Below are 56408 nucleotides of genomic sequence, written 5' to 3'. Positions count from 1 at the left end.
TCGCCTCGCTCGTGCATCTGCGCGACTTCCCCTTCGACGAGCTCAAGATCGACCGCAGCTTCGTTGCCGAAATCGGCAAGGACGTTCGCTCGGAGCAGATCATCAGGGCGATCATCGACCTCGCCCGCAACCTCGGCAAACGCTGCGTCGCGGAAGGCATCGAAGAAGAGGTGCAGCGCGGCTTCCTTCTGAACGCCGGCTGCGAGACCGGCCAGGGTTATCTATTCGCCAAGCCGGAACCGGCTTCGGTGGCGACCGAACGATTGCTGCGCCGTCCGGCGGCGCGGGAAGTAGCGGGGCGGTCAAGAAAGTTGCGGGCTGATGCCGTCTCCTGAGCGGGGAGCGGGATCAATCAATCAAAAGAGGGCAAGACATGAAACGGAAAATCAAACTTGCATGGCTTGCCGCGGCTTTGGCGGCCACGGCTCCTGCGGCATCAGCTTCTGCGGAACAAGGCATGGCAGTCGATGTCGCGCATTTCTGGGTGTCGAAAAGCGAGTCTGCCGCGCTCGACGTCTTCCGCAAGGCCTGGGCGGCCGCCGGCAACCAGTGGGCCGACATGCCGGCGGAAAACAAGGTCGCCGTCCAGCGCGCGGTGAGCGATCGCATCGCCAACGGATACGCGCCGGCGGTCATGCAATGGAATGCGAACGAGGGATCGCGCGAACTGCCGGAGATGGGCATCGTGCAGGATATCGACGATGTCGCCGAGGCGGATCACTGGCGGGACGTCATTCCCGCGACGGTTCTCGACCGCATCTCCTACAAGGGAAGGGTCTACTTCGCTCCGACCAACATCCACGCCGAAAACTGGCTCTGGACGAGCACGGCGGCATTTGCCGAAGCGGGCGTGAAGACGCCGCAGTCCTGGGACGAGATCTTTGAGGCGGCCGAAAAGATCAAGGCGACGGGACGCGTGCCGATCGCGCTGGGCGGCAAGCGGTGGGAGGTGTCGCTCATCTTCAACGACATCGTCTATCACAAGTTCGGTCCGGAAGGTTACGCCCGTATGATAAGCGGCGATGCCGCGCTGGTGCAGGATCCGCGCATGATCGAAGCCCTGGACATGCTGCTGCGCCTGTCCGACTATGTCGAACCTTTCGAGCAGCGCAAGGACAAGACCTGGGCCGATGCTACGGCGGCGGTCGGCCAGGGCACGGCCGGCATGCAGTTCATGGGCGACTGGGCCAAGGGCGAGCTTGCGGCGCGCGGCTACAGCGCCGACAAGGACTTCGATTGCAGCCTCGTTCCCGGCACCTCGATCGCCTATTTCATGGTGGTCGATGCCTTTGCCTTCCCGCTTACCAATCGCGACGGCGCGACGCAGGCGCAGCAGGCTTTCGCCCGCATGGTGCTCGATCGCGACAATCAGGTGGCGTTCAGCCGGATCAAGGGATCGCTGCCGGTGCGCACCGACGTCGATCCAGCCGGGCTCGATCGCTGCGGCAAGCTCGGCCTGGAGATGATCAAGGCCAGGAAGGGCGAAGTCAGCGCCCAGTCCCAGGCGATGCCGACCCAGATGTCGGAGGGCTGGATTGCCGTGGTGGGCGACTTTTTCAACGACAGGACCATGTCTTCGCAAGACGTTCAAAAACGCCTGCACGACCTGCTGATGCAGCGCTGAGGGCAAGCTCGGCGCGCAGGTGCGGCGATGCGCGAATATCCAAAAGTCGCAGACATGTCCGAAACGCGCAGCAAACAACGGGTTCGCAGCCTGGTTTCCCAGGGATCCGGGGAAATTAACAAACCCTCAAGTTTTCCGGATACATCTTGCTTTTGCTATTTTTTCTTTTGCGCAACGGTGTTTTTTGAAGTCGGCCCTTTCATCCTCACGTGATCGAATTGCAAGCGCCCTTCGCGGCCTCGGAAGGGCGAGGGGCGGCAACGTCGCGATCATCGTCGCCCTCAGCCTCGTGCCGATGCTCGTCGCGGTCGGCGCGAGCTTCGACTACATTCGCAGCTACAATGTCCGGCAGCGAATGCAGAGCGACCTTGACGCGGCACTGATCGCCGCGGTCAAGCAGATCAACAACGCCGAGGACACCGACGCCCTCAAGACGAAGGTTTCCGACTGGTTCCACTCGCAGGTGGACAACAGCTACACGCTCGGTGAAATCGACATCGATACCGCCAATCACAACATCACGGCGACGGCGAGCGGCACCGTTCCCACAACCTTCATGAAGATCGCCAACATCGATACCGTCGATGTCAGCGTGGCGAGCGCCGTCAAGGGGCCGGCCACCTCCTATCTCAACGTCTATATCGTCATCGACACCTCGCCCTCGATGCTGCTGGCGGCAACGACATCGGGCCAGGCGACGATGTATGCCGGCATCAAATGCCAGTTCGCCTGCCACACCGGCGACGCGCACACCATCGGCAAGAAGACATATGCCAACAACTACGAATACAGCTCGGAAAAGAAGATAAAGCTGCGTGCCGACGTCGCCGGCGACGCCGTGCGCGAAGTGCTCGACATGATCGACGAATCCGACGCCAATCATGAACGGATCAAGATCGGGCTCTATAGCCTCGGAGATACGCTCACCGAAGTTCTGACCCCGACGCTGAGCACGGATACGGCGCGCACCCGCCTGGCTGACGCGAGCTACGGCCTTACCAGCGCGACCTCGAAGGCCGCCACCTATTTCGATGTATCGCTTGCGACGCTCAAGCAGAAAGTCGGTGCCGGAGGGGATGGAACTTCCTCAGGCTCGCCGCTCAAGCTGGTTCTGCTGCTGACGGACGGCGTGCAGTCGCAACGCGAATGGGTAACCGACGGCGTAAACAAGAACAGGACGTACGGGGCATACTGGAACAAGGTGGCGCCGCTCAATCCCGAATGGTGCGGCTATCTCAAGAACCAATCCAACACGATGGCGGTGCTCTATACCGAATATCTGCCGATCACCTCGGACTGGGGCTATAACGCGACCGTCGGCTCGACCATGGCCAGCGCCAACTGGAAGAACACGTGGGGCGGCACCATGGACAGCGGCGTTTCGAGCAGCATTACGAGACGCGATTACATCCCCTATGCGCTTGCCGGCTGCGCATCATCGAAGAGCCTGTTCATCTCGGCATCGTTGTCGTCGGAGATCACAGCCGGTCTGTCGACGCTCTTCACCCAGTATCTCTCTTCCGTCCGGTTGACCCAATGACCGAAAGAAAACGCTTTGCGCCGTTTCGCCGCCTGCTCGGCGATCGCAAGGGGGTGGCCGCGATCGAGTTTGCGATCCTCGCCTTGCCGCTCTTCATCATGATATTCGGCATCATCGAAGTGTCGCTGATGTTCTTCGTCAACTCCTCGCTCGACGCTTCGGTTCACAAGATCTCCCGGATGATCCGCACCGGCGAGGTCGCGTCATCAAAGATCACATTGAACAGCTTCAAGGCCAAGATCTGCGACGACATGTTTCTCGCTTTCAGCTGTTCCAGCGGTCTCGTCGTCAAGGTCAGCGTGCTTTCCGACCTGTCGTCCGCCGCCAGCACCGATCCCATCAACAATAGCGGCAAGCTCGCCGTCACCGAGACCTACGATATCGGCAAGGGCAGCGACTACATCCTGGTGCAGGCATTCCTGCCCTGGGAAGCCACCGTCAATTTCTTCAGCCTGTCGAGCGCCAAGCTTTCCGACGGCCGCTATCTCCTCGGATCGTCCGCTCTGTTCCGCAACGAGCCCTTCTGACATGATCATGAAACCGAGCCTTGCTCTTCTCACCTGCGTCGATTCCCGCATCCGCCGGCTCGCACCCGACCGTACGGCCGCTTCAGGCGTCGAATTCGCACTGGTGCTGCCGATCCTCATTATGCTGCTGTTCGGCACCGTCGATCTCGGCCATGCCCTCACCGTCAGCCGCAAGATAGACGAGATCGCGTCCAGCACAGGCGATATGATCGCCCAGCAGAGCACCTGGACGAAGACCGACGTCACCAAGCTTCTCTCCGGCGCGAGCTTCATCCTGCAGCCCTATGACACCACCGGGCTGACGATCACGGTCACGGTCAACGATGTCGACAATAGCGGCAAGGCGACCGTCAACTGGTCGGCCGCATTCAACACCTCGTCGCTCGCTTCCGGCACGGCAAGCGCCATCGACATACCGAAAAAGATACAGGAAACCGGCGTGCAGGTGGTGCTGACCCGCGTGGAATACACGTTGACGACACCGGTTTCGGCGTTCTTTTCGAATTTCACCGGACAGAACGGCTACGGCTTCGACCATCATTTCTTCAATCGCCCTAGGGTCAGCGACACGATCAAATACAATTGAGCCGCAGGCTCGGTGACATTCTGACCGTTGTCGCCGGCGCGACAATGGTGCATTGCTTCGGCCATTTGGCGGATCGGCTTTTCCAGGGAATCGCAATGCATCATCGTGACTATGAAGGACGTGAAATGACGGTAGGAAAAGCTTGCCGCGCCATACGGAAACTGCCTGCCATCGCGCCGATCGTGCTGGCCGCGATCGTGAGTTTCCATGCGCCTTCAAGGGCGGCGCAAGCCGATCTTCACTGGTCGCAGGACCCGGCCAGCCATTGCAGCTTCGTGGCGCCGGCCTCCCTGACAACAGGACCAACCTTCTGGATCGGCGCATGCGTCGACGGAAAGGCGTCGGGTGAAGGCATGCTGCGCCGGCGCGACGGCGACAAGGCGGGGGCTGCCTTCTTCGGCCGGATGAAGGACGGGATTCCCGAGATAGGCGTCGTCGATCTGACCGACGGATACAGGGCCGGCAGCTTCAGCGACGGCGACATCGGCGGACAAGCCGATCCCGACCCGCAGGAGAGGATAGACGCCTTTCGCATCGCGGCCGAGGCGGCGCGGATGGTCGGCGCCAAATATGCCGCCGAGAAGAATGCGGGATCTGCCCGCCATTACGAAGAACTCGCCAAGACCCTGGAACAGCAGAACGATTGAGCGGCGGTATATGAGCGAGACGCTGCAGCGGCGATATCACTCCAGCCTATACTAAGCCGCGAGCCTCACCCGGCGAGCTTGACGGTACCGTAGGGATTGAACTTGAACTCGTCCATTTCATAGGTGGACTTGAAGGAGAGGCTAGCCCCGCGCGCTTTTAGAGTGGCTTCGAGGCCTTGGCCGGCGATCTCGTCGGCAACCGTGTCCATGATGGCGACGATCTGTCTTTCGCTGCCTGCCGTGTCAGACACATAGACCTCCGGCAGTCCGACGAGATGGAAGCCGACGCTTTCCAGATATCCCAGTGCCGAGAGCGGCCGCTTGGCGAAGGCCAGACGGCCGATGCGCTGCTCGGCGAGGGGGTCGCCCGCCTTCTGCGCTTCGGCCCCTTGTCGGATCAGCGCCCGCCACCGATCGAGCCCATGCGCGATGCCGGCGCTTTCGCCTTTTACGGCAACCGCGCCCACATCGATCATCCGTTCGATGAGGCGGAGCGCCACCATCGAAACCTTCACCGTCTCCGCCTGCTCCATGCTCGGCCCGAGGACGTAGAGAACGGATTGATGATCGGCGACGGCCTGCTCGTCGGCCGCGCTCCACGCATCGGGTTCAACCCGATCCCAGCATACGTCGAAGGACCGGCTCATTCTGTCGTCCGGCTCGCCCTGAGAATAATCCTCATCGACGCTGAAGCCGGCGGCGAAATCGCCGATCGCCTGCGACGCCGCCTCGGACAAGCGGCTGAGATCGCTATCCCTGCCGAGGAAACAGAGGACATGCCTTGGCTTCACCGACGACGCCTCCTCCCGCGTCGTCGTTTCCTCCTTAGTATCAGGGCTGGTTTCCGTGGCGAGGGACGGCGTCCAGCCGATCATCGCCCATAGGGAGCCGAGGAGCGTGCGACGCATGAGCTTCATGAAGCCTTCCGTTCGGTCGAATGTTCATGGCTCAGCCTTGTAAACATTCGAATTCCGAAACGGAAGCAGGATCGTCGCCACAGGCGATGCCGCGCTCTGCCCTTCGTCAGGCCCAGATATCGCCGGGCATGAAGCCCTCGGTGAAAGGATCGTCATTGTCCAGAACGAGCGTGTTCAGGCCGGAGATCCAGCTGGTGCCGGTCAGTGTGGGAACGACGGCGGCCTTGTCGCCGATCCTTGCTTCCTCGACCAGCCTGCCGGTGTAGACATTGCCGAGAATCCCCTGATGCCGGAAATCCTGATGGAGCGGCAGTTCGCCCTTGGCATGCAGAACGGCCATCTTCGCGCAGGTGCCGGTGCCGCAGGGGCAGCGGTCGAGCGCGCCCGTCCAGGTCGCCGGATCGTCCCAGGAGAGATCGCCGGTCGCCATCGTCACCGTATTCTTCCAGTCGGCATTCGGATCGTCGGTCGGTCCCGACAGCTGCGAGATCGTGATGCCGACGCCGGGATAATGCGGATGGGCGACCGGCAATTGCTCGATGGCCGCCTGCCGGATCATCGCGGACACGCGCGCGATCTCGCGCCCGTGCGCCGGGATCAGTTCGAGACCCTTGAACTGACGGACGTCGGCGATGACATAGAACATGCCGCCCCAGCCGACATCGACGGTGACCTTGCCGAGATGCGGCACATCGATGACGGCATCGAGATGAGCGGCGAATGCCGGCACGTTCTTGAAGGTCACGTTCTTGACCTTGCCGTTGCTGCATTCCGCCTTCACGCGGATGAGGCCCGCCGGCGCCTCGAGAACCAGCTCGGTGACCGGCTCCTTCATCGGCAGCATTCCCATTTCCAGGAGAACCGTCACCACCGAGATGGTGTTGCCGCCGGACATCATCGGATATTCGACCTGCTCCATGATGACATAGCCGGCATCGGCCTCCGGATGACAGGGCGGCACGATGATGTTGCAGCAATGGGCGGGGTAGCCGCGCGGCTCGCGCAGCATCAGCTTGCGCAGCTGATCGTCATTCGTCTCCAGCCATTTCATCTTCTCATAGACGGAATTGCCGGGAATATGCGGCACGCCGCCCGTGATCACGCGCATCGGCGTGCCTGCGTGAGTATCGACCGCGTGGATCGTTCTTTTGAATCCCATGACCATTCTCCTCTGGGGTTCGGCTGCGCCATTTGTAGAAATTTCGTATACGATATTATTTATACGAAGTCACAGGCTTGTCAATCACGAGAGTCATGTTTATGAACATAGATGTACATTTTTACCGGAAGCGTCGAAGCCACGGCGGCCAGGGAAACACAGGATTGGAGATTTGCGATGACGGATGAGATCCTACTCGAGCGGGCGCAAGCCGAGTCTTTGGCGATGCGGGCCTGCCTGGCAGCGGGTGCCGGGGAAGCCACCGCCCGCTCGCTCGTCGACGCCACATTGTCCGCCATGCTCTATGGTCCTGCGGCACTCGGTCTTCCGCATATGGTCGATTACCTCGACAGCTTCCGCGAGGGCCGCATCAACTGCGATCCCGTGCCGAGCTGCGAACGCCCCTACCCCGCCTTCTTCGTCGCCGATGCCGACGGGGGCATCGCCCAGCTCGGCTTCGACCTTGCCTTCGACCAGTTGGTCGAGGCGGCGCGCACCTTCGGCGTTGCGATCTTCACGCAGACCAACAGCTATACGGCCGGCGAACTGGGTTACTACGTCCGCAGGCTTGCCGGCGAAGGGATCGTCGGCCTCGCCGCCACCAATGCCAATGCCATGGTGGTCGCCAAGGCGGGCGGGCCCGCCGTCTACAGCACCAACCCGATGGCCTTTGCCTTTCCGCTGGGAGAAGGCTCGCTGCCTGTTGTCATCGACCAGGCGTCGAGCGCGACGGCTTACGTCAACATCGTCGCAGCCGCGGCTGAAGGGCGCAGCATCCCGGAAGGATGGGCCGTCGACGAAGCCGGCAAGGACACCCAGGATGCGGCGAAAGCGCTTGGCGGAGCGCTGCTTCCCTTCGGCGGGCGCAAGGGCGCCAACGTGGCGCTGATGGTGGAAATGCTGTCGGCAGGCCTCTCCGGCGGCCCCTGGTCATTGGACACGCCGTCCTTCAGGGAGGGGAGCGCCAGCCCCGCCGTGGGATTGACCGTCGTCGCGATGATGCCGGGGCGCACTGACGGTGGCCTGATCGAACGCGCCCGCCGCCAGGCCGGCCGCCTTCAGGAGAGGGGCGTGTTCGTGCCTGGGGTCAGCGGCATCGACCATCCGAGGCCGGCGTCGGAAATGTTGAAAGTGCCGCGCTCGGTCTTCGAGGCCGTCACCAGGGTCGCGGGCGCCTGACGGCTCAGCCGGGCGCCTTCGCGGGGAGATGCTGGAGAAGCGACTGGCAGGCGCTCATGATGTGGGCGTAGAGCAGTTCCGCCGCCGCTTCCTCATCCCGCTTGCGGCACGCTTCGAGAATTTGCCGATGCTCGCGATCGGCGGTCTGCTGGCCGTGCGACAGCGTCAGCTGCACCCGGAGATATCGTTCCAGCCGATCGTTCACCGAGCGGATCGTATTGATGAGGAACGGCCGGCGGGCGTCCTCATAAAGACGGCTATGAAAGCGCCAGTTCAGCTCCGACCACCGCGCGACATCCGTTTCATCCGCGAACGCGTCGCAATAGCCCAGCGCCTCTTTGAAGGTCTCTTCCGTCATGTGGGGGATCGAAAGCTTTAAGGCATTGGTTTCCAGGATCGCACGCACCTCGAAGATCTGGGCGATCTCCGGCTCGGAGAGGCTGGTGACGATCGCGCCCTTGTTGCGGTGGAATTCAACCAGGCCTTCGGCCTCCAGCCGCTTCAGCGCCTCCCGGACCGGAATCTTGCTGACGTTGAACAGCCGGGCGACATCGTCCTGGCGGATCGGCTCGCCTTCGTCAAGCGACCCATCGGCGATTGAATCGCGGATGAATTTCAGGATCACATCCGAGGCCGTGGGCGCCTTGCCGAGATTTATCACCTGTGCGGTGTTGAAAGGCATTCCCAGGCTCCTTCTTCCGGAATGAAGATCCCACCTGGGATATCGTAGACGATCTCCTTGCTCAAGGCCGGTCGCGCTTTAGGCGACGGCCTGCGCTCCGGTGATTTCCACGAGCGAGCCGCACATGAAGGCCGCTTCATCCGATGCGAGGAAGGCCACGAGTGCCGCCACTTCCTCCGGCTTGCCGATGCGGCCATAGGGAACGAGCTTGTCGAGATCGGCGATCGTCCGACCGGAGCGCTTGACGCCGGCCTCAAGCATCGGTGTGTGAATTTCGCCGGGGCAGACGGCGTTGACGCGCACCTTGTCGGGCGCATAGTCGCGGGCGAGGTTCTGGGTGAAGGCGGCGACCGCCGCCTTGGTCGTGTTGTAGGCGATGTGGTTCGGCGCGGGGTAAAGCCCCCATTGCGAGGCCGTATTGACGATCGCCCCGCCGCCGGCGGCGATCATATGCGGAAGAACCGCGCGGCAGAGATGGAACATCGAATCCAGATTGACCGCGAAGCTCAGCTGCCAGTCTTCATCCGAGAGCGACAGCAGGTTGCCGCGCCGGTTGATGCCGGCATTGTTGACGAGCACGTCGAGCCTCCCCTTGATCGCGAAGGCTTTGGCGATGAGCTCGACGCAATCGGGCTTGCGGGAGATGTCGGCCGCAATCGCGACCGCCGAGCCGCCCGCCGCCTCGATGAGCGAAGCGACTTCGTCCGCGGCCTGCGCATTGGCATCGGTCACCACCACCAGAGCGCCTTCATCGGCCAACCGCTTCGATATGGCAGCGCCGATACCGCCGCCTCCGCCCGTGACTACCGCAACCTTGCCGTGGAACCTCTTCATGTCGAATCTCCCTATCTGATATAGCTGCCGCCGTTGACGTCGAAGGTCGCCCCATTGACCGATGCCTGCGAAGGGCGAAGCAGGAAGGCCACCAGTTCGGCGATCTCATCCGGCTCGGCCATCTCGCCGATCGGGATGTCGGCGACAGCGGCATCCTTGCCGTGCCTGGCGACGAAATCCTCGGCCATATCGGTGCGCACCCAGCCCGGCGCGATGGAGACGGCGACGACCCCGTCGCGCCCGAAACTCCTCGCAATCGACTTCGTGAGATTGACGAGCGCCGCCTTCGTCGCACCGTAAGGCATGGCGTCGGCGGCATAGCCGCGCTGCCCGGCGCGGCTGGCAATGTTGACGATCCGTCCGCCGCCATGCTGCTTGAAATGCACAAGCGCTTCCTTGCAGAGATCCGCCGCGGCGAAGAAATTCACCTGGAACTCCTTCTGCCAGGCGGCCCGCCAGTCGGAAGGATCGGCATCGATCGAAATCTCGGTGCGGATGCCGGCATTGTTGACCACGGCATGGACGCGGCCCGCCGCCGCGAGCGCGTCGCGCCAGAGCGCGAAGGCGCCGTCCGGACTGGAGAGGTCGGCCTGGACGATCAGCCCGTTGCCGCCGAGCTTGTGAAGCAAGGCTTCCGCGCGCTGCCTGTCGCGCCCGTAATGGATGATCGGACGCGCGCCCTCGGTGGACAGACGCTCGACGATCGCCGCGCCGATCCCGCCCGATGCTCCGGTGACGAGAACGGTCTGGCCGGCCAGAGGTTGAAGGTGAGACATGGCGGCTCCTACTTGAGTAAACCGACCTGGCGACCCCAGGTGTCGGACAGCGCAAAGCCTGAAACGAAGGGATCGTCGTTGGACACGCGGAGCTGCTCGCGACCAAAGATGAAAGCCCGGCCGGTGATCCGGGGCAGAACGGCCCGGCGGCCGCCGACCTCGGTCTCGCCGATCGCTTCGGCGAGGAACTCGCCGCTGATGATCGATCGCGACGTCCTCACGTCGCCGACGGAAACCTCGCCGCGGGCAAAGAGCGTCGCAAGGTTCGCCGAACTGCCGGTGCCGCAGGGCGAGCGGTCGACACGGCCGGGCTGCAGCGTTGTGCAGGTCCTCACCGCGCCATCGGCCTCGCGGCCGCGGAACATCACATAGGCGATCTCGTTGACGCCGCTCAGAACGGGATGGGCGACCGAGACCTGACCTGCGAGCAGCGACTTGAGCTCGATGCCGGCCTCCGCCAGCAGCCGGGCATTGGCAGGCGCGATATCGAGGCCGAGCTGATCGACATCAACGAGCGCATAATAGACGCCACCGAAGGCGATATCGATCCTGATGCGTCCCCATTTCGGCGTCTCGACCTGCTTGTCCAGCACTTCCGCAAAGCTCGGCACATTGTCGAGGCTGACGGAGAGGCAGCGGCCATCGCGGCAGGTGGCTCGCGCCACGATCAGGCCGGCGGGCGTGTCCAGGCGAACGACCGTCTCCGGCTCCGACATCGGCACCCGGCCGCTTTCGAGCAGCGCCGTCACCACGCAGATGCAGTTGCTGCCGGACATCGGATGGGCGCGGTCGGCCTGCAGCACGATGAAGCCGGCATCGGCATCGGCGCGCGTCGGCGCGACCAGCAAGTTCACCGACATGGCGACATTGGCGCGTGGCTCGAAGGTGACGAAGCGGCGCAGGCTGCCGTCCACCGTGTTGATGTGGTTCATCTTGTCGAGCATGGTCGCGCCCGGTATTTCGGGCGCGCCTGCGACGATGACCTTGCCGATCTCGCCCTGGCAATGGACTTGCAGCAGGTCGAGGCTGCGCTCCCAGTTCATTCGGCCGCCTCCGGCTTGATGTACCAGCCCCAGGGATCCTCGCTGACGAAGCGGGTGATCTGCTTGGTTTCGAGATAGTTGTCGAGGCCCCAGCGGCCGAGCTCGCGGCCGATGCCGGATTCCTTGTAGCCGCCCCAGGGCGCTTCGGTGAAGGTCGGCTGCGAGCAGTTGATCCAGACGATGCCGGCGCGGAAAGCGGCCGCGACGCGCTCGGCCCTGATGTCGTCCTTCGACATGACAGCGGCGGCGAGGCCGAAGCGGGAATCATTGGCCAGTTCGATTGCCTCTTCCTCGGTCTTGAACGGCCGGATGCAGACGACAGGTCCGAAGATCTCCTCGACCCAGGCGGCGCTGTCGAGCGGAACGTCGGTGAGAACCGTCGGCTGGAGATAATAGCCCTTGTCGAACCCTTCGGGCCGCGCGCCGCCGCAGGCAACCGTGGCGCCGGCCTGCCGCGCCGCTTCGATCGCCGCGACGACCTGCTCGTGCTGACGCTTGGAAACCAGCGGCCCGAGGAGCACGCCCTCGTCTAGACCATTGCCGATCTTGATCTTCTTCGTTTCCTCGATGAGCCGGGCAAGCAGCCGTTCGTAGATCGTCTCCTGCACGAGGACCCGCGATGTCGCCGAGCAGACCTGGCCCTGGTTCCAGAAGATGCCGAACATGATCCATTCGACGGCCTTGTCGATATCGGCGTCCTCGAAGACGACGAAGGGGGACTTGCCGCCGAGCTCGAGACTGACGCGCTTGATGTCGCGGGCGGCTGCCGCCATGATCTTCGAGCCGACCGGCCCGGAACCGGTAAAGGCGAGCTTGTCCACTTGCTTGTGATCGATGATCGCCTGGCCGGCGACCGACCCGGCGCCGGTCAAAATATTGAGCACGCCGGCCGGCAGCCCGGCCTCGTCGGCGACATCAGCCAGTTCAAGCGCCGTCAGCGATGTCAACTCGGCAGGCTTCAGCACCACGGTGCAGCCGGCGGCCAAGGCCGGGGCGACCTTCCAGGCCGCCATCAGCAGAGGATAATTCCAGGGGATGATCGCGCCGGCAACACCGAGCGGCTCACGCACCGCCTTGGAGGTGAAGCGCACGTCGGGAAGCGTGATCGCCTCCTCGGGATTGTTGTCGAGCTGTTCGGCAAGACCCGCATAGAAATCGAAGCAGCCCGCCGCGTCGGCGACATCCCAATCGGCTTCGGGGAACGGCTTGCCATTGTCGAGGACTTCGAGCCGGGCGATCTCGGCCTGACGGGTGCGGATGCCCTCGGCGATGGCACGAAGATATTTGGCGCGCTGGGCGCCTGTCAGCTTCGGCCAGCCGTCCTTGTCGAAGGCGCGGCGCGCTGCCTTGACAGCAAGATCGACATCCTCGGCCGTCGCCGCCCCGATCGTCTGGATCACTTCTTCCGTCGCCGGATTCGTCACCATGCAGGTGCCGCCCTTTATTGGCTTTACCCACTGTCCATCAATGTAGAGTTCGCTTCGCATGTTCACTCCCTTTCTCCTGGCGCCGGGGCCGCTTTTAGAAGCGGTCGACGCGATAGGGTTTCATGTCCACGGGCGGTTCGACGCCCGTGATGAGATCGGCCATCAGACGGCCGGTTGTGGCCGCATAGGTGAGACCGAGATGTCCGTGGCCCGTCGCGTACCAGACATTGCGGCGCTTGGCTGATGGGCCCATGACCGGAACGGTGTCGGGCAGTGCCGGACGATGCCCCATCCATTCCGTCACGCTACGGGGCACCAGATCAGGCAATGCCTCCCGAGCCCGTTTCACCAGGATCTTTGCGCGGCGATAATCCGGCGGAGCGTCGAGGCCTGCCATCTCCACCGTGCCACCGACGCGGATGCCGCCCGCCGTCGGCGTGACCATGAAGGCGCGTGCCGGCCAGATGATCGAATGGCGCATCGAAATGCCGGGTTCCATGATCTGCGTGTGGTAACCGCGCTCGGTTTCGAGCGGGATGTGTTCGCCGAGCATCTGGGAAAGCCGGGCGGTGAAGGCACCGGCCGCAAGCACGACCTTGTCGGCCGCAAGGCTCCGCCCATCCGCCAGGCGCAGAGCCGAGACGCCGGCCTCGCTTCGTTCGAAGCCGACGACATCACCCTGAACGATCCGGCCGCCGAGCGCCTGGAACTTTTCGGCAAGCGCGGTCACAAGCCTGTACGGATCGGTGATCGAGCGGTTGTCGGGAAAGAGCACCGCCTTGCCGATCTTCGTCGTCAGGGCCGGTTCGAGATCGCGGATGGCGTTTCTGCCGAGGATTTCATGCCGGAAGCCGAAGCGCTCCAGGATTTCGATGTGCTCCCGATCCGCCCGGAACTCGGCCTCGTCGGCATAGACGCTGAGGCACCCCTCGGCCGTCAGCATGTGCGTCAGGCCGGTCTGCTTGAGTAGGGCGTCCAGATCTTCGTAGACACGGCCGCAGAGCGTAGCGCCGGCCGCCTCCAGCTCCCTCAATTTTGAGGGGCGACTGGCGGCGAGGAACCTCAGGAACCAGGGCACCAGCTTCGGCAGGTAACCGGGCCGGATGCGAACCGGCCCCTCCGGATCGAGCAGCCATTTCGGCATCTGCGCCCAGATGCCGGGCCGCGAAGCAGGCATGAATTCGGTGACGGCGATGCTCGCCATGTTGCCATAGGAGGCGCCCGTGCCGGGGGGCGCCTTGTCGAGCAAGGCGACGCTGTTGCCCCGGCGCTGGAGTTCATAGGCGATGGTGGTGCCGATGATGCCGGCGCCGACGACCACGATGGATGACACGGAAACCTCGCAATTTCAGAGATTTCGAGACGGCTTGGCTGCCCCGGATCTGTTATCGGTTACCAGTTGAGGATCGGCTCCATCGCCGCCCGGAACTCCGCCTTTTCCTCCGCTGTCAGCTCACCGAGCGGCGCGCGGCACTGCCCGACGGGCAAGCCCTGAAGTTCGCAGCCATATTTGATCTTCTGCACGAACTTGCCGCTTTCGAGGATGTTCATCGCCCGGTAGAGGGTCTTCATCATCTCGCGCGCCTTGCCGAGCTCCCCCGACTTGTAGGTTCGGTCGAGATCGCAGCAGGCCTTGGCCATGCAGTTGGACGGGCCGCAGATCCAGCTTTCCGCGCCCCAGAACATGAAATCGAGCGCGATATCGTCGGAGCCGCTGACGAGCTGAATCTTGCCCTCATAGCGGCTGGCGATGTCGATCGCCCGCTGCAGCACGCCTGAGCTTTCCTTGATGCCGATGACGCGCGGATTGTCGGCAAAATGATCCATCAGCTCGAAGCTGATGTCCGAGCCATCCTTGGCCGGATAGGAATAGAGGACGAGGTTCACATCGACGGCGCCGAGCACGGCTTCATAATGCCTGATGAGTTCGACCTGTGTCGGGCGGGTATAAAACGGCGGCGCCAGCAGCACGGTGTCGTAGCCGATATCGCGCGCCATCGCCGTCTGCTCGATCACCTCGCGGGTGGCGGGTGCGTTGGTACCAGCGATCAGGATTTCGCCCGGCCTGGCAAATTCCTTGACGAACTGCAGCACGTCGCGGCGCTCTTCCCTGGACTGGCTGAAATATTCCCCCGTCGAGCCGTTCGGCACCCAGCCGGTGACGCCTGCCTCGCGCAGATGCGTCAGAAGCTTTTCGAACGCCTTGAAGTCGATCCTGTTGTTCGCGTCGAAGGGAGTGACGAGCGCGGGCATGACGCCGGAAAGTTTCATGAGATGTCTCCTGTCCTGGGAACGGCTGTTTAGATTGCGAGCTTCTTGAGAATGCGTCCCTCGATGAGGGAGACCGCCCGCGTGAGGGGGAAGGCGATGACGAAGTAGATTAGGGCGACCACCGTCAGCACTTCGACGGGGCGGGCCGTGTTGTTCGAGATGTTCTGGCCGACGAACATCAGGTCCGCCATGCCGACGGCGGAGACCAGCGCGCTCTCCTTGAACAGGCTGACGCAGTTCGACAGCAGCGTCGGGATTGCCCGCAGCACAGCCTGCGGCAGCACGACATTGACGACCTGGACCCTGTTCGGCAGGCCGAGCGCGACGCAGGCGTCCAGTTGCTCGCGGCCGATGGATTTGAGGCTCGCCCGGAAGGTCTCGCTGGTGATCGCGCCCATATAGAGCGTCAGCGCGATGACGCCTGAAGCCAGGTTCGAAAGTTCGACGCCGAGGAGGAGCGGCAGGCAGAAGAAGATCCAGAAGAGCTGGATCAGAACCGGCGTGCCGCGGAAGAATTCGACATAGGCGCCGGAAACGGCGCGCAGCGCGAGGTTTCGCGACGACCTCGCGAGGCCGACGAGGAAACCGAGGGAACATCCGAGCACGATGCAGATCAGCGTCAGCTTGATCGTCATCCAGAGGCCGAGCAGCAGCGCGTTTTCGAAGCGCAGCAGGATCGAGAAGTCGAGCGTCATCATGCTGGCCTCCTAGCTGACGAGGATCTGGCGGCGGCGTTCGAGCAGGCCGACGATCTGGGTGATCGGGAAGGACACGGCGAAATAGATCAGCGCCACGACGGTGAAGGTCTCGATCGGCCGGTAAGTCTCCGTTGCCAGCGTCTTGCCCTGGTACATCAGGTCTTGGATCGCCACGATCGCGACCAGCGCGCTCTGCTGGAAGATGACGATTCCGTTGGTCAGAAGCACCGGGATCGAGGCGCGGAAGGCCGTCGGGAAGACGATGTAGAGCACCCGCTGCAGCGGATTGAGGCCGAGCGCGATGCCGGCATCGAGCTGCTCGCGCGGCACCGCCTGGATCGCGGCGCGATAGGCTTCGGCGTTGAAAGCCATCAGATTGAGCCCGAGCGCCATGATGCCCATCGTTATCGGATCGAGAAAGACGTCGAACAGCATCGGCACGCAGTAGAAGATCCAGACGATCTGGACGATCGCAGGCGTGCAGCGGAAGAATTCGACGAACAGCATGAAGGGCAGCCGCACGAGCCGGTAGGGGCTCATGATCAGAAGCGCGAGCGCGAAGCCGAAGACGATGCCGATGACATTGGCCGCCGCCGTCAGCTGCAGCGAAACCCACAGGCCCTGCAAGAGTGGCGCAAGCGTCACCGCGTGGAAATCGAACGTGTAGTTCATGGCCTGCCCTTCCTACTGCTTGATGTGGAAGACGCGGTCGATGAATTCCTTGGTCCGCTCCTCGCGCGGGGCGGCGAGCACCTGCTCGGGTGGGCCGTCCTCGACGACCACGCCGCCGGCGCAGAAGATGACGCGCGAGGCGATGTTCTTGGCGAACCACATATCGTGGGTGACGATCATCATCGGCATGTCCTGTGCGGCGAGCTGCAGGATGACCTGCTCGACCTCGCTGACGAGTTCCGGATCGAGCGCCGAGGTGACCTCGTCGAACAGCATCAGCTTCGGATCGAGCATCAGCGCGCGGGCGATGGCGACGCGCTGCTTCTGGCCGCCGGAAAGCTGAGCCGGATAGGCTTTCGCCTTGGCGCCGAGCCCGAAGCGCTCGAGCAGCGCCTGGGCGCGGGCCGTGGCCTTCGCCTTGGCTTCTCCACGCACCTTGCAGGGCGCCAGGATCAGGTTCTGGGTGACGTTCAGATGCGGAAACAGCGTGTAGTGCTGAAAGACCATGCCGATCGAGCGGCGGACATCGGTGTCGATCCGGGTCTTCCTGGCCGCGCCGTCGGAGGAAATATAGGGTTTGCCATCGAAGCTGATCGAGCCGCTGTCGATCTGCTCCAGCCCCATCATCACGCGCAGCAGCGTGCTCTTGCCGCCGCCGCTCGGGCCGATGACGACGACGCGCTCGCCGGGCTTCATTTCGATGTCGATGCCTTTCAGCACCTGGATGGCGCCGCTGCCATAGCTTTTGTGCAGCGCCTGCATTTTCACGAGGGGAAGGCTGAAGGACGTGGTCATGGCCAATCTCCGGTGATCGAAGCTGGAGGGGGCCGGCGCGATCCCGCACCGGCCTGGCGAGGTTACTTCGCGCCCTTGAGCACGTCGTCGACGGCCTTCTTGATCAACTCGTCGACGTGACCGGTCGCAACCCTCTCCTCGAGGAAGATGTCGACCACCTCGACATCGGCGGCCGAAAGCTGATGCGGCAAGCCGAAGGAGACGCCCTGCTTGGCGAGCGCCGGCGTCGGGTTGAGTGCAACCGCCCAGTCCGGGTTCGACTGCGTGAAAAGCTGGTTGGTGTCGGAGGCGTCGACCAGGATGTCGGCGCGCTTCGAGGTGACCGCCAGCCGGGTCTCGTCATTGCCGGGAAGACGCATGATCGTCGCGTTCTTCACTGCTGCCGAGATGGCTTTGTCCTGCGCCGTGCCGGACATGACGGCAAGCGTCACGCCTGCCTTGTCGATATCCGCGACCGAAGCGGCGCCGGCGGCGATCTTCGGATTGTTTTTGTTATAGGCGAGTGAAATCTGGTACTCCATCGCCGGGATCGAGAACTGCACGGCCATGGCGCGTGCCGGCGTGCGGTTGAGCGCCAGCGACACGTCCCATTTGCCGGCCTGCAGACCGGCGACGATATTGTCCCAGGTCGTATCGACGAATTCGGGTTTCACCTTCAGAACATCGGCGAATTCCTTGCAGAGATCGGCAAAGAAGCCGGAATATTCGCCCGTCGCCGGATCGCGCATGACGTATGGCGGCGCAACGGCCGCGCCGCAGCGCAGAACGCCCGCCTTCTGCACGCCCTGCCAGTATCCCTCGGCGGTCTGTGCTTGTGCGGCGGTTGCGGAAAGACCTCCCATCAGGGCGAGCGCGGGCAGCGCCCGCAAGGCGGACGTGATCAAGTTCGAAAGCATCGGGCATTCCTCTTTTGCTGTGCGCGAAGCGCGCGGTTCCACTCGTCGGCTCCAGCCGTTTCTATTGTTTTCTTGTCGGCTACGTGTCGACTGACAGAAATATGTCAACAGCGTGTCGACAAAGTCAAGCGGAAAAATTACATTGCCGACACGCTGTTTTTCTGGCCCAATGGACCGGCGTCTGGAGAAAGGGACTTAAGTGTCTGAAGAATCGGAAGTGAAACGCATCCGCGGGACCGGCTGGAAAAGCGTCTATGAAACGCTGCGCAACGAGATCCTGTCGCTCGCCCTGCCGCCGGGTCAGCTTCTCGACGAGATGACGCTTGCCGAACGCTTCGACATGTCACGCTCGCCGGTGCGCGAAGCCCTGATCCGGCTCGGCGCCGACGAGCTGGTGGTGACGCTTTCGAACCGCAGCACGATCGTCGCGCCCATCGAAGTCGCGACCTTTCCCAAATATGTCGAGGCGCTCGACATCGCGCAGCGCATGAACACGCGGCTAGCCGCGGCGCTCCGGACCGAGGCCGACCTGAAGATCATCGCCAAGCGCCTGAAGTCGTTCGAAGCGGCGGTCAAGACGGGCAATCATCTCGCCATGTCGGAAGCCAACAAGGAATTCCACATGGCGATCGCCCATGCCGGCAAGAACCAGTACCTCGCCTCCTTCTACGAGAAGCTCCTGTCGCAGGGCCAGCGCATGCTCCACCTGCATTTCGAATATCTGGAGCGAACCCATGAGGGCTATCTCTTGACCGACGAGCACACGCTGATGCTCGATGCGATCAGGGAGAAGAACGTTGATCTGGCCGACGAACTCGCTCACGCCCATACGCGCCAGTTCCAGGACAATTTCATCAACTTCATGCGCGAGAACTACACGACGGATGTCGCGCTGGGCTCGCTGCGGGCGGCGGAGTAATCGGATGAAGATCGACAGCATAGGATTCGTCGGCACCGGCGCCATCACCGAAGCCATGGTCCGCGGGCTTCTGGCCGAACCGGCCTATGCCTCGGAGATTCATGTTTCTCCGCGAAGCGCCCATATCGCCGCGACATTGGCGGAAGAATTTGACTCCGTCAGAATTGCTGGAAACAACCAGACCGTCGTCGATCGCAGCGACATGGTGTTCCTGGCGATAAGGCCGCAGATCGCCGAGGAGGTCGTGCGCGCGCTGTCGTTCCGGACCGGCCAGACGGTCGTCAGCCTCGTCGCGGCGACGGAGCGCCAGGCGCTGCTTGATTGGATCGGCGCCGACGTCAATCTCGTCCAGGCCATCCCCCTGCCCTTCGTCGCGCAGCGCCACGGCGTCACCGCCATCTATCCCGCCAATGCCGCCATCGCGGCGCTGTTCGACACGCTCGGCACGGCCGTCCAGTGTCAGTCGCGGAAGGAGTACGATCTCCTCGCAGCCGCAAGCGCCGTCATGTCGACCTATTTCGGCGTCATGGAATCGATCACTGGCTGGCTGGAAAAGAGCGGTCTCGAAAGGACAAAAGGCCAAGCCTATATCGCCCCGCTCTTTGCAAGCCTGGCGCAGAAGGCCAACAATCCCGGCAACGAACCCTTCAGCGCCCTGAGCCGCGAATTCGCCACCAAGGGCGGCCTCAACGAACAGGTGTTTTCCGACTTTGACAAGAATGGCGGCCTTGCCGCGCTGAATGCTGCGCTCGACGGCGTGCTTGCCCGCATCGAGGGCCGCTGAACCCGTCAGAACGTCGGCGGCGTGCAGGCGCTGATGACTTCGCAGGGCACCGGGCCGACGCAGCGGAACCGGTGCGGGCGCCGGCTTTCGAAATAATAGGCATCCCCCGGCCCGAGGATGCGCCGCTCGTCATCGACGGTCACTTCGAGCCTTCCGGAAAGCACGATCCCGCCCTCCTCCCCCTCATGCACGAGAGGCACCTTGCCGGTGTCCGCTCCGGGCTGGTAGCACTCCTTGAGGATCTGCAGGCTGCGGCCGAACAGGTTTTCGCCAACCTGCCTGAAGGAAATGGCGCCCTTGCCGATCTCCACCAGTTCCTCGGCCGCATAGAAGGCCTTCCTCGGGCGGTCGGGCTCGAAGGCGAAGAATTCGGCGAGCCCGATCGGAATGCCGTCGAGAATGCGTTTCAAGGCCCCGACCGAAGGGTTGGAGGCGTTCGATTCGATGAGCGAGATCGTCGAATTCGGCACGCCGGTGCGCTTGGCGAGTTCGCGCTGGGAAAGCTTGTGGGCGATGCGGAGATGGCGAAGGCGGCCGCCGATATCGATAGACATGATGGGCTCGTTGCTGTTGTCCAGAATATCGAAAACATATCCTTCGCTTCCATATATTTCAATTCGTTATGCAATTGAAGAAAAGGACTTGTTTGCAAAGCGGAAATCACGCCATTCTCGGTTCATTCCCAAGGAGGCCAGAATGGACCAGATCAACAAGACGAACGCGCCCGTACTCGAAAATTTCTGGATGCCGTTCACCGCGAACCGGCAGTTCAAGGCCACGCCGCGGCTTCTCGCAGCTGCCGAGGGCATGTATTACACCGATGTCGACGGCAACCGGGTTCTCGACGGCACGGCCGGCCTCTGGTGCTGCAATGCCGGCCATGGCCGCAAAAAGATCGCCCAGGCCGTCGAGCGGCAGCTTTCGACCATGGACTATGCCCCGACCTTCCAGATGGGCCATCCCATCGCCTTCGACTTCGCCTCGAAACTGGCGGCAAACGCGCCGGGCGGCGCTGACGCCAAGCTCGACCGCATCTTTTTCACCGGCTCGGGTTCGGAATCGGTCGATACCGCCCTGAAGATCGCCATCGCCTATCAGCGCGCCATCGGCCAGGGCACCCGCACGCGCATCATCGGGCGCGAAAAGGGATATCACGGCGTCGGCTTCGGCGGCATTTCCGTCGGGGGCCTGGTCAACAACCGCCGGGTCTTCCCGCAAATCCCGGCCGACCATATGCGCCATACGCTCGATGTCGAGCGAAACGCCTTTTCCAAGGGCCTTCCGGCTCACGGCATCGAGCTCGCCGACGATCTCGAACGGCTGGTGCAGCTGCACGGCGCCGAAACCATAGCCGCCGTCATCGTCGAGCCGATGTCGGGCTCGGCCGGCGTCGTGCTGCCGCCGAAGGGTTATCTCGAAAAGCTGCGCGCCACCGCCGACAAACACGGCATCCTGCTGATCTTCGACGAGGTCATCACCGGCTTCGGCCGTCTCGGCACGCCGTTCGCGGCGGATTATTTCGGCGTCATGCCCGATCTCGTCACCACGGCGAAGGGTCTGACCAACGGTGCGATTCCCATGGGCGCCGTCTTTGCTAGCCGCAAGATCTACGACGGCCTGATGGTCGGGCCGGAAAATGCGATCGAGCTCTTCCACGGCTATACCTATTCCGGCCATCCGGTCGCCTGCGCCGCAGGTCTCGCCACCCTCGAAATCTACGAGGAAGAGGGCCTGCTCACCCGCGCATCCGAACTCGCCGACCACTGGCAGGAAGCCCTCCACTCGCTGAAGGGGCTGCCTCATGTCGTCGACATCCGCAATCTCGGCCTGGTCGGCGCCGTCGAACTTGCGCCCCGCGCCGCTGCACCCGGAACCCGCGCCTACGACGTCTTCGTCGATTGCTTCAAGAAGGGCCTGCTGATCCGCGTGACCGGCGACATCATCGCGCTGTCTCCGCCGCTCATCGTCGAGAAGGAGCAGATCGACACGATCGTTTCGACGATCGCCGATGCGCTGAAGCGCGCGGCATAAGCGCGCTGCCAATCGATGCGGTAGCTAGCCGGCTACCGCATCCCTTTAGCCCACGGGCACGCCGAGCCCGACCTTGACCCGGTCCATCGCAACGAAGGTCCGGAAGCGCTTGACGTTGTTGTTGCCGAAGAAGAGCCGCCGCGTCAGCGCCTCGTAATCGGCCATCGACGGCACGACGATGACGAGAATGAAATCCGCTTCGCCGGTAACGTAATAGCATTGCTGGATCTCAGCGGCGGCTGCGAATTCCTTCTTCGCCCGCTCGATCTGATCGGCGGTTTCGCTGATCACCTCCACCTCGACGAAGATCGTGATCGACTGCCCGACCGCCTCCGGCTCGACGACCGCGACGTCCGCGCGGATCACGCCCTCCTCCCGCATCCGCTTGATCCGCCGCTGAACGGCGGGCGCCGAAAGATTGACCGCTTCACCGATCGTGCGCTGCGGGGTCATATTGTCCCGCTGCAGGATGGCGAGGATCTTGCGGTCGAAGGCATCGAGGGAAGAAGTCTGAACGCGCTTGCTCAAATGAGGGCTCCGGCGAAACAAAATTGCAAATGAACCCGCCAATATCAGCGCCTTTTTCGCGGACGGTGCAATAGAGTTCAGCGACATCACGAAATCGAGGTTCGCCATGTTTCTTCCGAACACCACCGCCGGCTATCGGCTGCCGCTTGATCCGCGAGACGAGCAGACGCTCGGCATCGCCGCCGCCGAAGAGGTGGAGCGCTACCTCGCCTTCCGCGAGGACCATGCGGTTACCCCGCTCGTCGCCCTGCCGGGACTGGCGCGCGAGATCGGCGTCGGCGCGATCCACGTCAAGGATGAGGGCCATCGCCTCGGCCTCGGCAGCTTCAAAGCGCTCGGCGGCGCCTATGCGGTGATCCGTCTCGTTCTCGAACAGGCCCGGCGGAATCTCGGCCGCGACGTCGATATGTCCGAGCTGCATTCGGAAGAGGTCCGCGCCGTTGCGCGCGGGATGACGGTCGCCTGTGCCACCGACGGCAATCATGGACGCTCGGTTGCCCAGGGCGCGGAGCTCGTCGGCGCGCGCGCCGCGATCTTCGTGCATGCAGGCGTCAGTGACGAACGTGTCGCCGCCATCGCCCGTTTCGGCGCGGAGATGATCCGCGTCGAGGGCACCTATGACGACTCCGTCCGCGAGGCGGCCCGCATCGCGGAGGCGAAGGGCTGGATTATCGTCTCGGACACCTCCTGGCCGGGCTACGAGCGCATCCCTGGCCTGGTGATGCAGGGCTATACCACGCTCATCAGGGAAGCTCTCACGCAGATGCCGGAGCCACCGACCCATGTGTTCGTTCAATCGGGCGTCGGCGGCATTGCCGCGACGGTCGCCGGCCATCTGGCGATTGCGCTCGGCGAGCGGCGCCCCGTCTTCACCGTCGCCGATCCCGCCCGCGCGGCATGCCTCTTCGAGACGGCGCGGGCCGGCCATCCCGTTACGGTCGCCCATGGCGAACCGACAGTCATGGCGATGCTGGAATGCTACGAGCCTTCGCTGGTCGCCTGGCGTGTTCTTTCGCGTGCGGCCGACGCCTTCATGACGGTGGAGGAGACGGAGGCGACCGCGGTCATGAATCGTCTTGCCCGACCTGTTGCCGGCGATCCCGCGATCGTTGCCGGTGAAAGCGGCGGCGTCGGCCTTGCAGCCGCCATCAAAGCCGCCACCGACCCGGCGATCAGGGCGGCGCTCGCGATCGGCCAAGGCTCTCGCATCTTCGTCGTCAACACGGAGGGCGCGACCGATCCGGGCAAATATGAAGAAATCACCGGACTGCCGCCCGCCGCGGTCGCCGCGAAGAACCGGCAAGGAGCCATGGCATGACCAGGCCATCCATCGATGCGGCGCGTCTTCTCGGACGCATCAGGACGCTCGGCGAGATCGGCCGGGATAGCGAAGGCCGGCTCGTCCGGCTGGCGGCGTCCGACAGCGAAAAGCTCGGCCGCGACCAGTTCGTGGCGTGGATCGAAGACGCGGGACTCGCGGTCGCCGTCGATCGCATCGGCAATATCTTCGGCATCTGGAAGCCCGATGGGGTGGCAGATGAAGCGCCCATTCTCCTCGGCTCGCATATCGACACCGTCATCTGTGCCGGCATCTATGACGGCTGCTACGGCACGCTGTCGGGGCTTGAAGTGATCGAGACGCTGAAGGCGGAAGGTCTGGCGCCATCCCGGCCGGTCGCCGTCGCGGCCTTCACCAACGAGGAAGGCGTGCGCTACGCGCCCGACATGATGGGATCGCTGGTCTATGCGGGCGGTCTCGACGTCGATGCCGCCCTTGTTACCATCGGCACCGACGGGACGGTGCTCGGCGAGGAGCTGAAGCGCATCGGTTATGCCGGCGAATATGAGCCGGGTTTCCTGAAACCGCACGCCTATGTCGAGCTGCATATCGAGCAGGGGCCGGTCCTCGAGCGCGAGGGTATTCCCGTCGGCGCCGTGGAAGACCTTCAGGGCATTTCCTGGCAGAAGGTGACCATCACCGGTGATGCCAACCATGCGGGAACGACGCCGATCTCGATGCGCCGCGATGCGGGTCATGCCGCGGCACGGGTCGTCACCTTCCTGCGCGACCGGGCTAAGGCCTCGAACACGCCGACGGTGGCGACGGTCGGCTGCATGAATTTCGAACCGAACGCCATCAATGTGATTCCGTCGCGGGCAACCTTCACGGTCGATCTGCGCGACCCGGACGAGGATCGCCTCCGCGAAGAAGAAGCCGCGCTCGCATCCTTCCTGGAGAGCTTGTCTGCCGAAGAGCAGGTCGGCATATCGGTGGAAAGGCTCGCCCGGTTCGAGCCGGTGAAATTCGACCAGGGGATTGTCGAGCTCATCGAAAACTCTGCGCGAAATCGGGGTCTCGCCTGCCGGCGGATGACCTCGGGCGCCGGCCACGATGCGCAGATGATCGCCAGGATCGCCCCGTCGGCGATGATCGTCGTTCCGAGCGCCGGCGGCATCAGCCACAATCCAAAGGAATACACCGCCGACGAAGATCTCGTTGCAGGCGTCAACATCCTGCTCGACGTCGTTCGCCGCCTCGCCACGGAAGGACTGCCGGCATGAGCATCGACAGGAATGCGCTTCACGCGGACATGACGGAATGGAGACGCCGTCTCCACGCTCATCCCGAATTCGGCTTCGAGGAACAGCGGACCGCAGCCTTCGTCGCGGCCAAGCTCAGGGAGTTCGGCTTCGACGAGGTCGCCGAAGGCATCGGCGGCACCGGCGTCGTCGGAACGTTGAAGCGCGGCAGCGGCAATCGCGCCATTGCGCTGCGCGCGGATATGGATGCCCTGCGTATCAGCGAGCAGGCGGACGTCCCCTACCGGTCGCAGAACCCCGGCACCATGCACGCCTGCGGCCACGACGGCCACACCACGATGCTGCTCGGCGCGGCAAAGACCCTGGCTCAAGAAGGCGGTTTCGACGGTACCGTGCGCTTCCTCTTCCAGCCGGCCGAGGAATGGGGCAAGGGCGCGCTCGCGATGATCGCCGACGGGCTGTTCGAGCATTTCCCCTTCGACGAGATCTACGGCATCCACAATATGCCGGGGCTTGCCGTCGGCAGTTTCCAAACGCGTCCCGAAGCGATCATGTCGGCCGAGGACAATTTCGAGATCACGCTGACCGGTATCGGCGGCCATGCCGCGCGGCCGCATTGGGGCAATGAAGTGCTCGTCGCCGCCTGCGCGCTGGTGACAAACCTGCAGACCATCGTCGCGCGGCGGCTGGACCCTGCCGATATCGGCGTCGTCTCCGTCACCGAGCTGATCACCGACGGTACGCGGAACGCGCTTCCCGGCCTTGCCCGCATTCTCGGCGATGCCCGCAGCTTCCGTCCGGAGATCAGCGAAACCATCGAAAAGCAGATGCGCGTCATCGCCGAGGGCACGGCCATGACCTACAACGTCAAGGCCGACGTTCTCTACACCAGGGAATTCGTGCCGCTCATGAACGATCCCGTCCTGACGGAGGAAGCCCTGGCGGTGGCGCGCGATCTCTACGGCGCGTCGAATGTCGCCATCGCGAGCAAGCCGATGACGGGGTCGGAAGATTTCGCGCAGTTCCTTGCGAAGGTGCCGGGCTGCTTCGTCTTCCTCGGCAATGGCGAAAACTCACCGCCGCTCCACAACCCGACCTACGATTTCAACGATGCGGGCCTGCTCCATGGGGCAGACTTCCACGCTGGAATCGTCCGCCGGCGGCTCCGGGCAGGCTGACGCTCATTGCTTGAAGACCTGTGACGGCAGCTGGCCGAAACGCTTCCTGTAATCGGCAGCAAAACGCCCGAAATGGGTAAAGCCCCATCTCAGCGCGATCTCGGCAATGGCTTGCCTGCCGCCGGATTCCAGCAATTCGCGATGGGCCGCCAGCATGCGGATTTCATGCAGATAGGACATCGGGGTCGTGTTCCTGAACTGCCGAAAACCCTGCTGCAGGGTCCGTACGCTGACCTTGGCCGCCGCCGCGATGTCGTCGAGCGAGATCGGCTCGGCGATGTGTTCCTGCATGTAGTCGATGGCCCATTTGACATGGCGAGGCGCCGGCGCCGGAGCGGTCAGCGCCAGTTCGTCCGAATAGCGATTGGGACAGGCCTCCAGAAGCAGGTAGATCACCGCATCCGAGAGCGAGCTGACAGCCAGCGGCGAGCGCCGCAGCGGTCCATTTCCGGCAAGACCGGCGTGAAGGTTCGCCACGATCTGCTGCAATACGAGCCCGGGGCCGGCCGCAAGATCGATATCGGGATGAATGCCGATGTCGCCCGTGATCGTTCGCTCGAACATATGCGTGAGGCGCCTGACGATCATCCCCCGATCGATGAACATGCACAGGTGTTGGCGGGGGCCGAAGATGCTGGTGCCCCTGGCACGGCCCGGCTCCAGGATCACGCCCCGGCCAGGCACGGAATAAATCGGCTCCTTGCCGCCGCCGAAGAGCATGTTGCCCTGCGTCGGCAGAAATATGGCCAATCGGTCGACAACCCCGTCCCGCTTGCCGACAAGCGTGCCTTCATAGGAGCAATCGGCAACGCTGACATCTCCCGCCGAGATGAAATTGCAGTGATAGGAAATCGGCGCATTGCCCTCCGCCATCATCCTGATCGCTGCTTTCGGCGTCGACAATGCTTCCGAGAGCTGGTCGGGGTCCGTTCCGCTCTGCACCATGTCCCGAAAGGACATGCCTGCCATCGCCGTCTCGCGGGAAAGATCGGCGGTGCTATGCCTGTGGGGATCAACGGACATTCGTGACCTCGGATGACGGCGTTCCAAAGGAATAACCGATTTGTACAGCCATGCACGTTCCCTTTCCTGCCGCTTGCGCGCTCAGCCGTACCGGCTGACTGCAAGATCCTTGGCGTCGATTTCGGGCGAGCGGCCGCTGACGAGATCGCCGATCAGCCGCGCTGAACCAGTGCTCATCGTCCAGCCGAGGGTGCCGTGGCCGGTATTGAGGAAGAGGCCGGCGACCTTGGTCGGGCCAATGACAGGCGTACCATCCGGCGTCATCGGGCGTAGGCCGGACCAGAAGGACGCCTTGGAAACATCGCCGCCGGGGAAGAGATCGGTGACGGAGTGCTCCAGCGTGCTGCGGCGGGCCAGGCCGAGATCGTTGGTATAGCCTGATATTTCAGCCATGCCGCCGACGCGGATGCGATCGCCGAGGCGGGTGATGGCGATCTTGTAGGTTTCGTCCATGACGGTCGATTCCGGCGCACGCGACGCATCGGTGATCGGAATGGTGAGCGAATAGCCCTTGACCGGATAGACCGGCAGGCTGATGCCGAGAGGCTTGACGAGCAGCGGCGAGTAGCTGCCGAGCGCCACCACCACCGCATCCGCGCTCATACGCTCGCCATCGGGATCGCCGTCGCCATCGCGATGGCGAGCGGTGATCACCCCGCGCACGCGCCCGGCCTCGACATCAAGCGCCTTGATCGTCGTGCCATAGACGAAGCGGACGCCGAGCGCTTCGGCTTTGGCGGCCAGCGCATTGGTGAACTTGAAGCAGTCGCCGGTTTCGTCCTTCGGCGTCAGCAGGCCGCCGACGATCTTGTCGCGCACATGCTTCAGCGCCGGTTCGACTCGGATGCAGCCGTCCCGGTCGAGCACCTCGTAGGGAATGCCGTCGGCGGCCAGCGCCTTGACGTCCTTCGCCGAAGCATCGAGCTGCTGCTGGGTGCGGAACAATTGCAGCGTCCCCTGCATGCGCTCGTCATAGGCGATGCCGGTTTCGGCGCGAAGTTCGGCGAGCGCGATGCGGCTATAATCCGCAAGGCGCAACATGCGGCTCTTGTTGATCGCGTAGCGCTCGGAGGTGCAGTTCGACAGCATTCTCGCCATCCAGGCGAGCATGGCCACGTCGAATTTCGGGCGCACGATGAGCGGCGCATGTTTCATGAACAGCCACTTCATGGCCTTCGCAGGAATGCCGGGTGCCGCCCATGGCGAGCAATAGCCGAAGGAGACTTCGCCGGCATTGGCAAAGCTCGTCTCCAGCGCCGGGCCGGACTGACGGTCGACGACCGTCACCTCGTGGCCTGATTTGGCGAGCTGATAAGCGGAGGTGACGCCGAGGATGCCGGCGCCCAGAACGATGACTTTCATGATCTTCCCAATGATAAAGCGCCTGATCTCAGCGATATTGCCTGTGATAACGATCGCCGAGACCGGTTAGGATTTCGTAAGATATGGTATCGGCATCGCGCGCGATATGCTCGAGCGTCTGATGCGGCCCGAGCACTTCGACAAGGCTGCCGAGCGTCAGAACGCCTTGCGGCAGCGCCGATACATCGACGGTGATGCTGTCCATCGACACACGCCCGACGATCGGCAGGCGGATGCCGTTGAAATAGACAGCGCCGCGGCCGCTCAGGCTTCGCGGCAGGCCGTCGGCATAGCCGGCTGCAATGGTGGCAAGGCGCGTTTCCTGATGCGTGACATGCGCGCCGCCATAACCGACCTTCGTGCCTTCAGGCACGGCTCGCGTCTGCACGACGGCGACATCGAGGCTGACGACCGGTTCCATCGGATTCTCTGCACCGGCATTCGACGCGCCGCCGTAGAGCGCGATGCCCGGCCGGGCGAGCACGCCATGATAGGCATCGCCCAGGAAGACGCCGCCGGAGTTGGCGAAGGAAATATCGAAGCCCGGAAATTCCTCGGCGATGCAGGCCATCTCCGCCAGCTGTTCGCCGTTCTGCGCGCCATCCGTCTCATCGGCCGAGGCCAGGTGACTCATGATGAACAGGATCTCGACATTGCCGCCATCGCGAAGGGCGGCCGCGAGGTCTGCCCTCTCTTCACGGGGGAAGCCCAGCCGCGACATGCCGGTGTCGAACTGCAGGACGGCGGGCAGGCAGCGCTTCAGCGCGCGCGCCGCCGCCGACCATTGCCGCCACTGGGCGAGCGAGTTCAGGACCGGGACGATGCCCCTCTCGGCGCAGGCGATTTCATTGCCCGGCTGCAAGCCGTTCAGAACGAAAATCTGGGCGTCCTGGGCAAGCGCCGGCCGGAGCCGCATGGCCTCGATGAACTGGGCGACGAAGAAATGCCTGCAGCCCTGACCGTAGAGCGTTCTGGCGACCCGTTCGGCGCCGAGGCCATAAGCATCGGCCTTGACGACGGCGCCGGCGCGGACCGGCGTCAGCATGGATACGAGCTTGCGGTAGTTGCGGCCGAGTGCGGCAAGGTCGATCGTCAGATAGCCGGTGGCTCCCTGCATGATCGTGGCAGTACGTGCGTGGGAAACCAAAATATCGCTATCCATGTCCACCCCTCTTTTCCAAGAGTGTATGAAATAATGAGCGACATTGCCTGCGATTCTGTCATTGATTATTGCGTGACTTGCATATTATGCGCATAGTCGATGAAAATTTGGAACAATCGATCATGCCCGCCCTCGACGCCACCGATCGCAACATTCTGAGACTGCTGCGACTCGACGCCCGCGTGAGCAACGCCAAGCTCGCTGCAGAGGTCGGCCTGTCGCCATCGGCCTGCCTCAGGCGCATCAAGATCATGGAAAAGACGGGCGTGATCCGCGGCTATACGGCGCTGCTCGATACGAGCAATGCGGATGCGATGATCGCCGTGATCATCAACATCACCCTCGAACGACAGACGGAAGATTATCTCGACCGCTTCGAGGCGGCGGTCCGCCGGCACCCGGAAATCCGGGAATGTTTTCTGATGACGGGCGGCTCGGATTATCTCCTGCGCGTGGAAGTCGCCAATGCGGGCGAATTCGAGCGGATCCACAAGGAGATCCTGTCGGCCTTGCCAGGCGTCCTCAGAATTCACTCCAGCTTTTCGATCCGCAACGTCCTGGCGACGCGGACGAAGGGAAAGCGCTGAGCACAGTTTCCCTGCTTCGCATTGCAGCCGGGGAAAAGATTATTTGTGGCATTCTGGCGTGGGGAGTTCTTCGTCAGTTCCCCATGTTGAAAGCCAATTCGCGACCTCATCGCCGGTCACGTGCCGACCAGTCGCCTGAAATTCATCCCAGGCATCGAGCGTCTCGCGCTTCTCCTCACGCTCCACATATTGTGCAAATTGCTGGACACGGCCTTTCAGTTCGTCATCGAGCTTGAGCGAGGTCGGCGATCCCATGGAACCTCCTTGGTCAAAGGCAATACGGAGCGCTAACGTAAGTTCCCCCAAGCCCGTTTGTCCATGAAGATGTTGAGCGCTCCTTCACGAAAGCCTGGCCTGAGGCGGAGAAGGCGATGCCATTTGATACTATATCAGCTCAAGCGCAGTGGCCTTGGCTACCGCTTCCTCGTGGAGACGGTCAGCTTCCGGCGGGCCGAGGCGAGGTAGAGCTGCACGGCGCTGACCGAAATGGACAGGCGGGCGCAGATCTGCTTTGCCAGCAGGCCGTTGGCCGTCATCTCCAGGCATTGCAGTTCGCGGCGCGACAATTGCGGGAAATCCGCGGTCTTTCGCATGCCCGACAGGACCATGGCCCGGTCATGGAGGTGGTGGGCGAGAAACTGGAGGTCGTGCATGCTGTCCGTGCGGAACTGCCGCCAATAGGCATCGGGATGATTGGACGTGACGGTAAACAGCGATCGCTCCCCTTGCGGTCCCCGCACCGGCAGGGTGATGCCTTGCCGGCCGACGCCGAAGGCCATCGCCTCCTTGAAGAAGCCGTGCGCCCGGCCCGAATCCCATTTCGAAGCGGACCATTCCACTGGCAGGAAGCCCCGCCGGCCAAGGCGGACGATAGGATCGATGCTGAAATAGTCCCGCTCGAGATATTGCTTCACCCACTCGGGCGGATAGGTCAGCATCAGCAAGGGATTGCTGGCATTGCCGCCGGAGGAGCGGGTCACATGCAGAACCATATGCGAGATGGCGTAGATATGACGGACTTCGTCCAGCGTTGCTTCCAGATCCCGCAATGTCGGCGATGCGGAGATCCGGTCCAGACTGTAGAAAAAACGAGAACTGCTCAGCATGAGATGAACTCGCAGTTGTGTGTTTGCTTGACTGCTCGTATCGGTATCATTTAGCGACTGCTGATAAAAGCGCAATCCCCAGCACGACGTGAAAAATAGGTTAAGGTCCGGCGCGTCCTATCCCACTCTGGATGACAGCGCTTTCCATCGGTCCCCATCTCACCTGATGCCGCCATGCCTTTCGCCGGCGACAGCCTCGGTGGGATTGTGGGAGGCTTGCTCGATAAGGCGGGACAGATTGGTGCGCAGTATGCGGCAATTCTCCGCCGTAACGTCCCACAGGCCGACGAAGAGGTTGCCGATTTCCGGCCGGGATCTGGCAAGCGGCGTCGGTCTCCAGCCGATCCGTCGGTAGACGCCGGTCATCGCGGCATCGTAGACGCCGACGATGCTTTCGATGCCGGTATCGAGCGCCAGATCGCAAAGCCCGGAGAGCAGTTCCGTGGCGACCGTGCGCGAGGAATTTTGATCGATCTGTCCGGCAAGCGGATGCACGCAGAAGCGGGTGCATTCCCAGGTCGTCGGACTGTCGACATCGATGGGCTCGTCGAAGAATTGACGAAACTCGCTCTTGAGCATCGTCGCCCCTGTGGTCGGCAGCAGGCGCAGCGAGCCCGTCAGCGTGCCGGAGGGCCCTTGCGTCACGATGTAGACGGGATCTTCCGTCTCGTCGTATCGGTCTCTTTCCCATTCGTCCCTGACATCGACCTGCCATCCCAGCCGGTCGCGGAAGACGGCGGCGCGTGCGCGAAACATGTCATCGAAGGCAGGCCGATCGGTCTCGAACATTTCTCTGGTGAGTATCCGCAGCATCTCCGTCCTCCTGATCGTCGAAGTTTCACAAAGGGAGGACGGCCCCGGCAATATGGATATTTCACCAGATTGACCGGGGCTTCGCTTTGCCTTTCATTTTCATAAGCGATTTCTGATATTAACCGGCAAACGCTCTCCATGACCGCCGAAGAATATAAACATGGGGAGGATTCCGATGACGCACGACATGGCACGCGGCAAACGCATTCGCGAGGCGATATCCCGCGGCAAGTTTCGGAAAGTTCATGCCCTCGCGGCCGAACTGAACGTCTCCGTCGCCGCCGTTTCGCGCTGGCAGAATGGCGGTCACACCTCGCTCGAAAGCGCCTGCGCGCTGGCGCACCTCCTGGATGTTTCCCTCGACTGGCTGCTGCTCGGGCGCGGCACCATGGACTGGCACAGAAGCAGCCCGGTCTCGGCCACCGAGCTGCAACTGGTTCTGGCGCTGCGCGACCGGCCTGCGGCAGCCCGCTCCAATCTCATGGGCCTGGTCGAATCCATTCCCCCGGAGCACCCATAACGCCAGGCGAAAATCTGCGCAGATTTTCAATCTGCGCTCAACACGTTTAAGTTGCCATTCAGCAGGTCATCAATGATCTTTCTTGTCAGGGTTTCACAAACGGTCTCAGCAAAAACGGCTTATCCGCCTGCCTCGCCGCCGCGGAAACCCTTGTTTTCACTCTCAACCGAGAAGGGTCGTGACCATGTCTACTTTGCTGACCATCAACGTGAAAAACTACGAGCCCCAAGCGCAAGGCTTCTTCTTCTTCCAGCAGCCGGCCATCTATACCGGCGGCGGACAGGTCTATTCGAACAGCCTGTTCTCGCAGACCCTCGTCAACTACGATTCCGGAGGTTCGATTCTGACCTTCCAGGTCAATCTGCAATATTATGCCGGTATCCAGCAGGCGAATACACCGCCGGCTATCGGCTCCGCTTCCGGTTATGCATCGGCCAGCCGCCCCGTCGATCTGGCTCCAGCGGCGGGCGGCAGCGGTAAGCCGAACGACTGGACGACCGCAACTGTTAGTCCGCTCGCCCTTTCCGCACCGACCTACGGGGAGGGGGTGCAGCCTGGCGCGTTCCGCATCACCACACCGAGTTTCACCTCTCCGCCCTATTACAACGTCGGCTCCGCGGTCGAGGTCAATGGCGGCATCGTGCTTTCCAACTTCGTCCAGGCAAATCCGCTCAGCAATACCGATTGCCAGCCGATCCTCAAATATTATGTCCAGACCGGCTCCTACACGCCGGGCAGCGTCATGGATTTCACGCAGTCGAGCGCGAACTCGGCCATCGCTGACTTCACCGGCGGCTACACCGTCTGCAATGTCACGCTGAACGCCAATGGCACCTGGAGCGTGCAGCGCCAGTAAGCCTCGGCAGTATGCGGGTGAGGTGTCCCTACCTCACCCGCATACTCACCATCCGCACGATTGCCGCCGTCTGCCGGGGTAACGAATAGGGCTGGATCTCAGACAGGAGCGCCGCACGCCATGACCAGTTCGTCTTACCAGATCATCGTTCGGAACCTGTCGCAGACGACGCAGTATTTTTATCTTTTCCAGAAGCAGGCCGCTTTTCCGTCTTTGACGAACCCTTCGGTCCTCGCGAGCAGCCTCGGCTGTCAGAGTGTCGGCAATTACACCAGCTCAGGAGCCCAGATCAATTTCGGCCTGGACAGACAGGTGTACGCCGGCGCCCTCAGCACCACGCAGTCGGCGCCGCCCTCGCAACTGATCGCGCTCATCGCGCTCGATGCCAACACACGATCCATCGTTACCAAAACCACGGCCGCCCGGTCGATCACGCTCACCACAGCAAGCGGTTCACCTGACAATTGCACGAGCTTGTCGCTCGATCCGCTCGGTCTTTCCGTGCCCGCCTATCAATCCGGGATCCCCACAGGCGCCTTCGCCATGAACGTGCCCACCTATACGCCTTTGCCGACTCCGGAACTTTATTGCGGCGTCGCCGCCCTGAACGACGATGAGTCGATCATCCTGTCGAGCTTCGTCGCCCCTGCGCCGAACGCCGTCCTGAGCTGCGTCCCGGAACAGGTCTTTTTCGTAAAAACCGGCTACCAGCCGGCCGGAGCCATCGTGCCCTACGACGAGACCAACGCCGCCCGCTGCGATTTCACCACCGGCTACGCAAGCTTCACCGTGACCTACAACGCCAACGGAACCTTTTTGGTGACAGGAGGACCATAGACCCAGAAATCCGCTTCGTGATTGACGCTTAACCATCAACCCCGAGCTTAAAGGAGCATATCAATGCGGAACATCGCCTCTAAATCTGCTGGCCAAACAACCCGCCGCGGCAAGATCGCCGCCGTCTTGGTCATTGCTGCCGCCTCTCTTCTTGCCACAGCGCTGCCCGCCGCGGCACAACTCGCCTTTTCGCCCGATTGCCGGAATTTCCAGGCCATCGCCGTCGCCGCGCCGAACGACGCGATCCTGTTCACCAAGCAGCCGGTGCCGCATCCGAACGGAACGGCAACCGTTTTCGCGATCAACGGATTGGACAACTACGTCATTCCGGCCGGCGTCAATTCCTGCATCGTCGCAGCGCCCGAAGCCAATGACAACTACTGCTTCATGGCCCGCAGCGACAACACGATCGATGGCGTCGGCTTTGCCGCCATTCACAATCCGGGCGGCCTGCCCGCGTGCCAATAACGAGTGAATTCTCTACTCGACAAATCTGCTCCCCGCCTTGTCTACGGGTAAGGCGGGGAAGAAAAAGAGCGGCCGGTCAGCCCGCAAGGCAAGGCACGACATGTCTCATCAGCTCGCGTGGTTGACACCAGCTTGCCGGACCTCAAGCGCTTCCTGCTCCAGCCGCGCCGTCAGATCGGCAAAGGATTGCGGGCGTCCGAACGCATAACCTTGAAGGGTGTGGACGCCGAGACCGGCAAGCACCTGGGCATGGTCGAGGGTTTCCACCCCTTCCGCGATGACTTCCATGTCGAGCGCGCGCGCTATGTCGACCAGCGAGCTGACCAGCCGGCGGCTGGGCACCGATTGCAGGATCGGCATCACCAGCTGGCGATCGATCTTGACGCGATCCGGCCGCAGCTCGAGCAGGCCGAGCAACGACGCGTGACCCGAACCGAGGTCGTCGATTTCGATGTCGATGCCGAAGGATTTGATTGTCTGGATATTCTCCCGCACCTGATCGCTCAGGCTGTCGAGGAATATCGTCTCTATCAGCTCGAAGCTCAGCCGGCCGGGCGGTATGTCGAACGATCCGAGCCTGGTGATCCATTCGGGATCGTCGAGACGGTCGGCGGAGAGGTTGACGGACACCCGGATTCCGGCGAGCGCGGCCGAGGATTCCATATCCGACAGAACGGCTTTCAGAATGACATCATCGAGCTCTGCGACCAGTCCGTTCGACGCGGCGAGCGACAGGAAATGCGACGGCGCGAGAATCCCCCTGGTCGGATGGTGCCACCGCGCCAGCGCCTCGACGCCGTTGATCCGCAACGACCTGGCGTCGACCTGAACCTGATAGAAAGGCCGGATCTGGCCGAGCGCCAGTCCCGAACGAAGGTCCTGGGCAAGCTGCCTTTCGTTGGCGAGCGCCGAAGCCATCTCATCGGAAAACACCGCGGCGCGGTTCCGGCCGTTCCGTTTGGCGTGATAGAGCGCCAGATCCGAATGCGAGAGCAGCTTGGCGAAATCGGCGCTTGCGGCACTGGCAACGCCGATCGAGCATCGCACGATCAGCGTCTGATCGCCGACCGGGATCGGATTGCCCAGGCTCTCCTGAATATGATCGAGCACCGCATCGATCCGGGCGCCTTCGTCTTCGGGGATGAGGATTGCGAACTCATCGCCGCCAAGACGCGCGGCGACACCGCCTGCGGAAATGGCGTTCAGCAGAATCTTGCTGACATGGCAAAGAACGAAATCGCCGACCGCATGGCCGAAACGATCGTTGATTTCCTTGAAGTGATCGACGTCTATATGGAAAAGCGTGACCTTGGCGCTTTCTTTTCTGGCAAATTCGGCCAGGGCAAAATCGAAGCTGCGCCTGTTCAGGAGGCCTGTGAGATGATCGTGGTCGGCTGCGAGCCGCGCCTCCTCCCGGCTTCTTTCGAGCTCCTTGTTGAGAAGCACGTCGTCGGTCACGTCCCATTCGGCGCCGACGAAGCAGGGATCGCCGCTCGCATCGACGAAATAGCGGGCGCGCGAGCGCAGATAACGCACCACGCCGTCCGGCCGGATGATGCGGAACTCGGATGCATAATCCGATTTGGTTTCTATGGCGCGCAGAAAGACCGCATTGGTCGGCGCCAAGTCGTCGGGATGGACGCTATCAAGCCAGATGACATCGAGCGGCGCCTTGGGCACGCCATAAATCGCCTTGAGCTGCTCGTCCCACCGCGTCTGGTTCTTCGCGATGTTGTGCTGCCAGATGCCGATCCCGGATGCCTCGAGAGCCAGGCCAAGCTGGCGAAGCAGGTTCTCAAGCTCGACATTCGTTCTGGACCGTTTCGTATTCAAGGCGATCTCGCTGTTTCGTTCGCCCAAATGTCTCATTGAATATTATATAGAGTGCTAATCGGCATCTCACGGCAATCGCGCCGCCATGCGGCGCAGCCGAGATGGCTCAGCATGCCTGCCGTCATTCCGCGAGCCATTCAGTTGCCGAGTGCCGATAAGCCCGCTGATCCGCCATTCTCGTAGACTTCTGGGCTACGTCAGACGCCACTGTGCATTGCACAAATAGCGCGCTCCTGCAAAAAGCCTCGCCCTCGCAACCGCACAAAACATTACCATTTTTTCTCAATGCCCAAGAAATAGGCGTCGCTAAAAATCCGGAACTTTTCGTTTAATGCCAGCCCTTTAGGGACCAACTCTCAAATTGGCACGCCGATTGCGTAGTCCTAGACGCACCGGTCAACGGCGACCGGCGCGGATAGGCGCGGCATAAGCGCCTGCAATAGACAATGGCGTCGCAAGGTCTTTGCTGTCGGGAAACTCCCATCCCGCGAGCAATGTCCGGCGGCGTTTTTTTGCGTGCGAATTCACAGCAGAGGGGAACCTGCAGATGAAAAAGATTTCGACGACTGGGATTTCGACAAGTGGCATCACCCGCCGCAGCATGCTCAAGACGACTGCGGCGGCCGCCTTGATCGGCGCCGTCAAAACTGCCTTTCCCTCCGGCGCTTTTGCGGCCGGGGCCGGCCCTGAGGTGAAGGGCGTCAAGCTCGGCTTCATCGCTCTCACCGATTCCGCGCCGCTCATCATCGCCAAGGAGAAAGGCTTTTTCGACAAACACGGCCTGCCGGAAACGGACGTCGCCAAGCAGGCATCCTGGGGTGCCACCCGCGACAATCTGGTGCTCGGCGGCGCAGCCAACGGCATCGATGGCGCGCATATCCTCTCGCCGCTCCCCTATCTCATGCAGACCGGCAAGGTGACGCAGAACAACAAGCCGGTGCCGATGGCGATCCTTGCCCGGCTCAATCTCGACAGCCAGGGCATTTCCGTCGCCAAGGAATATGCCGAAACCGGCGTGCAGCTCGATGCTTCCAAGCTGAAGGCCGCCTTCGAGAAGAAGAAGGCGGAGGGTAAGGAGATCAAGGCCGCCATGACCTTCCCCGGCGGCACCCACGACCTCTGGATCCGCTACTGGCTCGCCGCCGGCGGCATCGATCCGAACAAGGATGTTTCCACCATCGTCGTGCCGCCGCCGCAGATGGTCGCCAACATGAAGGTCGGAAACATGGACGTCTTCTGTGTCGGCGAGCCGTGGAACGAGCAGCTCGTCAACCAGGGCATCGGCTTCACCGCGGCGACCACCGGCGAGCTCTGGAAGGGGCATCCCGAAAAGGCGCTCGGCCTGCGCGCCGACTGGATCGAGAAGAATCCGAACGCCGCCAAGGCCCTGCTGATGGCCGTCATGGAAGCGCAGCAATGGTGCGAAAGCATGGATAACAAGGCCGAGATGGCCGAGATCCTCGGCAAGCGCCAATGGTTCAACGTTCCGACCAAGGACGTGCTCGGCCGCCTCAGGGGCGACATCAATTACGGCAACGGCCGCGAAGCCAAGGCCACCGACCTCTATATGAAATTCTGGAAGGACGGCGCCTCCTATCCGTTCAAGAGCCACGACACCTGGTTCATGACGGAAAATGTCCGCTGGGGAAATCTGCCTGGTACAACCGACATCAAGGCGCTGGTCGACCAAGTGAACCGCGAAGACATCTGGCGCGAGGCCGCCAAGGATCTGGGCGTCGCTGCGGCCGACATTCCCGCCTCCTCGTCGCGCGGCAAGGAGACCTTCTTCGACGGCAAGGTCTTCGATCCTGAAAATCCTTCCGCCTATCTCGACAGCCTGTCGATCAAGGCCGTCTCCTGATCCCGCCTCCGGCGCGCGCGGCGCGCCGGCCTTCCATTCCCGTGAGGAGCGCGCTGATGTCCGCCCTGGCAAATAAAGAAATTCCCTCGATAGTCGTCCCTGCCAAGCCGGCGGCGAAGGTGCTGTCATTCTCCGGCAAGCAAGGCTCGCGGATCGATCTTCGCCGTGCGGCGCTGACCGCACTTCAAAATGTCGTTCCGCCGGCCGTCGTGCTGGCACTTGTCCTCCTCCTCTGGCAGGCGCTCTGTTCATCGGCGGACGCCTCTCTGCCTTCGCCGCACCAGGTCTGGCAGGATAGCTACGACCTCATCGCCTATCCGTTCTTCAACTACGGCTCCCAGGATATCGGGCTCGGCTGGCGCGTGCTGGTTTCGCTGCAGCGCGTCGCTTACGGCTTCGGCCTCGCCGCCGTCGCCGGCGTCATCGTCGGGGCGATCATCGGCCAGTCGATCTGGGCGATGCGCGGCCTCGATCCGATCTTCCAGGTGCTGCGCACGGTGCCGCCGCTCGCCTGGTTGCCGCTGTCGCTCGCGGCCTTCCAGGATTCCAACCCTTCGGCGATCTTCGTCATCTTCATCACCTCGATCTGGCCTGTCATCATCAACACCGCCGTCGGCGTCCGCAATATTCCGCAGGATTATCGCAACGTCGCCGAGGTGCTGCGGCTCAACCAGCTCGAATTCTTCTGGAAGATCATGCTGCCGTCGGCAGCCCCTTACATCTTCACCGGCCTCAGGATCGGCGTCGGCCTCTCCTGGCTCGCCATCGTCGCGGCCGAAATGCTGACCGGCGGCGTCGGCATCGGCTTCTTCATCTGGGACGCGTGGAACTCGTCGCGCCTTCCCGACATCATCGTCGCGCTCGCCTATATCGGCATCGTCGGTTTTGCCCTCGACAAGCTGGTGGCCGCGCTCGGCAAACTCGTCACCCGCGGCGCCATGGCCAACTGAGGACCATCCTGATGAACGCCTATCTCAAGCTCGATCATATCGACAAGCATTTCGATCGCGGCGGCGTGCGCGCCGAAGTCCTGAAAGACATCAACCTGACGATATCCGAGGGCGAATTCGTCTCGATCATCGGCCATTCCGGCTGCGGCAAGTCCACCCTGCTCAATCTCATCGCCGGCCTGACCCCGGTGTCTTCAGGCGCCGTGCTCCTGGAAAATCGCGAGGTCAACGAGCCGGGTCCGGAACGCGCCGTCGTCTTTCAGAACCATTCGCTGCTGCCCTGGCTGACGGTCTATGAGAATGTGAATCTCGCCGTCTCCAAGGTCTTCAGCCGAACGAAGACCAAGGCCGAGCGGCATGACTGGGTCATGGCCAATCTCGACCTCGTGCAGATGGCGCATGCGAGAGACAAGCGGCCCGCGGAGATCTCGGGCGGCATGAAGCAGCGCGTCGGCATTGCCCGCGCGCTTGCCATGGAGCCGAAGATCCTGCTGCTCGATGAGCCCTTCGGCGCGCTCGACGCGCTGACCCGCGCCCATCTTCAGGATGCGGTGATGGAAATTCATGCCCGGCTCGGCAACACCATTGTGATGATCACCCATGATGTCGATGAAGCGGTGCTGCTCTCCGACCGCATCGTGATGATGACCAACGGCCCGGCGGCCCGCATCGGCGAAGTGCTCGACGTCACCATGCCCCGCCCCCGCAACCGCATCGAACTCGCCTCCGACCGGACATATCTCAAATGCCGCGAAGCGGTGCTGAAGTTCCTCTACGAACGCCACCGCTTCATCGAAGCCGCGGAATAGACCCGCGGCGATTGCGGACATAAACCGCTGCCCGATTGCCAATCGGGCAACGGTACGCATACTGGCCTGATGCAGCAATCAGACAATCAACCGGCCGCCATCGATGTCGTGCTCTGGCAATATCCGAAGAACGGGAGCGATGGGGAGCGCTGGATGCGGTCGCTTTCACCGAATGAGCGGGAGCGCGCAGCGACCTATCGCTTCGAACGCGACCGGACCTCGTTCATCGCCGGCCGCTATCTGCTGCGGCAACTGCTGAGCGCGCATACCGAAACGCAGCCTGACAAGGTCGTGTTGCTGGCGGATGCGTACGGCAAGCTGACGGTCGAGGGCCGCGACAGGCTGCAGTTCAGCCTTTCCAATGCCGACGGGCTGGTGGCGGTCGCGGTCACGTCAGAATACGAGCGCGTCGGGATCGACTGCGAACGCGCCGATGCCGAAATCGAAGCAGCGGCACTGGAGAGCTATTGCAGTTCGGACGAACGGCGCTGGCTCGATCAAATGCCTGCGGGCGAACGGCCGCGTGCGGCCGTTGCCCTTTGGACACTCAAGGAGAGCCATCTCAAGGCGCTCGGGGTGGGCTTGCGCGGGGATGCCCGCAGCGTCGCCTTTTCCTGGCAGGACGGCATCCCGGTCCTGGTTCAGAGCGGCGAACCCGACCGGCAATGGCATCACCGTCTGCTCGAAAGCGGCAGCCAGCACGTCGTCGCGCTGGCCGTCCGCTCCCAATCCGGCGCCCCCGGCATTCATCTCCGGATGTTTCAGGACGAGAGCAGGCCGTCCGAATAGCCGGCGCGCAGCTGATGCGGCATGGCGGAAGCGGCCTCCGTCGCCCAGACCAGCTGCGCACTGTCGGGTTCGGCATCGAAATGCTGCCGGCCGAGAAGCGCGTTGACGATGCTTGCACTGCGCCAGGCCATCAGGCTGAGCTGCGAGTCGGCGATGCCATGCGAGTACCGGCCGGCATTCTGCGCAAACAGCCGGTTGGCCCTCGGGCCTGTCCATTGCATCGTGTAGTCGTCGTTCAGGGTGGGATAGCCGTTTCTGTCGAGGCTGATCCTTTCGCTGAGCGAGCCGAGCGCATCCGGCAAACGGAACCTGTAGCCGGTTGCCAGCACCACCGCATCGGCATGCAGCACCTCGATCCCGCCGTCGAAATGGTTGCGGACGATCAGCCGATAGGCATTGCCGTTCCGCTCCATCTGGATCACGTCGCGGTTCGGCGACAGGGATGCGGTGAGCGTGCTCTGATCGAGATAACGCAGCGCGTAGAGGCGGCGGTAGATCGAGTGGATCGTCGAAATCGACAGGCCGTCGCTGGTGAGGATCGAGTTTTTCAGCGCCGCCTGCTTCTGCTCGCCGCTGAGCTTCAGATAGGCCTGCACATATTCCGGCGAGAAGACCTGGTTCGAAAACGGCGTGTCGTTGATCGGCTCGAAATTGTGGCGCCGGCTGATCCAGGTCAGCTCCTTCATCGAGCTGGCATCCCCAAGCAGCGCTTCGACCACCTCGCCGCCGCTCTGGCCGCCGCCGACCACGACGATGCGGGCGGCGCGAAGATCTTTGAGACGCGACTTGGCCTCGCTATTGTGGAAGCAATCGGGCCCAAGGAAGGGTTTTGCCCAATCGGGCACGAAGGGCGAAGATCCCGTGCCGATCACCAGGTTCTTCGCTTCTTCCTGGCCGTTGTCGAAGCGCAGGACGAAGCGGTCGTCGCGGTGCTCCACGTCGCGGATGTCAGTTGCGTAGCGCAGGCCGTCGACGCCGTTGGCGACCCAGGCGAGATAGCGCGCGAATTCCTGCCGGGGAACGGCGTCGTAATTGGCGTTCAGGAAGGCGTAGAGCCTCTTATGCGCCACCAGATAGGAGACGAAGGACCAGCGGCTCGTCGGCAGAACCGGCGTGACGAGATCCTTCAGGAAGGACGACTGCAGCTCGACGCCGGGCATCATCATGCCGGGATGCCAGTCGAACGTGCCGCGCCGCTCGAAGAAGCGGCTGCGGACCTCGGGCACGGATTCCAGCAGGCAGGCAAGGCTCAGATTGGAGGGACCGATGCCGATGCCGGCAAGATCGAGCGGCTCGTTGAGGGCATCCCTGCGGGTAAAAGCGACGGTCATGCGTTATCCTTCTCTGTTTCCTTGAGACGCAGGGCAAGCCTTGAATGGAAGGCGGGAGACCCGATCATGTGCAGATGGTTGGTGCCGGTGATGATTTCGGCCGCGCGCGCCCGCGGCGACAGGCGGCGCCAATCGATCAGGTTGAGGCCGCGATTGAGGCTGTCGTCGGCCGCCCAGGGATAGATCGGCACATCGTGGGGAACGAGCCGATGCTTGCGGAAGATCAGGGCGTTGTCGATCAGCACCCAGAACGTATGCTCGCGGCTGCTGATGTCAGGGCCGTCGGTCGGCAGCGGATCCTTCTCGTCGCCGACGAAGCGCAGGAACTGCTCGTAGGTATCCGCGTCCATGGTCGAAAGCAGCCGGTCCCATTCGGGGCGCATCGCCGTTTTCCGCAGCCATGCCTGCACGTCCCGATGCAGCGCGTCGCGCTCGCCGGGCCGGAAGCGAGGCTTGGCGCCGATCGCGAATTCCGAGCCGAGATCGCACACGTCGACCATCGCCATCATCCTGACGTCGACTTCGTTGCCGAGGGTGCGGGCAGCCTCGTAGGCGAGAAGCCCGCCCCAGGACCAGCCGAGGAAAGTGCAGGGCGCGCCTCTGCTATGGATTCTGATGTAATCGACATAGGGCTCGATGATCTCTTCGATCGGCGCGCCGACCTCTTTCTTTTCCGACAGCGAATGGCAAATGAAGCCGGTCGCCGGCTGGTCGGCGCCGAGATAATCGACGAGCTTCACATATTCGCGGGTGCTGACCAGAAGCCCCGGGAAGCAATAGAGCCGCGGCTTGGTGCCGGCGGCGCGCAGCACGATCACCTCGGAGAGATCGCGCTCCTCCCCCTGCTCCATCACGCCGGCAAAGGCGCGGATGGTCGGGTTGTTGAAGATATCGGCGACAGTCAGCGGAACCTTCGGCCGGCGCTGCCTGAGCTGCGTGAGGATGCGGATCGCGCCCAGCGAATTGCCGCCGATGGCGAAGAAATTATCCTCGACGCTGATCGCTTCCAGCTTGAGAACCTGGCGCCAGACATCCAGCACCTCCTCTTCCAGCGCGGTCGCCGGCTCGATAATGGCGCGTTTGACCGGCTGGGGTGCGGGCAGCGCAAAGCGGTCGAGCTTGCTGTTCGGATTGGTCGGCATCTTCTCCAGTTCGACGACAGCGGCCGGCACCATATAGGAGGGCAGGCTGCGTTCGAGGCCGGCACGAACCGTCTCGACGTCAAGCCTCTCGTCCTTCTTCGGCACGACATAGGCGACCAGCGCCTTTTCGCCGCCGGCATCGTCGTCGCGCAGCACGACCAGGGCTTCGCCGACGCCGGGCTGCTGGAGCAGCGCTGCTTCGATCTCGCCGAGCTCGATGCGGTATCCACGCAGCTTCACCTGATGGTCGACGCGGCCGACGAATTCGACGGTGCCGTCCTCACGCCAACGCGTGAGATCACCGGAACGATAGAGCCGGCCGCCTTCCTTCGAGAACGGGTCGGGAATGAAGCGGTCGGCGGTCGTATCTGCTTTGCCTAGATAGCCGCGCGCGATGCCCTCGCCGCCGATATAGAGTTCGCCGGTCACGCCGATCGGGCACAGGTTGAGATCGGGATCGAGCACATAGACGCGCCGCAGCCCGACGGCGCGGCCGAGCGGCGCATAGACGCCCTGGAACTTGGTGCCGGCCCTCACCTTCCAGACCATCGGCGTCATGATCGTTTCCGTGGGACCATAGCCGTTGATCAGCCATTCCGATTTCAGCGCCCGCGACAGAAGATCGAAGGTCGATTGCGCCAACCCTTCGCCGCCGAAGGAATAGAGGCGCATCGGCGGCGCGCCGTCGGTAATGTCAGCCCATTCCGCCAGCTGCTGCAGATAGGTTGTGGGAATGCTGGCATTGTTGGCGCCGTGCTTGCGCATCGCCGTCAGCGTCTCCTCCGGCATCCACAGCGGCTGGTCGGGAAGGATGATGCTGCCGCCTTCCATCAGCGGGTTCATCCATCGCTCATGGCCGCCGTCCGAACTGAAAGGCAGGAAGGGCAGCTCGCGGGATTCCGAGCTCATGCCATAGACGCGCGAGGTATTTTGCAGATGGTGGGTCAGCGGCCCGTGCTCGACGGCGACACCCTTCGGCAATCCCGTCGAGCCCGAGGTGTACATGACATAGGCGAGCTGGTCCTTGTGCGTCGGAAGATAGAGCGGCGTATCCGGCTCGCCGTCGAGATCGAGCTTGTCGAGTTCGAGCACGGTCGCGTCGAGCTCTTCCGGCAGGCGGTGGCGCAGCCAGCTATGGGTCAGCACGATCTTGACGCCGCCATCGCGCAGGATGTGGTGGTTGCGCACCGGCGGATGGTCGGGCTCGACCGGAATATAGGCGCCGCCGGCCTTCAAGGTCGCGAGGATACCAACGATCGCCTCCGGCGAGCGCTTGATGAAGATGGCAACCGTCACTTCGGCGCGAACGCCGAGCTGCCGCAGCCGATGCCCGAGGCGGTTGGTGCTCGCCTCCAGCCAGCCATGGCTCCACTCCTCGTCGCCATAGACGATCGCTGTTTTGTCGGGCGTGTGGCGCGAATGGGCCGAAATCAGCTCGTGCACCGGCCGGTCGTCGTTGACGACGTCATCCTCATAGGGCGCCGACAGCCAGTCGAGCTCGTCGCTGCCCATGAGCTCGATATCCTTGATCCTGAGATCCGGCTTCGCGACGATCTGCTCCAGCACCAGGCAAAAATGCCTGGCGACACGGGCAATCAGGGCGCCGTCATAGAGATCTCCAGCATAGTCGATCAGCCCGTATGCGGCGCCATCGGCACGCGCTTCGATCACCAGGGAAAGCTCGCTGTCGGCACGTGCGCCCCAAGGTTCCAGGTTCGTCGCCTGCCTTGGGACCGGATAAGACTCGCGGAATTCGAACAGAGCCTTGACCACGGCCTCCTGTGCGGCGGCCTCGTCGACGACCAACTCCTGCGTGATGCGCTCCAGCGGCACGAGGCGGGCAAGCCCCTCCTGCGTCACCGACGAGATCGCCGCGACGACGTCGTCGAGCGAGTGTCTGGAGGTCAGCGAAAACACGAGAGGAAGAACCTGTTCGGCGCGGCCGCGGCTGGCGAAATGTTCGGTGCGCGGCCGCGCGACAAGCAGGCCGGTCAGCAGGGCATAGTTGCCGCTGTAGCGTGCCAGCAGAGCGCAGAAGGCGGCGTGCAGCACGCGCTCGACCTGAACGTCCTTGCGCCCCGCATGCCGTTCGAGTTTGCTCCAGAGGTCGGGCTCGATCGAAAACCGATGCTCGGCGCGCGCCACACCTGCCAGCCCGCCGCTGTTGAAGCGGGTCGGGAAGGTCGAGGCGGCATAGTCGAGGCCGATCGCATCGCGCCAATAGGCAAGCGCTTGCCGCGCCTCATCCGTCTCCAGCCAGTCGGCCTCCCGCGTCCCGGCGGCGATTTCCACCGGCTGGATGTCGCCGGCGGGTTCGCCATCGAGAATGCGCGCCAGCGACCCGGCAAGAGTGGATTTTTCGCGGTCGTCGCAGATGATCGGATGCAGCACGATCGTCAGCAGCGATTGCCCATCGGCAAGCCGGATGATCTGGATGCGCGCACCGGGGCCTTCCAAGAGATCGAAGCGCTTGTCGCGGAAGGCTTTCCGTGCGGCCAAGGCATCCGGCTCGGAAACGGCCGCGCCGTCATTGCCGAGGATTTCGATCGGCACTGCGTTCGACGCGCCGCGATATTGCTCGATGCGGCCGCCCGCCAGCCGGCGGAAGCGGAAGGCGAGCGACGGATTCTGCGCCACGAGCGTCCGGCAGGCGCCGGCAATCGTCTCGATGTCGATCGCGGCACTCAGCCGCAGCCCGATGACCTGGTCGGGAAAGACGGTGTAATTGCCGATCTGCTCCAGCGACCAGATGCGCTTCTGCGCGATCGTCAGCGGAAAACTCTCGAAGACGGCGTCCACTGCGTCGGTCGGGCGGGCATCGGCGAAATTGGTGATCTGCTTGTTCATCTTGCCATCCAGAGGTTTTCAGAGACGCGCATCGCCGGCCATCGCCGAGCGCAGGGAGAGCGGGCGGGGATCGGTCCAGACGTCGCGGATATGGGCCAGGCATTCCTGGCGCGAACCGGCAAAGCCCGCGGCCTCCCAGCTCACCGGAATCCGCTTGTCCTGCGGCCAGACCGAATAGTGGCGCTCGGTGTCGATGACGACGATCCAGAGATCGTCGCGGGGTTCAAGATTGTCCATTCGAAGCTCCTGCAGAGATGGATGTCATGCGCAAATGACGGATCGGGCAGGTTGCAGTTTAGAAAATTGATGAGAATTTTTTTCTTCGCTTAACCCTAAATCAGGCCGGAGATGGATCGTCATTCTACCAAATCGGCACAGGAGCGGGCTTCATGCTCGCAGCGTCAAAAGTCCTGCCGATCAAGGAGAACATCATGGATTTCGACGCCGCCAAACAGAGGCGGGCTCTGCAGTCGCGGAGCTACATCAGGCTCGCCCCCAATATCGTCCACCTGAAGACCGCGCACGGGCACCACGAAGCCGCCTACGAGGCCGAGGCCGGCGTCGCAACGATCACCTTCTACCACGGTGATCCCACGCAATCGGCGGAGCTTCTGATGGCGGCGGCCGAAGCGGTGACGGCGGAGGATCGCTCGATCAAGTCGGTCGCCTTCGAAGGCCATCAGGCAAGCCTTCCCCGGCATATTTCCAGCACCGGAAAGCTCGATTCCACGATCCTCTGGCAATGGCCGTCGCTGTGGCTGCCGCAGCTTTCCTATCCGCTGCCGCCCGTGCAGGAAATGACCGCGGGCCGCTACCATCCGCGCCGGCCGGCAAAGCCGAAGGGCACGGTCTATCGCCGCTTCATCCCCTGGCTGGAACGGGACATCAGCTTCCGGGTGGCCGATCCCGAGACCGATCTTGCCGCCTTTCACCGCTGGATGAACGACGAGCAGGTCAACACGATCTGGGAGGATGCGGGCTCGCTCGACAAGCACCGCGAGATCCTGGAGGAGCGGGTCGCCGATCCGCATGTGCTGCCGCTGATCGGCAGTTTCGCCGACATTCCCTTCGGCTATTTCGAGGTCTACTGGGCCAAGGAAAACCGGCTCGGACCCTTCTACGATGCCGACGATTACGATCGCGGATGGCATGTCGCGATCGGCGAGCCGGATTATCGCGGCAAGAAATGGATCAGCGCCTGGCTTCCCTCGCTGATGCATTTCATTTTCCTCGACGATCCCCGCACGCAGCGCATCGTCGGCGAGCCGCGCGCCAGCCACGAGCAGCAGATCCGCAATCTCGACCGCTCGGGCTTCGCCAAGATCAAGCATTTCGATTTTCCGCATAAGCGGGCGCTGCTCGTCATGCTGAGCCGCGAGCGCTTCTTCGGCGATCATCTCTGGGTGCCCGCATCATGAACGACATGAGCGAAATGAGCGGCAGCCTGCGGAAACGGCGGCTTGCGCCGGAAGATCTTGCCAGCCCGCAGCTGTTCCGGCTGCTGCTGCGGCTCGGGCTGCCCGCCATGTTCGGCCTGTCGATCAATGCCGCGCATCACACGATCAACATGGTCTTCGTCGGCATGATCGGCGAAGACCAGATCGCCGCGATCATGATCGTGCTGCCGATCCTGATGCTCGTCGCCGCTTTCGGCGAAGGCATCGGCGTCGGCGTGGCGACGGAGGTCGGACGGGCGCTCGGCGCCGGCAACCGGTCGCGGGCGAGTACCCTTGCCTCGGTCAGCCTTGCCGCCGGCGTCGCCTTCGGCGCGGTAAGCGCGGTTGCGATCGTCGCCTTTCCCTCTGTCCTGCTGTTCGGCGCCACCCCGGCGATCGAGCCGCTCGCGCAGCATTATCTCCTCATCATCGCGGTCTCGATACCGCTGACGATGGCGCAGATCATTCTCGATTTCCTGGCGATCGCCGAGGGCAATGCCCGCTTCAGCATGTGGACGCTCGTCGCCTGCTTCGCGCTGAACATCATCCTCGACCCGATCATGATCTTCGGCTTCGGCCTCGGCCTGCAGGGCGTGGCGATGGCAACCATCCTCTCCCAGCTCGTGGCGCTCTCGATCTACGGCGCCTATCACACGAGACGTCTCGGAACGATTCGGCTGACGTTCTCCTGGCGGTTCGCCGATATCAGGCATCTCAAGCCGGTGCTTGCGGTGGGTGCGCCGACGACGCTGACGAGCCTTGCGACAGCAGGTGCGATTGCCGCGATGCTGTCGGTCGCCGGCACCTATCACGGGGAAGACGGCATCGCCGGCGTCGGCATCGCCTTGCGGCTGCTTGCGGTCGGCGCACTGCCGGTCATCGGCATTTCGCTCGGGGCGCAGTCCATCCTGAGCTTTGCCTGGGGCCGCGGGGATGTATCGCGGGTGCTGGCGGCAGCCCGCATGCTTTCCGTGGTCACGAGCGCGGTCGGCGGCGTCTACGGGCTGGCAGCGATCATTTTTTCCGAGCGCCTCGCCTCGTTCTTCACCGACGAAGCCGCCGTGCTTACGATCGCCGGCCAGGCGATCGTCGCAACCCATCTTCCCTTCCTGCTGTTCGGCCTCCGGCAAACCGTGCTGATCCTCTTCCAGGCGCAGGGCAGGCCGAAAGCCGCACTTGCCGTCGGCCTGGCGCAGAACGGGTATCTTCTCTTTCCGCTGCTTGCGCTGCTACCGCCCTTCTTCGGCTTTTCCGGTCTGCTCGCCGCCATGTTCCTGGCCTCGGCGCTCACCGGCCTGCTGTCATGCGTCTGCCTGGCAAGGTCGCTCAGCGCACTCCGGCAGCGCTCGGCCGACGATCTGACCGCTCTTCGTCCCTATCCCAGCTTTTGTCCATGAGAGGATTATCATGAACCAGTCGTTCAGCCCCCGCGACCTTGGCGCCCATGTGGCCGCCGACGATCTCTTCACGCCCGTCGATCCCGCCGCCTTCAACGCCGTCTCCCCGCCGATCTTCCAGACCTCGCTCTTCACCTATGACAGCTACGAGGCGATGGAGGATGTCTTCGCCGGCCGGACGCGCAACTTCATCTATTCGCGCGGCGACAATCCGACCGTCCGCGAATTCGAGCTTCTGGTCGCCCGCCTTGAGGGTGCCGAAGAAGGGCGCGCCTTCTCCAGCGGAACGGCCGCCATCACCGCGACCATTCTCAGCCTGGTGGAAGCGGGCGACCGCGTCGTCGCCGTCCGCCATCTCTATAATGATGTCTATCGCCTTCTGGTGAAGCTGCTCGGCCGGCTCGGCGTCACCGTCGATTTCGTCGATCCCTCCGATCATGAAGAGGTGCGCAAGGCGCTGCCGGGCGCCAAGCTGCTCTATCTCGAAAACCCGTCTTCCTTCATCTTCGAGCTTCAGGACATCGTCGCCCTGTCGGCCATGGCGAAGGAGGCCGGCGTGACGACGATCATCGACAATAGCTGGGCGACGCCGCTCTTTCAGAAGCCGATCCAGCATGGCGTCGATATCGTCATCCACGCCGCCTCGAAATATCTCGGCGGCCATAGCGATACGGTCGCCGGCGTCGTCGTCGGTACGAAGGAGGCGATCGCGAAGATCAACTCGACATCCTACCCTTATGTCGGCGCCAAGCTCGCGCCCTTCGAGGCCTGGCTGCTGCTGCGCGGCATGCGCACGCTGCGGGTGCGCCTCAAGGAGCATGAGCGCAGCGGGCTTCTGCTCGCCGACCGGCTGAAGCAGCATCCCGGCATCGCGCGTGTCCGCCACCCGGCCTTTCAGGACCATCCCGGGCGGGCGACGCTTACGGGTTATGCCGGGCTCTTCGCCTTCGACCTCACGCCCGATATCGATGTCGCGCGCTTCGTCAACGCGCTTCGCGAGATCCGCCTCGGCGTCAGCTGGGGAGGGCCGGAAACGCTGGTCGTTCCGGCCAAGGTCGCGCTGCAGATCCCTGACCGGATGACCACTTTCATCCGGTTCGGCGTGAGCGAGCAGACGATCCGTTTCGCTGTTGGGCTGGAAGAACCGGAATTGCTGTGGAACGATTTGCAGCAGGCGCTGCACGCCGCGAAGCGGTAATATCCCGCGGGCGTTCGTGATCGGGGCGGGCAGGCTCGGTCATTGCCAGATGGCAATGCTGCTCCGCCGCCTTGATCATGAAATTGACGAGCGTTCGGGAGACGCCGAGCTCGGCCGCGATATCTTTCTGCGGCACGCCGTTCAGGCGATGGCGGATGAAGGCGTCGTTGGTGCGCTTCGGCAGCGCCTCGAGCGAGGCAAGCACGTCGCGCAGGGTTTCGGCGGCGACCAACTGGTCGAGCACGGTGGGGATGGGCGCCGTGATCTCCTGAACCTGGTCTATCGACCTATAGTTGTTCATCTGCTGGCGCCGGCGGCGGCTCTCGTCGAGTGCGAGGTTATAGACCATCCGGAAGGCATAGCCGATCGGGCAACGGATGCCCTCGATATTGACCCCGTAAGCTTTGATGACGCCATCCTGAAATATATCCTCAGAATATGATCTTGATTTGACAACGCTTTCAATCGTCTTCAGGAGCTTTTCCTTGTTTTCGATCATGGCGTTGACCACGGCATTTCCGTTCACATCACGATGCGATGCTCGCATTGTCCTGTACCCTTTTTACAAATGGAAAATCAGGCTCTGTCGTTGCTGGTCGGTTCGGCCTCGGTGTGCCTTTTTGAACAAAGGTACACGATGTGATTGCAGTGTCTAATTTAAGGTGATAACAGGAGTCAAGTTTAAATCGACCGAGCGGAGGCGAGAAAAAATGGGACGGACAGTCGAGATTCTGACCGGCAAGGCGGAGCTCTGCCGATCGATCATGGGGGCTTTGCCCGACTGGTTTGCGGAACCCGAAGTCATCGAGGCAAGCGCCCGGGCAGTCGAGGAACTGCCGGTGTTCGGCTATGTCGAAGCGGATGTAGTCACCGCCATGATCGCGCTGAAGCCGCATCTGCCTGATGCCGTCGAGATTGCGCTGATCGCGACCCGGCCCGAATATCACGGCCGCGGCGCCGGGCGTCACCTCGTCGACACGGCCGAACGCTTCGCCCATGAATCGGGCGCCCGGCTGCTGACGGTCAAGACGCTTGCGCCACGCGGCCGCGACGAACCGCAATTCGAGGCGACGCGGCGTTTCTATGACCGGACCGGCTTCGTCAAGGCCGAGGTCTTTCCGAAACTCTGGCACGAGGATCATCCGTGTCTGTTCATGGTCAAGCCGCTCACGCAGATGCAGCCGAACAGGACCGCGCTTTGAGACGACGAGACTTCCTTCTTGGCGCTTTGGCAATGACCGGCGCTCCCGCCATCACACAGGCCGGCGATGCCGGCGTTGTTTCGCTCGATTACGGGCTGGCATCGACGATGCTGGCACTCGGCAGCGTGCCGCGCGCCATCGCTTCCCTCAGGAACTGGCCGGAATGGGTGGTCGAGCCGGCGATGCCCTCTGGCGTCGTCGATATCGGCACCACCGCCGAGATCAATCTCGAAGTCCTGACAAGCCTCCGGCCATCGCTCATCTTCAGCACACCCTTTCTTGCAGCCATGGATGAGAAACTGTCCCGGATCGCGCCGGTGGAGACCTTCACCGTCTATGCCGAGAACGGCGAGGCGCTCGGCCGCTCCTACGCCGAAACGCTGCGTCTCGGCACCATGATCGGGCGGCAGCAAGAAGCGGAGGCATTTCTCGGTCGCGCCGACGCGACGTTCGATCGGCTGCGCGACCGGATAAAAAGCCTGTCGGCTCCGCCGGTCGCCGTCATCAACTTCATCGACCAGAGGCATGCGCGCATCTATGGCGGCCCGGGGCTTTACGGCGGCGCCATGCGCCGCATCGGTCTCGAGAACGCCTGGAAAGGCGAGGCGAGCTACTGGGGATTTCAGACGGTCGGCCTGGAGCAGCTCGCCGAACTCGGCGAAGAGGCGCACCTCGTCGTCGTGTCGCCGCTGCTTCCGCCCGATGTCCTGACCCGGCTTTCCGAAAGCCCGCTCTGGACCAGCCTTCCCTTCGTCCGGCGGCAGAAGATCTCGGTCGTTCCAGGCGTGCTGATGTTTGGAATGGTCCAGGAAGCGCTGCGCTTTTCGACCTTGATGGTCGATGTTCTGGAGACTGCCGCCCGATGACAGCGCAAATTTCCCGCTTCGGCGCGCCCGCACTCGCGGCGCTGCTGCTGTTTTCAGGCCTCGGCCTGGCTCTCCTCGAACTGCTGCCGGCGTTGCCGCATCTGGAGACATCAGGCGGCTACGACGCCCAGCACCTTCTCCTTCTCTATTCGACGCTTCCGCGCATGGCCACGGCCCTGATCACGGGCGCGGCCCTCGCGCTGTCGGGCACGATCCTGCAGCAGGTGCTGCGCAATCCGCTGGCTTCGCCGACAACGCTTGGCGTTTCGGCCGGGGCCAATCTGGCGCTGGTCTCCGTCATGCTCGCCTTCCCCTCGCTGACGGGATGGGGCCGAGACGCGGTCGCGCTTGCCGGAAGTGCCGCTGCCGCCTTCGCCATCTTCTCGATCAGCGCCCGGCACGGCTTCTCGCCCTTTTCCCTCATCCTGTCGGGCATGATCATCGGTTTCTGGTGCGGGGCCGCGGCCGCCATCCTGATCCTGATGAACGATCAATATCTCTCCGGGATCTTCATCTGGGGCGCCGGATCGCTCTCGCAGCAAAGCTGGGCGATCCCGATATCGCTGCTGCCGAAAGTCGCCCTGCTCGCCGCTCTCGCCTTTCTCGCTGCGAGGCCCTTGGCGCTGAGCCAGCTCGGTGATGCCGGCGCGACGAGCCTCGGTCTACCGATCAAATGGTCGCGCGGCATCATCCTGGCCATCGCGATTGCGCTGAGCGCCCTCGTCACCAGTGCCGTCGGCGTTATCGGCTTCATCGGGCTGGTCGCCCCGCAGATCGTCCGGCTGGCCGGCGCACGCCGCGTCGTCAGCCAATTGATCTGGTCGCCCATTGCCGGCGCCGGCCTTCTTCTTCTGACCGATGAGGCGATCAAGCTCCTCGCGCCCGGCGATTTCGTGCCGACCGGGGCGGTGACCGCCTTGCTCGGTGGCCCGATCCTGATCGCGCTTCTGCCACGCCTTGCCACCGCTACCCGCACGCTGCCCGGCATAGCCTCCCCAAGGCTTGCGGTCGGCAACCGAACGCCATCCCTTGGCCTGCTGCTGCTCTCGGTCGCCGCGCTGGCGGCGGCAGCGATCTTCTTCGGCCGCTCGCCGGACGGAAGCTGGGCATGGCTGCCGGCGGCCGCATGGGACCAAATCCTTCCCCTTCGCCTGCCGCGCGTTGCCGCCGCCTTCGGCGCCGGAACCGTGCTCGGCGTGACGGGGCTGATCCTGCAGCGGCTGACCGGAAATGAAATGGCAAGCCCGGAGGTGCTCGGCGTTTCAGCCGGAGCGACGCTCGGCGTCGCCGCCGCCATGTTCGCCTTCGCCGCACCGGGGCTGACCATCCAGCTTGCCTTTGCCGGCGGCGGCGCGCTTGCCGTGCTGCTGCTGATCTTCCTGTTGAGCGCCCGTTCGGGCTTCGGCCCGAACCGCGTGCTGCTCGCCGGCATCGCCTTCGGCGCGATCCTCGACGCCGGGATCGGCGTTCTCGCGGCCAGCGGCGATCCGCGCGGCCTGGCGCTGATCCGCTGGATGGCGGGCTCGACCTATTTCGTCGACAACAGCGTTGCGGCCAGCGCCATGCTGATTGCGCTTGCCTGTCTCATCGCGGCCTTTCTCGCGAGCAGATGGCTTGCGCTACTGCAACTTGGGCCGGAGGCCGCAAGCGAACTCGGCCTGAGGATCGTTCCGACACGCGCGATCCTGTTCGGCCTCTCGGCGATCATGACGGCCGCCGCCACGCTCGTCGTCGGCCCCTTGAGCTTCATCGGCCTGATGGCGCCGCACCTCGCTCATGGCCTCGGCCTTCGCCGTCCCTCCACCCAGCTGCTCGCCGCTGCGCTGATCGGCGCGACCCTGCTCGTCATCGCCGACTGGGCCGGCCGTATGATCGCCTTTCCCTACCAGGTCCCTGCCGGCTTGATCTCAGCCCTGGTCGGCGCCCCGATGCTGATGTTCGTTCTGCGCCGGCGGGCGTGAAGGATGGTCGGCAATCGGCGTCTCAAGCGGGCTTGTGATCGAGACCCGTGGCTCGACCCTGGTCGATGGCGGCAGCCGGATGAGGCAACCGGCAATCATTTAGATCGAAGTCGAGAAGATCAATGCCGCCCGTCCGGCAGCGGACAGGCTTCGCCACAGCCGCCGACGCCCGGCAGGTTGTAGCGCAGGCAGCAGACCTTGCGGCGGGCGAATTCCAGCCCGCATTGCTGGCGCGCCATGCGGATCATGCCGAACATCGGATTGCGCCCGCCGCCCGGCCACTCAGCATCATTCAACAGCGCCAGACCGCCTTCGACGAGGGCGGGCTCGTGGCGATGAGCGATCTCTTTGAGTATCCAGGAAAGATAGGCCGCGGCATTGTTCCAGAGCAGCTTCGGCGCGACGCCGCCATTGGCAGCGATCGCCGTGATGACCGGTTCGGTATGGCCGAGCATCAGCCGGTGAAGCTCGGCAGCCGGATCGGCCGCGGCCTCCGGCCGCTCGGACATCACGAATGCTTCCGGCTCGCCTGTTTCAGCATTGCAGACGAGCGAAAGCCGGTCGATTTCCATCGGCAGGGCGATGCGGTTCACGAACATGTGGACGCTCGGCGCGATCGTCAGCATGCTGAAATAATAGAGCGTCCACATGGAAACGATCGCGCGGCGATCGCTGCCCGGAAATTTTTCGGAATAGCGCGCAATGATGCCGTCAAACACGTCCGGGTCGCTAAGGTCCCTGCAGGGAATGACAATCCCGGTCGGCGGCGGAGATGCAAGAAGCTTGCCGCGGCAATAGGCGAACGGGCCATCGCCCACCAGGCCGTCGAGGTCGACGGCCTGGTGGGCGACAGGATGATCGGCGATCGAAGGGCGCGAGACCGCCCCGTTCATCTCTGCCGCCATGGTGCTACCACCGATACTTCAGGGTGCCGGTCATGTTGCGGCCCTGGCCGAGGTAGCAGAAGCCCTCTTCGCAGACCGTTTCACGCTCGTCACCGATGTTGCGGATGTTGAAGGCTGCCGTCAGTCCTTCATATTTCTTGTCGACGGCCCCGAAATCATAGGCGAGGGCGGCGTCGACATAGAAAGTTGCAGAATTCTTCGAGGTGTTGGCGACATCCGTCCAGGTCTCGCCGATGTAGCGTACGCCGGCGCCCATCGACAGGCCGTTGAAGGGATTGCTTTCCTGGAAGGTATAATTCGCCCAAAGGCTCGCGACATGGGTCGGGGTGAGGGCGGGAGTATTTCCGACGTTGTTGCCCCCGGTTACCTCAGAGTCGTTGTAGGTATAGGCGGCAATAATATCGAGACCGTCGGCGATTGCCGCGCGGGCTTCAAGCTCGATGCCCTTTCCCGTCACCTCGCCCTGGGAGTCGTAGGCGAAGGTCAGCGGGTCGGCGAGCCTCGGCTTGTTTTTCTCGACGATATGATAGGCGACAGCCGAGAGCAGGATGTCGGAACCGGGCGGCTGATATTTCACGCCGAGTTCGAATTGCTCGCCCTTCGACGGCGGAAGAATAGTGTTGGATGCCGACCGGTTGGTGACTGGATCGAAGGAGGTAGCGTAGGAAGCAAAGGGCGCGATGCCGTTGTCGAAGAGGTAAAGCGCGCCGGCCTGTACGGAGAAGGCATTCTTGTCGACGTCCTCCGAGCTGACCGTGGGCAAGGTCGAATCTCGCGTCTGGTTCACCCAGGTCTGCCGGCCGCCGAGGTTGAAGCGCCAGTTTCCGGCCTCGATCTGGTCCATGACGTAAATGCCGACCTGCCGCATGTCGGCATCGGACGCCAAGAAATTA

55 protein-coding genes and 1 pseudogene (2 of these 56 only partly in view) are annotated in these 56408 nt (G+C 63.0%); 28 read left to right on the top strand and 28 right to left on the bottom strand.

Going from position 1 to position 56408, the window contains the following annotated elements:
* The 6 genes from ATY77_RS00805 to ATY77_RS00780 all read left to right on the top strand — a co-directional run.
* A protein-coding gene (locus ATY77_RS00805; RefSeq protein ID WP_088685654.1) for an EAL domain-containing protein crosses the window boundary here: on the top strand, positions 1-335 show its 3' end. Its footprint begins 1774 nt before the window's first position; only the last 335 of its 2109 coding nucleotides appear in the window; its start codon lies beyond the left edge, outside the window; its stop codon occupies positions 333-335.
* A gap of 38 nt (positions 336-373) precedes the next feature.
* Complete coding sequence (locus ATY77_RS00800; RefSeq protein WP_088685653.1) at positions 374-1624, top strand: ABC transporter substrate-binding protein; 1251 nt, start codon at positions 374-376, stop codon at positions 1622-1624.
* 184 nt (positions 1625-1808) lie between these two features.
* The gene (locus ATY77_RS00795) at positions 1809-3164 is read left to right on the top strand and encodes a TadE/TadG family type IV pilus assembly protein (protein WP_088685652.1); all 1356 of its coding nucleotides are present in this window, start codon (positions 1809-1811) and stop codon (positions 3162-3164) included.
* Positions 3161-3691 (top strand): TadE/TadG family type IV pilus assembly protein, encoded by a 531-nt coding sequence (locus tag ATY77_RS00790; RefSeq protein ID WP_088675542.1) that lies wholly within the window; start codon positions 3161-3163, stop codon positions 3689-3691. Before ATY77_RS00795 ends, ATY77_RS00790 begins: the two co-directional genes overlap by 4 nt.
* 7 nt (positions 3692-3698) lie before the next feature.
* Positions 3699-4277: a TadE/TadG family type IV pilus assembly protein gene (locus ATY77_RS00785; RefSeq protein WP_245314289.1), complete on the top strand. Its 579-nt coding sequence runs from the start codon at positions 3699-3701 to the stop codon at positions 4275-4277.
* A 125-nt stretch (positions 4278-4402) separates the two neighbouring features.
* The gene (locus ATY77_RS00780) at positions 4403-4924 is read left to right on the top strand and encodes a hypothetical protein (protein ID WP_190237553.1); all 522 of its coding nucleotides are present in this window, start codon (positions 4403-4405) and stop codon (positions 4922-4924) included.
* 65 nt (positions 4925-4989) lie between these two features.
* Here ATY77_RS00780 and ATY77_RS00775 read toward each other — a convergent pair whose 3' ends face one another.
* Together ATY77_RS00775 and ATY77_RS00770 are read right to left on the bottom strand one after the other, a co-directional pair.
* Entirely contained in the window at positions 4990-5841 is an 852-nt protein-coding gene (locus tag ATY77_RS00775) for a hypothetical protein (protein ID WP_088685650.1), read from the bottom strand.
* Positions 5842-5947: 106 nt separating this feature from the next.
* Positions 5948-7000, bottom strand: coding sequence for a proline racemase family protein (locus ATY77_RS00770; protein WP_190237552.1), 1053 nt, complete (start codon positions 6998-7000; stop codon positions 5948-5950).
* Between the two features lie 177 nt (positions 7001-7177).
* Here ATY77_RS00770 and ATY77_RS00765 point away from each other — a divergent pair, with 177 nt between their 5' ends.
* Positions 7178-8179 carry an Ldh family oxidoreductase gene (locus tag ATY77_RS00765; RefSeq protein ID WP_088685648.1) on the top strand — a complete coding sequence of 334 codons (1002 nt, stop codon included), beginning with the start codon at positions 7178-7180 and terminating at the stop codon, positions 8177-8179.
* A 4-nt stretch (positions 8180-8183) separates the two neighbouring features.
* Here ATY77_RS00765 and ATY77_RS00760 read toward each other — a convergent pair whose 3' ends face one another.
* The 11 genes from ATY77_RS00760 to ATY77_RS00710 form a co-directional block, all read right to left on the bottom strand.
* A complete protein-coding gene (locus ATY77_RS00760; protein WP_088685647.1) occupies positions 8184-8861 on the bottom strand; it encodes a GntR family transcriptional regulator in 678 nt (225 codons plus the stop codon).
* A gap of 78 nt (positions 8862-8939) precedes the next feature.
* A complete protein-coding gene (locus tag ATY77_RS00755; RefSeq protein ID WP_088685646.1) occupies positions 8940-9695 on the bottom strand; it encodes an SDR family NAD(P)-dependent oxidoreductase in 756 nt (251 codons plus the stop codon).
* Between the two features lie 11 nt (positions 9696-9706).
* Positions 9707-10471: an SDR family oxidoreductase gene (locus ATY77_RS00750; RefSeq protein ID WP_088685645.1), complete on the bottom strand. Its 765-nt coding sequence runs from the start codon at positions 10469-10471 to the stop codon at positions 9707-9709.
* An 8-nt stretch (positions 10472-10479) separates the two neighbouring features.
* A complete protein-coding gene (locus tag ATY77_RS00745) occupies positions 10480-11514 on the bottom strand; it encodes a proline racemase family protein (protein ID WP_088685644.1) in 1035 nt (344 codons plus the stop codon).
* Positions 11511-13001: an aldehyde dehydrogenase family protein gene (locus ATY77_RS00740; protein WP_088686218.1), complete on the bottom strand. Its 1491-nt coding sequence runs from the start codon at positions 12999-13001 to the stop codon at positions 11511-11513. Before ATY77_RS00740 ends, ATY77_RS00745 begins: the two co-directional genes overlap by 4 nt.
* 34 nt (positions 13002-13035) lie before the next feature.
* Complete coding sequence (locus ATY77_RS00735) at positions 13036-14274, bottom strand: FAD-binding oxidoreductase (protein ID WP_088685643.1); 1239 nt, start codon at positions 14272-14274, stop codon at positions 13036-13038.
* 59 nt (positions 14275-14333) lie between these two features.
* Positions 14334-15212 (bottom strand): dihydrodipicolinate synthase family protein, encoded by an 879-nt coding sequence (locus ATY77_RS00730; protein ID WP_088685642.1) that lies wholly within the window; start codon positions 15210-15212, stop codon positions 14334-14336.
* A gap of 29 nt (positions 15213-15241) precedes the next feature.
* Positions 15242-15910 carry an amino acid ABC transporter permease gene (locus ATY77_RS00725; protein ID WP_190237551.1) on the bottom strand — a complete coding sequence of 223 codons (669 nt, stop codon included), beginning with the start codon at positions 15908-15910 and terminating at the stop codon, positions 15242-15244.
* 9 nt (positions 15911-15919) lie between these two features.
* Positions 15920-16582: an amino acid ABC transporter permease gene (locus tag ATY77_RS00720; RefSeq protein WP_088675531.1), complete on the bottom strand. Its 663-nt coding sequence runs from the start codon at positions 16580-16582 to the stop codon at positions 15920-15922.
* Positions 16583-16594: 12 nt separating this feature from the next.
* Positions 16595-17377: an amino acid ABC transporter ATP-binding protein gene (locus tag ATY77_RS00715; RefSeq protein WP_088685641.1), complete on the bottom strand. Its 783-nt coding sequence runs from the start codon at positions 17375-17377 to the stop codon at positions 16595-16597.
* A 62-nt stretch (positions 17378-17439) separates the two neighbouring features.
* A complete protein-coding gene (locus ATY77_RS00710; protein ID WP_088685640.1) occupies positions 17440-18273 on the bottom strand; it encodes a transporter substrate-binding domain-containing protein in 834 nt (277 codons plus the stop codon).
* Between the two features lie 199 nt (positions 18274-18472).
* On the opposite strand from ATY77_RS00710, the gene ATY77_RS00705 reads away from it, so the two are divergent.
* Complete coding sequence (locus ATY77_RS00705; RefSeq protein WP_088685639.1) at positions 18473-19192, top strand: GntR family transcriptional regulator; 720 nt, start codon at positions 18473-18475, stop codon at positions 19190-19192.
* Positions 19193-19196: 4 nt separating this feature from the next.
* Positions 19197-19976 (top strand): pyrroline-5-carboxylate reductase, encoded by a 780-nt coding sequence (locus ATY77_RS00700; protein WP_088685638.1) that lies wholly within the window; start codon positions 19197-19199, stop codon positions 19974-19976.
* Positions 19977-19981: 5 nt separating this feature from the next.
* Here ATY77_RS00700 and ATY77_RS00695 read toward each other — a convergent pair whose 3' ends face one another.
* Positions 19982-20530: a cupin domain-containing protein gene (locus tag ATY77_RS00695; protein WP_064696882.1), complete on the bottom strand. Its 549-nt coding sequence runs from the start codon at positions 20528-20530 to the stop codon at positions 19982-19984.
* A gap of 142 nt (positions 20531-20672) precedes the next feature.
* On the opposite strand from ATY77_RS00695, the gene ATY77_RS00690 reads away from it, so the two are divergent.
* On the top strand, positions 20673-22007 hold the full coding sequence (locus tag ATY77_RS00690; RefSeq protein WP_088685637.1) for an aspartate aminotransferase family protein: 1335 nt from the start codon (positions 20673-20675) through the stop codon (positions 22005-22007).
* A 45-nt stretch (positions 22008-22052) separates the two neighbouring features.
* Here ATY77_RS00690 and ATY77_RS00685 read toward each other — a convergent pair whose 3' ends face one another.
* On the bottom strand, positions 22053-22535 hold the full coding sequence (locus ATY77_RS00685) for an Lrp/AsnC family transcriptional regulator (RefSeq protein ID WP_088686216.1): 483 nt from the start codon (positions 22533-22535) through the stop codon (positions 22053-22055).
* 106 nt (positions 22536-22641) lie between these two features.
* Between ATY77_RS00685 and ATY77_RS00680 the strand changes: the two genes are divergently transcribed.
* Genes ATY77_RS00680 through ATY77_RS00670 form a run of 3 tightly spaced genes read left to right on the top strand, consistent with a single transcriptional unit; the run spans position 22642 to position 26254 of the window.
* The gene (locus ATY77_RS00680; RefSeq protein ID WP_088685636.1) at positions 22642-23853 is read left to right on the top strand and encodes a diaminopropionate ammonia-lyase; all 1212 of its coding nucleotides are present in this window, start codon (positions 22642-22644) and stop codon (positions 23851-23853) included.
* A complete protein-coding gene (locus ATY77_RS00675; protein ID WP_088685635.1) occupies positions 23850-25097 on the top strand; it encodes a Zn-dependent hydrolase in 1248 nt (415 codons plus the stop codon). Before ATY77_RS00680 ends, ATY77_RS00675 begins: the two co-directional genes overlap by 4 nt.
* Positions 25094-26254 (top strand): M20 aminoacylase family protein, encoded by a 1161-nt coding sequence (locus ATY77_RS00670; RefSeq protein ID WP_088685634.1) that lies wholly within the window; start codon positions 25094-25096, stop codon positions 26252-26254. Before ATY77_RS00675 ends, ATY77_RS00670 begins: the two co-directional genes overlap by 4 nt.
* Positions 26255-26257: 3 nt before the next feature.
* Here the strand turns inward: ATY77_RS00670 and ATY77_RS00665 are convergent, their stop codons facing one another.
* The 3 genes from ATY77_RS00665 to alr form a co-directional block, all read right to left on the bottom strand.
* Entirely contained in the window at positions 26258-27277 is a 1020-nt protein-coding gene (locus ATY77_RS00665; protein ID WP_088685633.1) for an AraC family transcriptional regulator, read from the bottom strand.
* A gap of 81 nt (positions 27278-27358) precedes the next feature.
* Positions 27359-28639 carry a D-amino acid dehydrogenase gene (locus ATY77_RS00660; RefSeq protein WP_088685632.1) on the bottom strand — a complete coding sequence of 427 codons (1281 nt, stop codon included), beginning with the start codon at positions 28637-28639 and terminating at the stop codon, positions 27359-27361.
* Between the two features lie 28 nt (positions 28640-28667).
* Complete coding sequence (gene alr / locus ATY77_RS00655) at positions 28668-29801, bottom strand: alanine racemase (RefSeq protein WP_088685631.1); 1134 nt, start codon at positions 29799-29801, stop codon at positions 28668-28670.
* Between the two features lie 122 nt (positions 29802-29923).
* On the opposite strand from alr, the gene ATY77_RS00650 reads away from it, so the two are divergent.
* Positions 29924-30388: an Lrp/AsnC family transcriptional regulator gene (locus ATY77_RS00650; RefSeq protein ID WP_088686215.1), complete on the top strand. Its 465-nt coding sequence runs from the start codon at positions 29924-29926 to the stop codon at positions 30386-30388.
* A 39-nt stretch (positions 30389-30427) separates the two neighbouring features.
* Here the strand turns inward: ATY77_RS00650 and ATY77_RS00645 are convergent, their stop codons facing one another.
* The 3 genes and pseudogenes from ATY77_RS00645 to ATY77_RS00635 all read right to left on the bottom strand — a co-directional run bounded on the left by ATY77_RS00645 (position 30428) and on the right by ATY77_RS00635 (position 32307).
* Positions 30428-30643 carry a CopG family ribbon-helix-helix protein gene (locus ATY77_RS00645; protein ID WP_088685630.1) on the bottom strand — a complete coding sequence of 72 codons (216 nt, stop codon included), beginning with the start codon at positions 30641-30643 and terminating at the stop codon, positions 30428-30430.
* A gap of 129 nt (positions 30644-30772) precedes the next feature.
* Positions 30773-31494, bottom strand: a pseudogene (locus ATY77_RS00640) (LuxR family transcriptional regulator).
* Positions 31495-31653: 159 nt separating this feature from the next.
* Entirely contained in the window at positions 31654-32307 is a 654-nt protein-coding gene (locus tag ATY77_RS00635) for an acyl-homoserine-lactone synthase (RefSeq protein ID WP_088685629.1), read from the bottom strand.
* Positions 32308-32482: 175 nt separating this feature from the next.
* Here ATY77_RS00635 and ATY77_RS00630 point away from each other — a divergent pair, with 175 nt between their 5' ends.
* The 4 genes from ATY77_RS00630 to ATY77_RS00615 all read left to right on the top strand — a co-directional run bounded on the left by ATY77_RS00630 (position 32483) and on the right by ATY77_RS00615 (position 34988).
* The gene (locus ATY77_RS00630) at positions 32483-32827 is read left to right on the top strand and encodes a helix-turn-helix domain-containing protein (RefSeq protein WP_088685628.1); all 345 of its coding nucleotides are present in this window, start codon (positions 32483-32485) and stop codon (positions 32825-32827) included.
* A 184-nt stretch (positions 32828-33011) separates the two neighbouring features.
* A complete protein-coding gene (locus tag ATY77_RS00625) occupies positions 33012-33683 on the top strand; it encodes a hypothetical protein (protein WP_088685627.1) in 672 nt (223 codons plus the stop codon).
* A 120-nt stretch (positions 33684-33803) separates the two neighbouring features.
* Positions 33804-34520: a hypothetical protein gene (locus ATY77_RS00620; protein ID WP_190237550.1), complete on the top strand. Its 717-nt coding sequence runs from the start codon at positions 33804-33806 to the stop codon at positions 34518-34520.
* Positions 34521-34583: 63 nt separating this feature from the next.
* The gene (locus tag ATY77_RS00615; RefSeq protein ID WP_088685625.1) at positions 34584-34988 is read left to right on the top strand and encodes a hypothetical protein; all 405 of its coding nucleotides are present in this window, start codon (positions 34584-34586) and stop codon (positions 34986-34988) included.
* A gap of 108 nt (positions 34989-35096) precedes the next feature.
* Here the strand turns inward: ATY77_RS00615 and ATY77_RS00610 are convergent, their stop codons facing one another.
* Positions 35097-36821: an EAL domain-containing protein gene (locus tag ATY77_RS00610; protein WP_245314261.1), complete on the bottom strand. Its 1725-nt coding sequence runs from the start codon at positions 36819-36821 to the stop codon at positions 35097-35099.
* A 547-nt stretch (positions 36822-37368) separates the two neighbouring features.
* Here ATY77_RS00610 and ATY77_RS00605 point away from each other — a divergent pair.
* The 4 genes from ATY77_RS00605 to ATY77_RS00590 all read left to right on the top strand — a co-directional run bounded on the left by ATY77_RS00605 (position 37369) and on the right by ATY77_RS00590 (position 41230).
* On the top strand, positions 37369-38682 hold the full coding sequence (locus tag ATY77_RS00605) for a CmpA/NrtA family ABC transporter substrate-binding protein (RefSeq protein WP_088675516.1): 1314 nt from the start codon (positions 37369-37371) through the stop codon (positions 38680-38682).
* A 56-nt stretch (positions 38683-38738) separates the two neighbouring features.
* Positions 38739-39632, top strand: a complete 894-nt coding sequence (gene ntrB, locus ATY77_RS00600) for a nitrate ABC transporter permease (RefSeq protein ID WP_088685623.1) — start codon at positions 38739-38741, stop codon at positions 39630-39632.
* Positions 39633-39643: 11 nt separating this feature from the next.
* Positions 39644-40441 carry an ABC transporter ATP-binding protein gene (locus ATY77_RS00595; protein WP_088685622.1) on the top strand — a complete coding sequence of 266 codons (798 nt, stop codon included), beginning with the start codon at positions 39644-39646 and terminating at the stop codon, positions 40439-40441.
* A 69-nt stretch (positions 40442-40510) separates the two neighbouring features.
* Positions 40511-41230, top strand: a complete 720-nt coding sequence (locus ATY77_RS00590) for a 4'-phosphopantetheinyl transferase superfamily protein (protein WP_088685621.1) — start codon at positions 40511-40513, stop codon at positions 41228-41230.
* Here the strand turns inward: ATY77_RS00590 and ATY77_RS00585 are convergent.
* Genes ATY77_RS00585 through ATY77_RS00575 form a run of 3 tightly spaced genes read right to left on the bottom strand, consistent with a single transcriptional unit; the run spans position 41203 to position 46787 of the window.
* Complete coding sequence (locus tag ATY77_RS00585; RefSeq protein ID WP_088685620.1) at positions 41203-42561, bottom strand: SidA/IucD/PvdA family monooxygenase; 1359 nt, start codon at positions 42559-42561, stop codon at positions 41203-41205. The two genes, ATY77_RS00590 and ATY77_RS00585, sit on opposite strands and share 28 nt — an antisense overlap.
* Positions 42558-46550, bottom strand: coding sequence for a non-ribosomal peptide synthetase (locus tag ATY77_RS00580; RefSeq protein ID WP_088685619.1), 3993 nt, complete (start codon positions 46548-46550; stop codon positions 42558-42560). The genes ATY77_RS00585 and ATY77_RS00580 overlap by 4 nt, the downstream gene beginning before the upstream one ends.
* 18 nt (positions 46551-46568) lie before the next feature.
* A complete protein-coding gene (locus ATY77_RS00575; protein WP_088685618.1) occupies positions 46569-46787 on the bottom strand; it encodes an MbtH family NRPS accessory protein in 219 nt (72 codons plus the stop codon).
* Between the two features lie 194 nt (positions 46788-46981).
* Here ATY77_RS00575 and ATY77_RS00570 point away from each other — a divergent pair, with 194 nt between their 5' ends.
* The 3 genes from ATY77_RS00570 to ATY77_RS00560 are packed head-to-tail and all read left to right on the top strand — an operon-like array spanning position 46982 to position 50581.
* The gene (locus ATY77_RS00570) at positions 46982-47968 is read left to right on the top strand and encodes a GNAT family N-acetyltransferase (protein WP_190237577.1); all 987 of its coding nucleotides are present in this window, start codon (positions 46982-46984) and stop codon (positions 47966-47968) included.
* Positions 47965-49383 (top strand): MATE family efflux transporter, encoded by a 1419-nt coding sequence (locus ATY77_RS00565; protein WP_088685616.1) that lies wholly within the window; start codon positions 47965-47967, stop codon positions 49381-49383. The genes ATY77_RS00570 and ATY77_RS00565 overlap by 4 nt, the downstream gene beginning before the upstream one ends.
* 10 nt (positions 49384-49393) lie before the next feature.
* Entirely contained in the window at positions 49394-50581 is a 1188-nt protein-coding gene (locus tag ATY77_RS00560; RefSeq protein ID WP_088685615.1) for a PLP-dependent transferase, read from the top strand.
* On the opposite strand, the gene ATY77_RS00555 is transcribed toward ATY77_RS00560, so the two are convergent.
* Positions 50472-51128 (bottom strand): sigma-70 family RNA polymerase sigma factor, encoded by a 657-nt coding sequence (locus ATY77_RS00555; RefSeq protein ID WP_088685614.1) that lies wholly within the window; start codon positions 51126-51128, stop codon positions 50472-50474. The two genes, ATY77_RS00560 and ATY77_RS00555, sit on opposite strands and share 110 nt — an antisense overlap.
* Before the next feature lie 163 nt (positions 51129-51291).
* Between ATY77_RS00555 and ATY77_RS00550 the strand changes: the two genes are divergently transcribed.
* Genes ATY77_RS00550 through fhuB form a run of 3 tightly spaced genes read left to right on the top strand, consistent with a single transcriptional unit; the run spans position 51292 to position 54610 of the window.
* Positions 51292-51783 (top strand): GNAT family N-acetyltransferase, encoded by a 492-nt coding sequence (locus ATY77_RS00550; RefSeq protein WP_088685613.1) that lies wholly within the window; start codon positions 51292-51294, stop codon positions 51781-51783.
* A gap of 32 nt (positions 51784-51815) precedes the next feature.
* The gene (locus ATY77_RS00545; protein WP_088685612.1) at positions 51816-52649 is read left to right on the top strand and encodes an iron-siderophore ABC transporter substrate-binding protein; all 834 of its coding nucleotides are present in this window, start codon (positions 51816-51818) and stop codon (positions 52647-52649) included.
* Positions 52646-54610, top strand: a complete 1965-nt coding sequence (fhuB, locus tag ATY77_RS00540) for a Fe(3+)-hydroxamate ABC transporter permease FhuB (RefSeq protein ID WP_088685611.1) — start codon at positions 52646-52648, stop codon at positions 54608-54610. Before ATY77_RS00545 ends, fhuB begins: the two co-directional genes overlap by 4 nt.
* Before the next feature lie 119 nt (positions 54611-54729).
* On the opposite strand, the gene fhuF is transcribed toward fhuB, so the two are convergent.
* A complete protein-coding gene (fhuF, locus tag ATY77_RS00535) occupies positions 54730-55515 on the bottom strand; it encodes a siderophore-iron reductase FhuF (protein ID WP_088685610.1) in 786 nt (261 codons plus the stop codon).
* 4 nt (positions 55516-55519) lie between these two features.
* Positions 55520-56408: the 3' end of a TonB-dependent siderophore receptor gene (locus tag ATY77_RS00530; RefSeq protein WP_088685609.1), read on the bottom strand. Its footprint extends 1283 nt past the window's final position; only the last 889 of its 2172 coding nucleotides appear in the window; its start codon lies beyond the right edge, outside the window; its stop codon occupies positions 55520-55522.

The sequence above is a fragment of the Rhizobium sp. R634 genome (assembly GCF_002211305.1).
In the GTDB taxonomy this organism is placed as follows: domain Bacteria; phylum Pseudomonadota; class Alphaproteobacteria; order Rhizobiales; family Rhizobiaceae; genus Rhizobium.
Note: the sequence above shows the minus strand (reverse complement) of the source record. Positions and strands in the feature narration are given on the sequence as shown.

Coding starts and splice junctions, on each gene's coding strand:
- ATY77_RS00800 (WP_088685653.1), top strand. CDS start 374: ATGAAACGGAAAATCAAACTTGCATGGCTTGCCGCGGCTTTGGCGGCC.
- ATY77_RS00790 (WP_088675542.1), top strand. CDS start 3,161: ATGACCGAAAGAAAACGCTTTGCGCCGTTTCGCCGCCTGCTCGGCGAT.
- ATY77_RS00785 (WP_245314289.1), top strand. CDS start 3,699: ATGAAACCGAGCCTTGCTCTTCTCACCTGCGTCGATTCCCGCATCCGC.
- ATY77_RS00780 (WP_190237553.1), top strand. CDS start 4,403: ATGACGGTAGGAAAAGCTTGCCGCGCCATACGGAAACTGCCTGCCATC.
- ATY77_RS00775 (WP_088685650.1), bottom strand. CDS start 5,841: ATGAAGCTCATGCGTCGCACGCTCCTCGGCTCCCTATGGGCGATGATC.
- ATY77_RS00770 (WP_190237552.1), bottom strand. CDS start 7,000: ATGGGATTCAAAAGAACGATCCACGCGGTCGATACTCACGCAGGCACG.
- ATY77_RS00765 (WP_088685648.1), top strand. CDS start 7,178: ATGACGGATGAGATCCTACTCGAGCGGGCGCAAGCCGAGTCTTTGGCG.
- ATY77_RS00760 (WP_088685647.1), bottom strand. CDS start 8,861: ATGCCTTTCAACACCGCACAGGTGATAAATCTCGGCAAGGCGCCCACG.
- ATY77_RS00755 (WP_088685646.1), bottom strand. CDS start 9,695: ATGAAGAGGTTCCACGGCAAGGTTGCGGTAGTCACGGGCGGAGGCGGC.
- ATY77_RS00750 (WP_088685645.1), bottom strand. CDS start 10,471: ATGTCTCACCTTCAACCTCTGGCCGGCCAGACCGTTCTCGTCACCGGA.
- ATY77_RS00745 (WP_088685644.1), bottom strand. CDS start 11,514: ATGAACTGGGAGCGCAGCCTCGACCTGCTGCAAGTCCATTGCCAGGGC.
- ATY77_RS00740 (WP_088686218.1), bottom strand. CDS start 13,001: ATGCGAAGCGAACTCTACATTGATGGACAGTGGGTAAAGCCAATAAAG.
- ATY77_RS00730 (WP_088685642.1), bottom strand. CDS start 15,212: ATGAAACTTTCCGGCGTCATGCCCGCGCTCGTCACTCCCTTCGACGCG.
- ATY77_RS00725 (WP_190237551.1), bottom strand. CDS start 15,910: ATGATGACGCTCGACTTCTCGATCCTGCTGCGCTTCGAAAACGCGCTG.
- ATY77_RS00720 (WP_088675531.1), bottom strand. CDS start 16,582: ATGAACTACACGTTCGATTTCCACGCGGTGACGCTTGCGCCACTCTTG.
- ATY77_RS00715 (WP_088685641.1), bottom strand. CDS start 17,377: ATGACCACGTCCTTCAGCCTTCCCCTCGTGAAAATGCAGGCGCTGCAC.
- ATY77_RS00710 (WP_088685640.1), bottom strand. CDS start 18,273: ATGCTTTCGAACTTGATCACGTCCGCCTTGCGGGCGCTGCCCGCGCTC.
- ATY77_RS00700 (WP_088685638.1), top strand. CDS start 19,197: ATGAAGATCGACAGCATAGGATTCGTCGGCACCGGCGCCATCACCGAA.
- ATY77_RS00695 (WP_064696882.1), bottom strand. CDS start 20,530: ATGTCTATCGATATCGGCGGCCGCCTTCGCCATCTCCGCATCGCCCAC.
- ATY77_RS00690 (WP_088685637.1), top strand. CDS start 20,673: ATGGACCAGATCAACAAGACGAACGCGCCCGTACTCGAAAATTTCTGG.
- ATY77_RS00680 (WP_088685636.1), top strand. CDS start 22,642: ATGTTTCTTCCGAACACCACCGCCGGCTATCGGCTGCCGCTTGATCCG.
- ATY77_RS00675 (WP_088685635.1), top strand. CDS start 23,850: ATGACCAGGCCATCCATCGATGCGGCGCGTCTTCTCGGACGCATCAGG.
- ATY77_RS00670 (WP_088685634.1), top strand. CDS start 25,094: ATGAGCATCGACAGGAATGCGCTTCACGCGGACATGACGGAATGGAGA.
- ATY77_RS00665 (WP_088685633.1), bottom strand. CDS start 27,277: ATGTCCGTTGATCCCCACAGGCATAGCACCGCCGATCTTTCCCGCGAG.
- ATY77_RS00660 (WP_088685632.1), bottom strand. CDS start 28,639: ATGAAAGTCATCGTTCTGGGCGCCGGCATCCTCGGCGTCACCTCCGCT.
- alr (WP_088685631.1), bottom strand. CDS start 29,801: ATGGATAGCGATATTTTGGTTTCCCACGCACGTACTGCCACGATCATG.
- ATY77_RS00650 (WP_088686215.1), top strand. CDS start 29,924: ATGCCCGCCCTCGACGCCACCGATCGCAACATTCTGAGACTGCTGCGA.
- ATY77_RS00645 (WP_088685630.1), bottom strand. CDS start 30,643: ATGGGATCGCCGACCTCGCTCAAGCTCGATGACGAACTGAAAGGCCGT.
- ATY77_RS00635 (WP_088685629.1), bottom strand. CDS start 32,307: ATGCTGCGGATACTCACCAGAGAAATGTTCGAGACCGATCGGCCTGCC.
- ATY77_RS00630 (WP_088685628.1), top strand. CDS start 32,483: ATGACGCACGACATGGCACGCGGCAAACGCATTCGCGAGGCGATATCC.
- ATY77_RS00625 (WP_088685627.1), top strand. CDS start 33,012: ATGTCTACTTTGCTGACCATCAACGTGAAAAACTACGAGCCCCAAGCG.
- ATY77_RS00620 (WP_190237550.1), top strand. CDS start 33,804: ATGACCAGTTCGTCTTACCAGATCATCGTTCGGAACCTGTCGCAGACG.
- ATY77_RS00615 (WP_088685625.1), top strand. CDS start 34,584: ATGCGGAACATCGCCTCTAAATCTGCTGGCCAAACAACCCGCCGCGGC.
- ATY77_RS00605 (WP_088675516.1), top strand. CDS start 37,369: ATGAAAAAGATTTCGACGACTGGGATTTCGACAAGTGGCATCACCCGC.
- ntrB (WP_088685623.1), top strand. CDS start 38,739: ATGTCCGCCCTGGCAAATAAAGAAATTCCCTCGATAGTCGTCCCTGCC.
- ATY77_RS00595 (WP_088685622.1), top strand. CDS start 39,644: ATGAACGCCTATCTCAAGCTCGATCATATCGACAAGCATTTCGATCGC.
- ATY77_RS00590 (WP_088685621.1), top strand. CDS start 40,511: ATGCAGCAATCAGACAATCAACCGGCCGCCATCGATGTCGTGCTCTGG.
- ATY77_RS00585 (WP_088685620.1), bottom strand. CDS start 42,561: ATGACCGTCGCTTTTACCCGCAGGGATGCCCTCAACGAGCCGCTCGAT.
- ATY77_RS00580 (WP_088685619.1), bottom strand. CDS start 46,550: ATGAACAAGCAGATCACCAATTTCGCCGATGCCCGCCCGACCGACGCA.
- ATY77_RS00575 (WP_088685618.1), bottom strand. CDS start 46,787: ATGGACAATCTTGAACCCCGCGACGATCTCTGGATCGTCGTCATCGAC.
- ATY77_RS00570 (WP_190237577.1), top strand. CDS start 46,982: ATGGATTTCGACGCCGCCAAACAGAGGCGGGCTCTGCAGTCGCGGAGC.
- ATY77_RS00565 (WP_088685616.1), top strand. CDS start 47,965: ATGAACGACATGAGCGAAATGAGCGGCAGCCTGCGGAAACGGCGGCTT.
- ATY77_RS00560 (WP_088685615.1), top strand. CDS start 49,394: ATGAACCAGTCGTTCAGCCCCCGCGACCTTGGCGCCCATGTGGCCGCC.
- ATY77_RS00555 (WP_088685614.1), bottom strand. CDS start 51,128: ATGCGAGCATCGCATCGTGATGTGAACGGAAATGCCGTGGTCAACGCC.
- ATY77_RS00550 (WP_088685613.1), top strand. CDS start 51,292: ATGGGACGGACAGTCGAGATTCTGACCGGCAAGGCGGAGCTCTGCCGA.
- ATY77_RS00545 (WP_088685612.1), top strand. CDS start 51,816: ATGACCGGCGCTCCCGCCATCACACAGGCCGGCGATGCCGGCGTTGTT.
- fhuB (WP_088685611.1), top strand. CDS start 52,646: ATGACAGCGCAAATTTCCCGCTTCGGCGCGCCCGCACTCGCGGCGCTG.
- fhuF (WP_088685610.1), bottom strand. CDS start 55,515: ATGGCGGCAGAGATGAACGGGGCGGTCTCGCGCCCTTCGATCGCCGAT.